At 63.6% G+C, this 52141-nt stretch carries 44 protein-coding genes and 2 pseudogenes; 39 read left to right on the top strand and 7 right to left on the bottom strand.

Features of this window, described 5'->3' with window-relative positions; translation table 11 throughout:
* The first annotated feature begins 186 nt into the window (after positions 1–186).
* From GGQ90_RS23930 to GGQ90_RS23910, 5 genes are all read left to right on the top strand, one after another.
* Positions 187–618, top strand: a complete 432-nt coding sequence (locus tag GGQ90_RS23930) for a hypothetical protein (protein WP_188084188.1) — start codon at positions 187–189, stop codon at positions 616–618.
* 530 nt (positions 619–1148) lie between these two features.
* On the top strand, positions 1149–2234 hold the full coding sequence (locus GGQ90_RS23925) for a dsDNA nuclease domain-containing protein (protein WP_159365884.1): 1086 nt from the start codon (positions 1149–1151) through the stop codon (positions 2232–2234).
* 57 nt (positions 2235–2291) lie between these two features.
* Positions 2292–3980: a hypothetical protein gene (locus GGQ90_RS23920; protein ID WP_159365885.1), complete on the top strand. Its 1689-nt coding sequence runs from the start codon at positions 2292–2294 to the stop codon at positions 3978–3980.
* A 632-nt stretch (positions 3981–4612) separates the two neighbouring features.
* On the top strand, positions 4613–5074 hold the full coding sequence (locus tag GGQ90_RS23915) for a hypothetical protein (RefSeq protein ID WP_159365886.1): 462 nt from the start codon (positions 4613–4615) through the stop codon (positions 5072–5074).
* A 166-nt stretch (positions 5075–5240) separates the two neighbouring features.
* Positions 5241–6173, top strand: a complete 933-nt coding sequence (locus tag GGQ90_RS23910) for a DUF5983 family protein (RefSeq protein WP_246428412.1) — start codon at positions 5241–5243, stop codon at positions 6171–6173.
* Positions 6174–6265: 92 nt separating this feature from the next.
* On the opposite strand, the gene GGQ90_RS23905 is transcribed toward GGQ90_RS23910, so the two are convergent.
* Entirely contained in the window at positions 6266–6430 is a 165-nt protein-coding gene (locus GGQ90_RS23905) for a hypothetical protein (protein WP_169860756.1), read from the bottom strand.
* A gap of 141 nt (positions 6431–6571) precedes the next feature.
* Between GGQ90_RS23905 and GGQ90_RS23900 the strand changes: the two genes are divergently transcribed.
* From GGQ90_RS23900 to GGQ90_RS23880, 5 genes are all read left to right on the top strand, one after another.
* Complete coding sequence (locus GGQ90_RS23900) at positions 6572–8251, top strand: sensor histidine kinase (protein ID WP_234893143.1); 1680 nt, start codon at positions 6572–6574, stop codon at positions 8249–8251.
* A 76-nt stretch (positions 8252–8327) separates the two neighbouring features.
* Positions 8328–9530: an ATP-binding protein gene (locus tag GGQ90_RS23895; protein ID WP_159365889.1), complete on the top strand. Its 1203-nt coding sequence runs from the start codon at positions 8328–8330 to the stop codon at positions 9528–9530.
* 12 nt (positions 9531–9542) lie between these two features.
* On the top strand, positions 9543–10841 hold the full coding sequence (locus GGQ90_RS23890) for a hypothetical protein (protein WP_159365890.1): 1299 nt from the start codon (positions 9543–9545) through the stop codon (positions 10839–10841).
* A gap of 31 nt (positions 10842–10872) precedes the next feature.
* Positions 10873–11079: a hypothetical protein gene (locus GGQ90_RS23885; protein WP_103094823.1), complete on the top strand. Its 207-nt coding sequence runs from the start codon at positions 10873–10875 to the stop codon at positions 11077–11079.
* Positions 11076–11999: a hypothetical protein gene (locus GGQ90_RS23880; protein ID WP_201450263.1), complete on the top strand. Its 924-nt coding sequence runs from the start codon at positions 11076–11078 to the stop codon at positions 11997–11999. The genes GGQ90_RS23885 and GGQ90_RS23880 overlap by 4 nt, the downstream gene beginning before the upstream one ends.
* 94 nt (positions 12000–12093) lie before the next feature.
* Here the strand turns inward: GGQ90_RS23880 and GGQ90_RS23875 are convergent, their stop codons facing one another.
* The gene (locus tag GGQ90_RS23875; RefSeq protein WP_223178421.1) at positions 12094–13620 is read right to left on the bottom strand and encodes an alpha/beta hydrolase family protein; all 1527 of its coding nucleotides are present in this window, start codon (positions 13618–13620) and stop codon (positions 12094–12096) included.
* A 1355-nt stretch (positions 13621–14975) separates the two neighbouring features.
* Between GGQ90_RS23875 and GGQ90_RS23870 the strand changes: the two genes are divergently transcribed.
* The 5 genes from GGQ90_RS23870 (at position 14976) to GGQ90_RS23850 (ending at position 19093) form a co-directional block, all read left to right on the top strand.
* Positions 14976–15443: a DUF736 domain-containing protein gene (locus GGQ90_RS23870; protein WP_086493719.1), complete on the top strand. Its 468-nt coding sequence runs from the start codon at positions 14976–14978 to the stop codon at positions 15441–15443.
* Positions 15444–15559: 116 nt separating this feature from the next.
* Positions 15560–15808 carry a hypothetical protein gene (locus GGQ90_RS23865; protein ID WP_235682056.1) on the top strand — a complete coding sequence of 83 codons (249 nt, stop codon included), beginning with the start codon at positions 15560–15562 and terminating at the stop codon, positions 15806–15808.
* Between the two features lie 86 nt (positions 15809–15894).
* Positions 15895–16905 (top strand): DUF2493 domain-containing protein, encoded by a 1011-nt coding sequence (locus tag GGQ90_RS23860; RefSeq protein WP_159365893.1) that lies wholly within the window; start codon positions 15895–15897, stop codon positions 16903–16905.
* Between the two features lie 402 nt (positions 16906–17307).
* The gene (locus GGQ90_RS23855; protein ID WP_159365894.1) at positions 17308–18291 is read left to right on the top strand and encodes an SLOG family protein; all 984 of its coding nucleotides are present in this window, start codon (positions 17308–17310) and stop codon (positions 18289–18291) included.
* Between the two features lie 280 nt (positions 18292–18571).
* A complete protein-coding gene (locus GGQ90_RS23850) occupies positions 18572–19093 on the top strand; it encodes a hypothetical protein (RefSeq protein ID WP_159365895.1) in 522 nt (173 codons plus the stop codon).
* Here the strand turns inward: GGQ90_RS23850 and GGQ90_RS23845 are convergent, their stop codons facing one another.
* On the bottom strand, positions 19094–19336 hold the full coding sequence (locus GGQ90_RS23845; protein ID WP_234893145.1) for a hypothetical protein: 243 nt from the start codon (positions 19334–19336) through the stop codon (positions 19094–19096).
* Between the two features lie 199 nt (positions 19337–19535).
* Here GGQ90_RS23845 and GGQ90_RS23840 point away from each other — a divergent pair, with 199 nt between their 5' ends.
* The 9 genes from GGQ90_RS23840 (at position 19536) to GGQ90_RS23800 (ending at position 30034) form a co-directional block, all read left to right on the top strand.
* Complete coding sequence (locus GGQ90_RS23840) at positions 19536–19883, top strand: hypothetical protein (RefSeq protein ID WP_159365896.1); 348 nt, start codon at positions 19536–19538, stop codon at positions 19881–19883.
* A gap of 109 nt (positions 19884–19992) precedes the next feature.
* Positions 19993–21024, top strand: coding sequence for an IS110 family RNA-guided transposase (locus GGQ90_RS23835; RefSeq protein WP_066561936.1), 1032 nt, complete (start codon positions 19993–19995; stop codon positions 21022–21024).
* 701 nt (positions 21025–21725) lie between these two features.
* Complete coding sequence (locus GGQ90_RS23830) at positions 21726–22052, top strand: hypothetical protein (protein ID WP_159365897.1); 327 nt, start codon at positions 21726–21728, stop codon at positions 22050–22052.
* A 170-nt stretch (positions 22053–22222) separates the two neighbouring features.
* Positions 22223–22522, top strand: a complete 300-nt coding sequence (locus tag GGQ90_RS23825; protein ID WP_129926606.1) for a ribbon-helix-helix protein, CopG family — start codon at positions 22223–22225, stop codon at positions 22520–22522.
* Positions 22519–24612 carry a type IV secretion system DNA-binding domain-containing protein gene (locus tag GGQ90_RS23820; RefSeq protein WP_188084187.1) on the top strand — a complete coding sequence of 698 codons (2094 nt, stop codon included), beginning with the start codon at positions 22519–22521 and terminating at the stop codon, positions 24610–24612. Before GGQ90_RS23825 ends, GGQ90_RS23820 begins: the two co-directional genes overlap by 4 nt.
* A complete protein-coding gene (gene mobF, locus GGQ90_RS23815) occupies positions 24609–27563 on the top strand; it encodes a MobF family relaxase (RefSeq protein WP_159365899.1) in 2955 nt (984 codons plus the stop codon). Before GGQ90_RS23820 ends, mobF begins: the two co-directional genes overlap by 4 nt.
* Positions 27564–27679: 116 nt before the next feature.
* Positions 27680–28018, top strand: a complete 339-nt coding sequence (locus GGQ90_RS23810) for a restriction endonuclease (protein WP_234893146.1) — start codon at positions 27680–27682, stop codon at positions 28016–28018.
* Positions 28019–28148: 130 nt separating this feature from the next.
* Complete coding sequence (locus GGQ90_RS23805; RefSeq protein ID WP_337770755.1) at positions 28149–28649, top strand: lytic transglycosylase domain-containing protein; 501 nt, start codon at positions 28149–28151, stop codon at positions 28647–28649.
* Positions 28650–28795: 146 nt separating this feature from the next.
* Positions 28796–30034, top strand: a complete 1239-nt coding sequence (locus tag GGQ90_RS23800) for a site-specific integrase (RefSeq protein WP_047100396.1) — start codon at positions 28796–28798, stop codon at positions 30032–30034.
* A gap of 314 nt (positions 30035–30348) precedes the next feature.
* Here GGQ90_RS23800 and GGQ90_RS23795 read toward each other — a convergent pair whose 3' ends face one another.
* On the bottom strand, positions 30349–31227 hold the full coding sequence (locus tag GGQ90_RS23795) for an AAA family ATPase (protein WP_188084186.1): 879 nt from the start codon (positions 31225–31227) through the stop codon (positions 30349–30351).
* Positions 31154–32554 (bottom strand): Mu transposase C-terminal domain-containing protein, encoded by a 1401-nt coding sequence (locus tag GGQ90_RS23790; RefSeq protein WP_004212864.1) that lies wholly within the window; start codon positions 32552–32554, stop codon positions 31154–31156. The genes GGQ90_RS23795 and GGQ90_RS23790 overlap by 74 nt, the downstream gene beginning before the upstream one ends.
* A 191-nt stretch (positions 32555–32745) precedes the next feature.
* Between GGQ90_RS23790 and GGQ90_RS23785 the strand changes: the two genes are divergently transcribed.
* Together GGQ90_RS23785 and GGQ90_RS23780 are read left to right on the top strand one after the other, a co-directional pair.
* Positions 32746–33318 (top strand): recombinase family protein, encoded by a 573-nt coding sequence (locus tag GGQ90_RS23785; protein WP_009824027.1) that lies wholly within the window; start codon positions 32746–32748, stop codon positions 33316–33318.
* A gap of 289 nt (positions 33319–33607) precedes the next feature.
* The gene (locus tag GGQ90_RS23780; RefSeq protein ID WP_013039112.1) at positions 33608–34810 is read left to right on the top strand and encodes an aspartyl protease family protein; all 1203 of its coding nucleotides are present in this window, start codon (positions 33608–33610) and stop codon (positions 34808–34810) included.
* Here GGQ90_RS23780 and GGQ90_RS23775 read toward each other — a convergent pair.
* Complete coding sequence (locus GGQ90_RS23775; protein WP_004212867.1) at positions 34804–35220, bottom strand: MerR family transcriptional regulator; 417 nt, start codon at positions 35218–35220, stop codon at positions 34804–34806. The two genes, GGQ90_RS23780 and GGQ90_RS23775, sit on opposite strands and share 7 nt — an antisense overlap.
* 78 nt (positions 35221–35298) lie before the next feature.
* Between GGQ90_RS23775 and GGQ90_RS23770 the strand changes: the two genes are divergently transcribed.
* The 13 genes and pseudogenes from GGQ90_RS23770 (at position 35299) to GGQ90_RS23710 (ending at position 49942) form a co-directional block, all read left to right on the top strand.
* Positions 35299–35925, top strand: coding sequence for a cation efflux transmembrane domain-containing protein (locus GGQ90_RS23770; protein ID WP_004212870.1), 627 nt, complete (start codon positions 35299–35301; stop codon positions 35923–35925).
* The gene (locus tag GGQ90_RS23765) at positions 35925–37892 is read left to right on the top strand and encodes a cytochrome c/FTR1 family iron permease (RefSeq protein WP_004212871.1); all 1968 of its coding nucleotides are present in this window, start codon (positions 35925–35927) and stop codon (positions 37890–37892) included. The genes GGQ90_RS23770 and GGQ90_RS23765 overlap by 1 nt, the downstream gene beginning before the upstream one ends.
* A gap of 73 nt (positions 37893–37965) precedes the next feature.
* Positions 37966–38256 (top strand): annotated as a pseudogene (locus tag GGQ90_RS29885) (hypothetical protein); the annotation flags it as partial.
* A 65-nt stretch (positions 38257–38321) separates the two neighbouring features.
* On the top strand, positions 38322–39599 hold the full coding sequence (locus GGQ90_RS23755; protein ID WP_004212875.1) for a TolC family protein: 1278 nt from the start codon (positions 38322–38324) through the stop codon (positions 39597–39599).
* Complete coding sequence (locus GGQ90_RS23750) at positions 39599–40777, top strand: efflux RND transporter periplasmic adaptor subunit (RefSeq protein WP_004212877.1); 1179 nt, start codon at positions 39599–39601, stop codon at positions 40775–40777. The genes GGQ90_RS23755 and GGQ90_RS23750 overlap by 1 nt, the downstream gene beginning before the upstream one ends.
* Positions 40778–40780: 3 nt before the next feature.
* Positions 40781–44026, top strand: coding sequence for an efflux RND transporter permease subunit (locus GGQ90_RS23745; RefSeq protein WP_004212878.1), 3246 nt, complete (start codon positions 40781–40783; stop codon positions 44024–44026).
* Between the two features lie 53 nt (positions 44027–44079).
* A complete protein-coding gene (locus tag GGQ90_RS23740; protein WP_004212879.1) occupies positions 44080–44568 on the top strand; it encodes an SRPBCC domain-containing protein in 489 nt (162 codons plus the stop codon).
* Positions 44565–44942, top strand: a complete 378-nt coding sequence (locus GGQ90_RS23735; RefSeq protein WP_004212880.1) for a hypothetical protein — start codon at positions 44565–44567, stop codon at positions 44940–44942. Before GGQ90_RS23740 ends, GGQ90_RS23735 begins: the two co-directional genes overlap by 4 nt.
* A gap of 47 nt (positions 44943–44989) precedes the next feature.
* A complete protein-coding gene (locus GGQ90_RS23730; protein ID WP_004212881.1) occupies positions 44990–45403 on the top strand; it encodes a hypothetical protein in 414 nt (137 codons plus the stop codon).
* A 3-nt stretch (positions 45404–45406) separates the two neighbouring features.
* Positions 45407–46093, top strand: coding sequence for a ZIP family metal transporter (locus tag GGQ90_RS23725; protein WP_004212882.1), 687 nt, complete (start codon positions 45407–45409; stop codon positions 46091–46093).
* Positions 46090–46698 carry a cation efflux transmembrane domain-containing protein gene (locus GGQ90_RS23720; protein WP_004212885.1) on the top strand — a complete coding sequence of 203 codons (609 nt, stop codon included), beginning with the start codon at positions 46090–46092 and terminating at the stop codon, positions 46696–46698. Before GGQ90_RS23725 ends, GGQ90_RS23720 begins: the two co-directional genes overlap by 4 nt.
* Positions 46695–49196 (top strand): heavy metal translocating P-type ATPase, encoded by a 2502-nt coding sequence (locus tag GGQ90_RS23715; RefSeq protein WP_188084184.1) that lies wholly within the window; start codon positions 46695–46697, stop codon positions 49194–49196. Before GGQ90_RS23720 ends, GGQ90_RS23715 begins: the two co-directional genes overlap by 4 nt.
* Positions 49193–49942 carry an HAD-IIB family hydrolase gene (locus GGQ90_RS23710; RefSeq protein ID WP_004212890.1) on the top strand — a complete coding sequence of 250 codons (750 nt, stop codon included), beginning with the start codon at positions 49193–49195 and terminating at the stop codon, positions 49940–49942. Before GGQ90_RS23715 ends, GGQ90_RS23710 begins: the two co-directional genes overlap by 4 nt.
* 196 nt (positions 49943–50138) lie before the next feature.
* Here the strand turns inward: GGQ90_RS23710 and GGQ90_RS23705 are convergent.
* A pseudogene (locus GGQ90_RS23705) lies at positions 50139–52058 on the bottom strand (Tn3 family transposase); the annotation flags it as partial.
* Between the last annotated feature and the right edge of the window lie 83 nt (positions 52059–52141).

Here is a 52141-nt window from a genome sequence, read left to right as displayed (position 1 = left end):
TCTTCAGCGAATCGAGCAGACCGCCCTGCTCGAAGGCGGCACTGGCAGCGCCGCCCGCCAAAAGCTGATCGAGAAGCTCATTCGGTATGGCAGGTACTTTGCGTCGTGACATAGTGGGACTCCTTGTTGCCCATTATGCCCGGCCACACACGGAAATCCTGACAGTCCCTCCAGCAGCGCGCGCAATTGCGCGCCTGGCTCGAGCGCGGACTATGCGAGGGCGAGGTCCTCGCCGGCGGCCATATCCGCTGGACCAGGCTCGCGCAGGGTCTGTCCGGCCGCCTCGGCGAATTCGTCGCCCGCTATGCCCATAAAGCCCAGCCACGCGGACACCGCCTCGTTATCGAACTACGCGATGGCGATCCCGCAATCGGCTTCATGACGCCGCAGGGCGAACTGCTGAACCCCGAGGCGATCATTACCAACAAAGCGCATATGCGCAGACACATGGCGGCGATGCTGCGATGCTTTGCAGCCGCCATTCCGCATCACCCCGACATGGCTGCCCGCACAGCACGACCAGACAATCCGGGAGTACCCCATGAACGAGATGACCAGCTTGCCCGTCATGCCGGGCAAGGACACGCAAGCCGCAATCCTCCTGCCGGGACCGATTGACGATGGCCGTTGAACCGAGCGGGGCACAAGCGGACTTTCCGAGATTGAACCGCGCCGAATTCCGCAACGCCATCCCCACACTTCCCGCTGCGTGCTCGTCGCGCTCCTGCCCGGTGACTTTCAGAAGGGTGCCCGTGCGAAAGCACACCAGAACTGGAAATGGTATCGCCGTTTATGCCGGTACGTTTGGCGAAGCCTTGATATCCTCCCGACAATCGCAGTCTGATATACGAGCTGTTATCGCAACCGAGTTTTCCGACGATTCCGGTTGAAACCACTCCTCGGCTGCGAAAGCCCAGCTCTGGCCGGTAGATGACGGTCCGGTTCGAAGCCGGGTTGCGGGGATAGGTAATGCTCACGCGGTGTCGGCTGCCGGCTAGAATGGGCCCTTCACCGATCGCCCTTGGAACGGCGGCTTCCCTGGGAGCCAGTCAATCGCTCAGTTCCGGTCAAAGCGGCTCACACGGCGAAATTGTTGGTTGCAAAGCTTTATCCACGTGGCATTTTGGCCTCCGGGGGAAGCAATTTCGATGGCATCCAAGGCTCTGATCGCAAAGAAACCGCGTGAACAAGCAGGCTCGGTGGCCTCACGCGCTTTTGACTTTCAAATGCACGCGTCGATGGCGCGAATTCTCGAGGCCTACCAAAACGGCGAAGGCTTTGTTGCCTATTTCGACTTCTTTGACGACTTAATTTTTCTGACCGGAGACGGCGACGACGCTGCCATTTGCTTTTACCAGATGAAATCCCGCGCCGGCTCGGCCTGGACGCCTAAACGGTTGGCAAGCAGGCCAGCCAAAGGCGACCTGCCCAAATCCATCGTTGGCAAGACCTATCACAACCTGCACGAATTCGGGGCGCTGGTTCGGAAGGCAGCGATCATCTCGAACCAACACCTCCAGGCGAAATATCCTGATGGCAGCAAGACCGGACCAGACGACGGTGAGATATTGCTTTCAGCATTATCCGCTGAGGATCATGGCGTCTTGGTCGCCGCGATCCAAGCCGATTTCCCCGGAAGCATCGATCCACGGCACGCCGAACTTTTGGTTTATGAGCGCATCGCGCTCGACATGCAAAGCTTCCGCCAGACCTTGCTCGGCATTGTCACCGAGTTTGCGACCGCGATCGGGCCAGAATATGCGGTATCCGCCCAACCGCTTTATCAGGCGCTGCTCAGCGAAATCTCGCGTTGCACCGGGACCGTCGCTTCCAGCGCGAGGAATCTCCCCGAGCTCAAAAAGCAAAAGGGTCTCGCGGCTTCGGATGTCGCGGCGCTGGTTGAGCAAATGAAGCGACGTGGCCGCACGCCGACCGAATGGTGGCCGACCGTCGAAGCTGAGCTAATAGCCGATGGGTGGAAGACCATACCGCTACGCCGCCTATCGCTTGCCTGTCTAGAATATTGGCGGGCCCGCGAACGCGGCGCTGGGATTGCCCTTGATCTTCATCAAGCGCTCGCTGAGTTGTTTGCCGCGCACCCAGACTTGGTGGACGACACCATCGTAGGAACGATGGCCGCCTATAAGCTCGCCGGCAGTATATTGGACCCCGTAGGTGAGCCCTATACCGGCCAAGCCGCACTACTTGTCGAAATCATGGAATCGCTCGGATGACCGGTCCCAATGTCACGCGGCTGCGCCGCATCTTGCGATCGCTGAAAGACGCTAGCCATGACCAACGTAAGATTCGTCGGACTCTTCCTATTGTCGCGGACCGAGAAGCGCGCGTTGAAGGTGCCCTTGAACGCGTCAAGGATCGTCATTCAAGGTGGAAACGGCTTCGGAAAATCAGCGATTCTGAAGAGCATCTACGAGACGCTGGGAGCCTTACCCCAAAAGATTGATAGCCGATGGCGGGCCGGGAACGTCTCGAGTGCATTGGTCTTTGAATATCAAGGAAAACGCTACACTGCGGTAAAGGCGCTGGGCATGTACGCCTTGTTCGACGCTGAGCGTAAATTGCTATTCTCGGGCCAACAAATAGTAAAGGAATGGGGGCCGCAGCTTGCGAAATTCTTTGGCTTCAAGCTAATAATGACGGATCGCGACGGCGACATTGTTGTACCGCCACCATCCTACATGTTCGCGCCCTTCTATATCGATCAAGATATGGGCTGGAGTCGGCCTTGGTCATCCTTCCAAGATCTCTACCTCCCCGATAGCACGCGCACCTTGGCTGACTATCACTCGGGGCTCAGGCCCGATGCTTATTATGAAGCGCGCGCTAATCTCGCCGTTGATCGCATCGCGCTGTCCGAACTCGAAGCAAGTGTCTCGACACTGCGAGATGCTATAGACCAAATCCAGCAGATTGATGAGGGTGTAAGCCCTACCTATGACATGGGAGAGTTTCGCGCTGAGGTTGAAGACCTTGTTCGGGAAAGCGAGACTTTGCTGACGCAGCAACGCGAGTACCGGCGCGAAATCTCCGAATTGCACGAGGAAACGCACCTTCTTCAGTCCGAGAAGAGCCTGCTTGAGCGCGCGCTCCGCGAACTGCGCGAGGAGTTTGATGTCGCCGCCGCGCTGCCCGACGAGATCGAGTGCCCTACCTGCGGTCAGGGCTATGCGAACGACTTGGCCGACCGCTTCGCGCTGATCCAGGACGAAGGCGTGCTGACTGAGGCGATCGGCGCCACTAATATCAAGCTAACCCGCGTCAGGGAAGACGAGCAGCAGAAACAAGATAAGCTGCACGAGATCGAGAGGAGCCTCCGACGGATCGAGCATATTCTTGCGGTCGAACGAGCAGCCCTGTCTTTTAATGATGTTGTGATCGCCGCTGGGAAGACCGAAGCTGCCAAGATTCTTCGCAGCTCGCTGGGTGAGAAGGCCGCCGATGCCGCTGATGTACGCTACCGCGTCGATAAGCATCGAGATACAATGACCAGCCTCACTAGTGCCAAGCGAAGTGGCGAGATTCTAAAATTCTACCGCGCGCTACTCGCTAAATATGCCTTCGACCTAGATGTTGCGCTCGAGCAGGATGGCGCGCAGTCTATACACCGTATCCAGGCCGCGCGTGGCAGCGAGGGGCCTCGTGGACTTCTGGCATATTACTATGCGTTTCTGCAAACCCGCGTTAAATATGCTACCGCCACGGCATTTCCGATTGTGATCGACGCCCCCAATCAACAGGGCCAGGACGCAGTGCACCTGCCTCAAATGCTGAGGTTTATCTTCGCGCAGGCGCCGGCTGATGCGCAGGTCATCGTCGCTGTTGAGGAGGCGTCGCAGGGTCTGCCGGCCGATGTGGATATCCGATCCTATGGCGTGCAGCGGCGGCAAGTACTGCGCGAAGCTGAGTTCGATGAGATCAACGAAAGGTTTTCTGTATACACTAGGCAACTACTGCTATGATATTTTGAATGGTTTATTGCGGCGGCAACCTGAGCGCGACTAAAACCTAGTTGCCGCATCTCGCGCTTTAGCATGTGTCGGCATAATCAGCCGTTGATCAAACGTGCTCCCCTGATGGCTCCGGATCCATTGATAACCGGATTATCCGAAACGTGCTCTTTCGAGGCTGGACTAGGAATGGCGGGTAAGTCCCAGCCTTGGTCTCAAGCGGAATGCCCGCTCATGGGCGCGCCATTTTCCCAATAGAACGGCTTGGATGGGCGCAAACCGGGCGCTCTGTAGAGCGTCCGAATCGACCGCGACTGATGACCGACCGACCTAACCGTCCTCGTATCGCTAATGTTACCGTGAGTGTTCGAATAATGCACAGAGGCCATCTGGACCGCAGGCGCCTGGCAGCGCGCCGATAGCCGCTCTACGACAACGCGGCGACCAGCTCTGCGGCAAACTGATCGAGGCAACCGCCCCTTACATCCCGACGCCTTACGTCTCCCGTAGCATAGCCGCCGATTTCCGACGCCGATCTTGGGCGTGTGCGTGGGCCGGAGAGCAGGGAGCGGAGAGGGGAGGAGGGCTGGGGCGACGGACCCGGGGCGGTCGACTGCCTCTTCCGTGCCTCTGGAGATTATCCCATGGATGTGATCGTTTCCCGCACCCGCATCGCCGGGTGCGCGCCTCTCTATTCCTATCGTGCGCTGGTCCCGCTGGAAGGCGTCGATCCCGATCGGCGACACCGCGTTGCGGTCCTGCATGTCCAGACCGCGACCATCCGTGCGGCATGCACGCGCATTGCCGACACGATTGCGCCCCATCGTTGGTTCGAACGGGATATCGCCGTTTCCTTTGGCCTCGCCGCCCAGCTCGGCCTCGCCGCGCGGCGCATCGAAGCGCTTCTGCTGCAGTCGGTGTTTCCCGAGATGACCACCTGGTTGGCGCCGATCGCGCTTCGGCTCGACCATGACCCGGGAAGCGCGTCCCACCGCGTCGCGACCATCGATCTCAATGCCGCTTTCGATGCCGTCGTCCCGCGCATCGACACCCTGACAGCCGCCGAACTGGCGCCGCCTCGGTCCATCGATCGCCGCGCCGCCTGATCCAGGAAACTCGCACATGATACATTACACACTTTCCCATCTCGAAGCGGCCGCCTCCCTGTGGGAAGCGGTTCTCGACCTGCGCGACCATCCGGCCGCCGAACCCGACGCTCTCGTTCGTGCGCTGGCGATCCGCAAATCGTTCGAGGCGATCGGGACCTGCGCCATGCGCATCATTGTCGTGGGCTGGATCGATGCGGTCGATGCCGCCTGGTACAGGAACCAGGAGACCTGCCCCTTCTGTTTCGACTGGTCCTTTGTGAAACAGTGGGTCATCGACACCATCGACTGGTCGGATCCCGATAATCCGGCGATCCGGATAGATGCTTCGGGCACTGACATGACGGACAATGTGACTACGGCGGCCCAAGCGGGGGCGAAGTCGGCCGGGCCAGCGGGGCCGCAAATCACTCGGCACGATCATGTCGCCCTGCTCGCCCGCGTGCGCGCTGCCCTGGAGAGGCCGGACAGCCTCGATGCCGCCGCGCGCGCCGCATTGATCGGGGTGATCGGCGCCAGCGAAAGCGGGCTCAGGGTTTGTGCGCTGCCCTGGCCGATTGATGTCCATCTGGGCATCATCGAGCACCGTCATGGCATCAATTTCTACGCAGGCCTGAACCGTGACGTTCTCGTCGCGGAGATGGCGGAATATGCGCGCGAATGGTGGAAGGAGATCGGCGACAGGCGCGATCCGAATACGCTGCCAGATGACGAGGTCATGGCCGCCTATTTCGACGATCACCCTTCGGAAAGCTATTCGACCGAGATCCTGCGCCTGCTGCCTCTCCCGGCAGTCCGCTCAGTCTCTTCGATTGAAAGCGGCGCCTACTGCGTGCTCTCGACAGCCCATCTGACGGTGCAGACGGCCGGCCTTCTCGACAAATGGGCCTGCTGGCCTCCGAGCGACCGCCCCATCGACATCGCCGCCTCCGTCTATGGCTGGTTCGTGCCGACGCGGCCGCTACCCGATAACCGTCGGGCGCAGATTCCGGATGATCTTCAGGAGATCATCGCGTTCGGACGTGATCGGGGCTTCCAGTTCCTGCTGCTCGACTGCGACGCGGATCGTGCCGCCGATCTCCCCGTCCACGACTGGTGACCGTATCGAGGAACGGCTTACCAGCCGGGAAGAGTCTGGTTGGCATCCCGCCGGCGATGGGCTCCACTCGGAATACCATTGCCTTCAATCCATCATGGAGCGCCCGCGCCGGCCTCCAGCAGCGGCAGCAGCATCGCATGGAGGGCATCCTCCGCGCGCTCGCGCCGGGGTGCATCGCTTGAGGCCAAGTCCTTGCGCATCCAGTCGGGCAGTCGCCGCACGAGGTCCCGCAGTTTCACATCGTTTGAATCGCTCATCGCCTCCTCTTTGCAGGACGCTCACCGCGACGACAACTATCTTGGCGCTTTGCGTCGGCAGAGCGTCAAGCCGGGACGAAAGGGAAGGGGGCAGGGTAGGGGAGACGGCCGGTTGGTCCGTCGCCGAGACAGGAGATGATCATGCTTCTTCCCGCCACGATCGAGATCGCGGTCAGCCAGGATGCCATTCGCTGCGCGTCCCGCCTTGTCGCGAGTAGCGCGCTCGCTGCGATCCACGAAATCCTGCAGAATTGCCGCCGGGCCGGCGCGCAGCGCGTCATGATCAACCTTGTCGAGGAAGATGGCCGCGCCTTTCTCGATATCCACGATGACGGCTGCGGCATCGATAATCCCGCAGCGCTCCTGACCCTCGGTTTATCCGATTGGGGCGACGATATCATGCGGCGTGAGGATCCGGCCGGCATTGGCCTGTTCAGCCTTGCCGGCCATGCCATCGAGATCCACGCCTTCTCGCCCGCGATGGGACACGGCTGGAAGGTCCGGATTCCCGCTGAATCCTGGAATGGCGACAGGGCGCTCGAACCCGAACCGTGCGACCTCAGCTGGGAAACGATGGTCCGCATCGAGATATCCGGCGACTGGAAGATGGGCATTCGTTCGACCATTGCTGAGGCCGCCCGTTACTATCCCTTGCCGGTGACGCTGGACGGTGCGCTGCTGCCCCGTGAGGATTTTCTCGAGGATGCGCTGCTGATCGAAGAGGCCTGCGGTTGCCGTATCGGCGTCTATAAAGGCAATTTGGTCCAGCAGGATGGCCCCTGCATCAACTTCCATGGTTTGGCCGTCCCGTGCTCTCTTCCCAATATATTCGAGTTGAAGAGGCAGGACTGCCGCTGGTCCGTTCGCATCGATGTGATCGACGCGCCTGAAATTCGCCTCGCCCTGCCGGCCCGCCGCGCGGTGATCGCGAACGAGGCGATGAAAGCGCTGCGCATCGCCATGGAACGGGCCCTATACACGGCCATCGCCGCCCAGGAGGATCATCGCCTGCCCTTCGCCTTATGGCTGCGGGCTCGAGGACTCGGTGTGACGCTGCCCGCGGTACGGCCAGGGCTCTCGATCTGGGATCCATCGTCCGACGATGAACATCAAAAGCCCGCGGACGGGATGACTATCCTAGAAATTGCCTCTGCGGGCGCAATGATGATTGTCCCGTCGCTGCGCTCCGAGATCGCGCAGGCGCTGGCGCTCGCCCACCATCAGCCGCCGCTTCAGGATTTCGTGCTGGTGGAGGAGGAACGCTGGCTCGACGGCTATGACTGGTACGACGCTCTACCGATCATCCTCTACGTTTCCTTCCGGATTTACCGGGACGGCATCGAATATCCTTATGGTGAAGACGACCGCCTTCCATGCGGTTTCGCTTCAGGTTTCGTCGACAGGATCGTTGCCGACCTGGAGATCGCCGAGACCGGGCATGAGGATGCGCCGCGGCACGTCCATTCCATTGAAATCCCGGCCCTGGTCTGTCCCACTGGCAGTTGGGATATCGAGGAGGCCGTGATCCTTGTGACCCGCGGCGGCGGTATCGACCCGGATCGCCTGGGATGCGTGATCCACGCGACGCTGTTTTCTTCGCGCGACGATGCCGACACCGATAGCTGGGAGACCCAGTCCCGCGCCTTCGCGCGCGAAGCCCGGCAGGTGGCGACCGGCATTCTTCTGGGGGAGGACGCCGCCACCCTCGAGGCCATTGTCATGGAGGCGCGGCAGCATCTCGCCTGTCTGATCCCGAAGGATCGCCGGATTGTCATCCCCGCGGATCGCGGCGGCATCACTGCCGATTTCATGCCGGGCTGAGACGCTGCCGCCCGAACCCATCCCCTGAGCAGCAGATCCGGCGTCCGCACACGATGCCGACGGAAGGAGCACGCCCATGACCATCGCCACTCATGACTTCACCCGCAATGCGAAAGTTCCGCTCGGTCACTGTTCGGCCGGCACGCTGGAACTGGATCTCGGCAAACTGATGTCGGGCCGATGCCTGATCCAGGGATCGTCGGGCGCAGGCAAGAGCCAGACGCTGCGCCGGATCATCGAGGAGGCCTTCGATTATCTGACCACGATCATCGTCGATCCCGAAGGCGAGTTCGCCAATCTTGCCGCGCATATCGGCGCCACCACCGTCATCGCGCGCGACTATGCCAATGACGGTCTTACCGCGCTCGCGCTGCGCACCCGCCAGCACCGCATTGCCCTGCATCTCGATCTCACGGATCTGGAGCCCGACCACCGCATTGAGAAGGCCGCCGCCTTCTTCGCAGGGCTCCTCTCGGCGCCGCGCGAGCATTGGGCACACACGGTGCTGGTCTGCATCGATGAAGCGCATCTGCTCGCACCGCATATGGCGGCCTCGGCCCGCGACGCCGAAACACGCCGCCTAGGCGTCGCTACCCTCACTGACATGTGCGCGCGCGGGCGCAAACGCGGGATTGGCACGATCATCGCCACGCAGCGTCTCGCCAAGCTCGCCAGTTCAGTGGTCTCCGAACTGCATAATCACCTGATCGGTCTCAACGTCTTTGACCGTGACGTGGCGCGCGCCGCTGACCTGCTCGGCTTCGCCAGCGATCAGGCGGCGCTGCTCCGCCAGTTGCCGCCGGGAGAGTTCTTCGCCTTCGGACCCGCGCTCTCGCCCCTGCCGGTACTGGCGAAGATCGATCCCACGATCACACCGCATATCGGTCGAACACCCGATCTGGTCGCCGCCGCCGATCTCGACGCGGACGAGAGCCGCACGCTCCTCGATCTAGACACCTTGCGCGAGGTCGCACCAGCCAGGACCACCCATGCCGTCATGCGGGGGCAACGCGCGCTCGACGCTTTCCTGCTCGATCCCGCTGCATCCGCCGCCGCACGCATCGTCGGGGCGCTGGGCAGCATCGCGCCTAACGCGACCACCGCAGATGATCTTGCGCGCCATCTCGCGCTCCCCACCACTGACATCGACGCCGGTCTCGATCTGCTCGCCGCGATCGGCGCCTCGGACACCATGCCGCGCGGCGATACGCGTATCGCGCGCCTGTCGGCCCGGTTGCGCCTGCGCGTCGTCGACACTCCAGTCGTCGGCTTGGCCTGAAGGAAGCCCACCATGACCCAAACCAGCTTTGATCTCGACGCCGATATCGTCGAACTGACCCCGTTCGTCCCCGCGACGGAGACCGCGCCGACCATTCCGCTCTCTGAACTGGCTTTCCGCGCGGATGCGTGGCTTCCCGATGAGACGGCGCGCCTCCGCGCGGCATTTATCGACGATTGCACGATGGAGGAGATCGCCGCCCGGCTTAGGCGGTCCCGGGCCGCCGTCGCTACCCGGATCCATGACCTGGGCCTGCGCCGTAATTCGCGGCAAGCATGGAGCGACTGGGACGATGAGGAACTGGCGCGCTGCTACGCTCACGAGTCGACCGCGACATTGGCGGCGCGGCTGGGCCGCGGGGTGAGCGCGCTCTATGCCCGCGCCCGGCTGCTCGGCCTCTCCGAGCCCGGATCCCCGCCGTACAGTGGCTGGGAGGACGCGCAGCTGCGCGCCGGCTACGCGAAAGGCGTTCCTGTCGCGCAGATCGCGAGCCTGATCGGGCGACCCTTCGCCGGTGTCATCTCGCGCGCTTCGGCGCTGGGGCTGCGCCATGCCTGCCAGCCGGACGACTGGAGCGACGCGGAAATTAACCGCGCCCTAGAACTCGCGGCAACCGGCGCACGTTATGTCGCCATCGCCGAGGTTCTGGTGGCCGAAGGCTTCCCGGCCCGGAACAGTCGCAGCCTCGTTCAGCGCCTGCGTAAGCTGGGCTATGGCAGGGGCTGGGGCCGCCCGTGGATCGCCGAGGAAGACGCGCTTCTGCGTCATGCTTACGCGACGGGCGCGAGCCTGACGCCGCTGCGCGAGCGGCTTGGCCGCACACCTCACTCGATCCGCTGGCGGGCCGAGGCGCTTGGTCTCAGGGGCTCGCATGTCCGCCGGGACGGATTTCGGCAGGGACCGGTCTGGACGGCCGAGGAAGAAGCGCGATTACGCGCGGACTATGGCAAGGTTCCGACCCGCCAGATCGCCGAAGCGCTTGGCCGCGGCGTGCGCGCCGTTCTCTATCATGCGAACCACATGGGGCTGGTCCACGGGTTCATGCGCGCGTTCAGCGCCGACGAAGACAGGGCGATCCGTAACGCCTGGACATATGGCGTCTCGATGGTCGATGTCGCGCAGGCCCTTGCCCGCGATCCCGCCGTCATCGGCAAGCATGCCACGCGCCTCGGCTGCCGGTTCAACGATCCGGCGCGTCCCACGCGAGGCCCTAAGACGCGGCGGGCCAATAGACCACCTGTCACGCTCCACAGCCTGCTGGCGCTCGATACCGCTGTTCCGGCCGGTGTCGATCTTCCGATCGCTGCCTGATCACGGGCGCCGCTTCTTTCCCGGAGGTTTCATGTCCACGCCTGTCCCGCCCAGCAGCCTGTCGTCTCTGCGGCGGCAACTCTCCGGCTTCGATCATGCGCTGAGGACGGCCCAGCAACTGCGGCGTGCGACCGGTGTGCCGCACTATGTCGTGCACGGCGTCGCGCCGCTGCAGGCGTTCAGGGTTACGATGCGGCCGCCGGCCTGGCCCGACCGCTGGCTGGCGATGGTCGCATGACGATGCCATCTGCCAACCACCCAGTTGTGGCCGCCTGGGGCATGGGCGTAAACAGCACCGCCATGATTATCGAATGGGTGGCGAGGGGACGAAGGCTGGATGCCGTATTGACTGCGGATACTGGCGCCGAAAAGCCCCAGAGCTACGCCTACCTTCCGATTTTTGAGAAATGGATGGACGATCGAGGCATATCGCACCATATTGTTCGATACGAGCCGAAGAAATTCAAGCATTGGCCGCCGTACTTTACAATATTGGAGAATTGCCTGACGAACTCGACTTTGCCATCTGCCTCATTTGGTAGAAAATCTTGTTCGGTCAAATGGAAGATACAGCCTCAAGACCTTTGGGTGTCAAAATGGCAACTTGCAAATAATATATGGCAGGTTGGCGGTAAGGTTGTCAAGCTGATCGGGTATGACGCTTCACCTGCCGACAGCCGGCGTTATGCGAACCGCGAAGGCATCGTGGATGCCCGATACGACTATCTTTATCCGCTTCTGCACGAATGGCATTGGGACCGCGACGCCTGCATCAGGCGGATTGAGGCTGAAGGCTTGCCGGTTCCCCCGAAATCGAGTTGCGTCATCTGTGCGCATATGCGTTCCGAGGAAGTCGCGCAATTGCCGCGCTGGGTGCTTCGATTGATCGTGTTGGTTGAGGCGCGGGCCGCGCCACGCCTGCGCAATGTCGAGGGATTGTGGCGTCGGGCGACAAAAGCCCGTCCCGGCTCCATGACCATGTTCATCCGGCAGCGAGGGCTTCTTGATCCCGACGAGATCGACGCCATCGTCGCAGGCGCACCCGTCGATCTCATTGATTTCCAGCGTGTCGCTGCGGCCATTCCCGTGGAACGGCGACCGCATATGCGCGAATGGATCGATCGCTTCAATGAAGGTGTCGATAAGCTCGCCGCCTGATTGCCTCACCTGTATAAAAGTGACCGTCCACTGGCCCCAGCATTTGATGAACGCGCGATCAGCATGCGCAATACTTTGCTTCAAGACGAGCCGATCATCGAGCGCTGCCTGGTGAAAGATATTTGTGAAACCATTCGCAGATCTCGCTGACCACGCTTCGGACGGTTGCGGGGGAACCCGCTAACGAGTGATTTTCGCCCCCGTACCGCAGGATGCGAGCAGTCTTTCCTTGGCGCCATAGGCCCGTATAAAATGCCTCCGATTGGTATGTTGTGCCGCGGATGTCCAGGTCTCCGTGGATTAGCAATACTGGCGCGTTCACTTGATCGACGAAACTCAAGGGGGAGTTACGCTGGTAAAACTCTCCCTTCGCATATGGAGGCCCTTGTGCCGCCGGCGAAGTCAGTTCAGCAATTACCACATTGTCTGATTTATCTTGTTCGTCGAGATCGTACCCGCGAGCCGTCGGATCAAATGCCCCATAGTAGGCCCTCAAATCGGATATAGGGGCAATGGCCACAATAGCATTGAAGCGATGGGACTGCGTAGCCAATCCTAAAGCTGTATAGCCGCCGAAACTTTGGCCCATGAAACCGACCCGTGTCCGGTCCGCAATGCCAAGTTCGACCAATCGGTCCACTGCGGGATCAACATCCAGCGCAAGCTCCGTGAGCGGATCTTGCTTGCCATCCCGCTTTAATGGGATCGACGGGAGCAGAATGGCGAACCCCTGAGCGGCGTAGAGATGGAGATTGTAGATGCCCGGCATATACAGATCCAGCGAGTAGTCTGACCAGCTTGGAACAGTCGCTACCGCGTATCCCCATGTTATCACGGGTACCCTGCCGCCCTTATATCCTGGAGGCAGCAGAACGGCCGCCTTCAGAGGCTCACCGTGTCCGCTTAGGTAATCAAATTCGAACGTACGCCCGGTCTCCACTGCGGCTAGGTGGCGATTAAGCTCAAGCAGAGTGACAGCTTTTCCATTTCGCGCGGATGCGCGAACGAATAAGCCTTGGGCCGTCTGCTCGCTCCATACGATTCCTTTAGCATCGCGGCCAATCAGTTGGGCCTTCTCCGGAAGTCCAGCGGGCCGGGATGACATGATGTCCTTTTTACGATCTGTCTCAGGTCTGATGACGCCCGTGACAGTATTGGCCGCAAAATATTGGACGGCTTGGCTTTCCAGTTTCGGGCGAGCCGCGAAAGTAAAGGTGTCTCCGGCATCTCCTGCCCAGCCGACCAGCAGCAATGGTAGTGCCGCTTCATCTGGTAGTTTCATCCACTCGATGGCTTTCGGTCTATGAAGATCGACCAGACCCAATTTTTTCTGAACCAGCCATTCGCCGTCATTTCTGGGAAAGGATGCATCTTTGGCAGGCGCAAGCACACCGGTGGTTGCCATAACGGCAGCCCGGTCACCTCTTGGAGAGACGCGGACGGCAAGGCTCCCCTTGAAGGGATATGCCGGCACATGCGCCAAATCTGTGGACGTGCCCGTCTCTACGTTCACGATGGTAAGGATCGCTTCCTGATCCGAGCCCACTGTCGTGCGCTCTGCACCACTCGCAGAGGCACTGACCACGGCTTCCTGGCCCTCGCGCACTTTGTCCCGGGTCATTGATACATGACGATAGAAGCGCTCTGTGGCTTCGAGGAGGCTCGAAATGCTGCCCGACGGGAGCATCGCGGCTAGCAGTCGACTTCCGTCAAGCCAAACGAACGGGGCATTCTCATCACCAATCGTACAGACATTCGGCGAATTCGACCCCGGACCCGCGAAATCAAGCCTGTTGACGCCGCTGCCGTACCTGGTTTGTGTTACGATCGCCTGGTCACTAAGTCTGTGGACCCGATCGGTCGTCCGATCCCACATGTATAGCCTGACATTATTGCCGCCTTTGGGCTCAGTACCTTCCGGGCGCGTAGACAGAAACGCCAGGCGCTGCCCATCGGGGGACCACGTCGCACACCAGGATCCGGCAGCCTCGGCGTGTCCTTCTGTCAAATTTCGGCGTACGCCGGTGCTGCGATCGATGAGCCATATATCTGCGCGAGATGGATCAATTTCATATGCTGCTCGGCCATATATTTCGCCATCTCTCGCCGGCCGAAGGACAACGGCGGCGAGAAGCATTCCATCGGGGGATAGCTGGGCCCGATCCAAACGTTCCATCCCGAGTACGTCGTCCACCGACATGGGGCGCGATGACACAATCGAGGGCGCCAGAATAAGAAGCATGGCAATAACAACTCTGCTCATCCGGCACCTTCCTCTGGTTCCTGTCGAACGTACCGATCGCTACGGGGATGGAAACCCGAAATGAAGGATTTCTCAGGCCAATATGCCTTCATAACCTCCGTCCGATTCTGACGAGTAGCGGCCTTGCGATAGCCAGCTATGGAGACACAACCCGTTGCATTTAATCGCAGGATTTCTTGTCTGAAGGCGTAGGCGACAACTGGTCGCTCGCTAGTCGGCCCTATCTTGAGGCCACGCTGGGGATAATGGGGGACCAAGCCAGCGGCATTTCGCTGGTGGCCAACCGTTCCGCCGCGCGGCCCGCCACTATCCCCCGTTCGCTCCCGATACCGGGACCGCACCTGCCGGTGCCGCCGACCACGCCGCTCCCGCAGTGTCTGCGATGACCGCCGGTTCACGCCGCCGCCCCTCGCTACGGCGACTCTCGCCAGCGTAGCACCCGCGCGGCTACCGCCGCGCCCCCGGCCTCGCGCCCCAATCCACCTTCATCATCCCTCGCGCCGCGCCTCTGCCCCTGATCGTGCCGCGGTGTCGCGCGGAGTTGCGGGCGGCGGGGGCGTTGCGCGTGGACCGCGGCGGCGTCGCGCTGGTGGAGGCGGAGCGCCTCGCCGCGGGCGGGCGGCGCGGGAGGCGAGCGCGGGATAGAGAGGAGAGAAGGGCCGGTGAGGGTGTCGCCGAGAATGGTTTCGAGCGACATTCGAAAGGTAAAGACGATGAACATCGGTGAAATCTTTAATCGGAACGGCCGTCTGAAGGGCTCGATCGCCACCCGCACCATCGATCTGCCCAGTGTCGGGCTGCGCAAGGTCGTGAGCGATAATCCGAAGGCTCCGGTCTACGAGATCCTCGCGCTTAACATCGCCCGCCGCTACGTCCAGATCGGCGCGCTGTGGGAGGCCGTGTCGAAGCAGGGGGATGTGTTCCTCGCCGGGAACATCGACGACCCCAGCCTGCCCGAGCCGCTGCCGATCGCGCTCTTCCCGGCCGACCATGGCGGCTACATGGTCGCCTGGCGCCGCGACACCATGCGCTCCGATTTCGGTGGCGGCATGGGCGCGAGCAGCGGCCGGTACGACGATCGCGGCCCGGGCGATCAGGGCGGCTTCGGTGACAGCACCGTGGGTGCCGGCGGCGAACGGTCGGGTTCGGACACCTCGTTCGAGGAGGAAGACCCGTTCTGATCAGGCGCTGATCAGTCCCATCGGGCCGGGGAGGCGTCAGGCTTCTCCGGCCTCTTTCTTTTTCGCCCATGAGGAGACATCCCATGCGCCGCTCTTCATTGCATTCTTCCGCCCCGTTGACCGACCTTGCCGCGCTCTCCGCGGCGATCATGGCCAGCCCCTCGATCCGCGACCTGCTCGCGCGGCATGTCGAGGGCGCGTCTCCCGTGCCGAAAATCCCGGCGGGTATCACCTGCGGCGAGATCATCGCCGCCATCTACGACCTGCTCGAGAATACGCCGCTCGCGCCGCATGCGGCCGGGATCGTCGATACCGTCCTGACGCGCGCGGCATTCGCCGCGCCCGCTAGGGCGAGCAGGCACTAACCCGGCACGATACCCATGCAGGGCCGCGACGCTACCCTCGCGTTCGCGGCCCTTTTCCTTTTGCCCCCCTGACAGGGAGAAGTTCCATGAGCCACGACGATTCGCGCAGCATCAGCCGCTTCGCTGATCTGCCCGCGCTGTTCGCCGAAGTGACCGCGACCCCGGAATTCCAGCGCGCTTTCGGCGATCCCATCCCCCTCTCGATCATCAGCCCGGGGGATGAACCGGGCGAACACGACATGCCCGAGCCGCTCCACGCACAGGCCGATTGCGCCGGGGTTATCGCCACCATCTTCGACCTGCTGACCGACACCCGCCTCGATGCGCTCGCCCCCGAGATCGCATGGGGCATGGTGAACAGCTTCCATTTCGTCGCGGGAAAGCTCGAGCGGCAGGAAGACCTGCTGGCCGACGAACTGCGCGACATGATGCGCCGCTCCGACCTTTCCGAGGTGTTTAACACCGAGCTCGAGGAGAAGCAGCTGCTGTGCCAGTCGCTGTCCGAACAGCGCGAAGCGGTCGAGTGCATGCGCGACTATGCGGCCGACACCTTCCGCGTGCTTTCGGGCCGTCCCTGGTCGCCTGCGCGCGGTTCGCGGGTCTCGAAGGTCGCTACCGCCACGCAGGTCGCGATACAGGACTTCCTGCGCGCCCGCGAACTCGCCGAGCGCGAGCGATACCGCCCGCGTGGCCCGATCGTCGTCGCCTCGGGCCATGCCGAATGGCATGACTGGCAGATCCTGTGGGACCGGCTCGACGCGATCCTCGCGCGGATCCCGCACATGACGCTGGTGACCACCGCGCAGCGTAAGGGCTTCGATGCGATCGTGGCCTCGTGGGCGGGGAGCCGCGACGTCCAGCTCGTCACCTACTCGCTGATGGGCGCGGGGCGCGGCGCGCCCTTTGCCCGTAATCGCAAGCTGGTCGAACTGAAACCGGTCGAAGCCGTGCTGGGCGAGGGCTCGGGCATTCAGGCGAACCTCTATCAGGCGCTGCGAAAGGTCGGGGTTCCGATCCATGCCTTCCGAAAGGCCGATCAGGCACCCGCCGAGAAGATCACCGCGCTTCCGCGGGGCCGCGTTCGCCGGGTAGCCTGACACCGAAGTCTCAGCGTATTTTTCGGGGACGGCGCGCCGCGCCGTCCCCCTTTTTTGCGCAAGGGGCGTGCAGGGTCGCGAGGTCGCGGGCGCTCCATTGAGAGGTAAGCGCCTGGAGGCACCCGTTGCGAATCAGGGGCATCGAGCCCCAGATTCGCAAAGCCTCTTCTCTCTCTCAAGAATTCCAATGGTGGCACGGGACCGCGCCGGCCTCAAGGACGACGGGGCCCCACCATTTTTCCGGGCGGGTCGGGCGTCATGCTTCCATTCGGGCAATGTGGCCGCCCGGAAAAATCGTGACCCCCATCGCCGGCTGCGCCGGTCGCGTTCCGCGATCCTTGACCCCGCCGCTCGGAGCCCGTGCCCAGGGGGGAACCTCTTTCGTTTCTACAGGAGGTTCCCATGACGAAGATCCACCGCAGCATCCGCCCGTTCTCCGACATCGCCGAATTCATCGCGCAGGAGACGATGGCGGGCACCACCGACGACTTCCACGCCGCCTTCTCCTCCGATCTCGACGGGGTCCGCATCGGGCGCGGCGAGGAGGAGATGGCGACCGACATGCCCGATCCGCGCGAAGCCCAGCTTGCCGTCGAGCTGATCGTCACGACCCTCTTCGACCTGCTGCGCGACACGCGGCTGCAGCCTGCCGCCGAGCGCCTCGCATGGGGCATCGTGAACAGTTTCCATCACGTCGCCGACCAGTGGCAGGGGCAGGCCGATAAGGCGACGCGCGACGTCCAGGACCTGCTGCGGCGCGCCGACGGCAGCGAAATTCACGGTGTCGAACTCGAGCAGGCACAGGGCGAACTCGAATTCCTCGACGAAGCCACCGACGCGCTGCGGTGCATGCGCGACCATGCCGCCGACGTCTTCCACACCGAAACCGGACGGCCGTGGTCGGCACCGAAGGGGTCGCTGGTCTCGAGTAAGCGCACCGCCTCGGTCATCGCGGCCACCGATTTCCTTGCCGCCCGCCGCCAGCGCCGCACCGACGCGCATAACCCGCGAGGGCCCATCGTGATCTTCTCCGGCGGCGCGGACTGCTGGTTTGACGACCGCCTGATCTGGGCGAAACTCGACGACGCGAAATACCGGAACCCGGCGATGGTGCTGGCGACGACCGCACAGGATAAGGGATGCGACGCGATGGCCGCTGCGTGGGCCGCCTCGCGTAAGGTGAAGCTCATCACGTTCCGCCTCAGCGCGAAGCTGGGGAAGAGGGCGGGGTTCGTCCGGAACGAGCAGATGGTCGGACTGCGCCCCGTCGAGGCGCTGGTCTGCGAAGGGTCGGGCCTGCAGTCTCACCTCGCGCGCCTCGTGAAGGAGAAGCGTATCCCGGCGCGGTTCGTCAGGCTCAGCGATCAGGGATGGGAGGCGCAGTGAGGTTCCGCCAGAGGATCGGTCCGGTTCGCCGGGCCGGTCCTCATTTCCTTTTATCAAGCGTAGCTCTCGCCCCCGCTCAGGGACCCGCAGGCGGGTCCGTCGCGGGCGCGATGCGGGACCGCCAGGCGGTCCCGGCCTCCTGCGCGCGGCTTCGCCGTGCTCGTCGCAGGGACACCCTTCGGGTGCGGTCTGGGCGGGGTTGGCTGAGGGGCGAGGCCGCGTCCTGCCACCAGAGGAGAGGAGGGCAGAGAGGGGTGGCTCATTCGAGGAGATTAAAGCCATGTCCGAGCATTTGCACCTTTCTAATTCGGCCGTTTTCGTTTCCGGGTCGCTGTCCATTACCGCGCTTCCCGAGCCCGTCATCGAACGCATCGATGGTATCCTGTACCGTGCGCTTCCCATCCTGATCGGGGACGCGCGCGGCGTGGATCGCCTGGTCCAGCGCCATCTTTCCGATCGCGAGATCGCTGCTGTCAGGGTCTACTGTTCCGGAGAGGAACCGCGTCATAATCTGGGCGACTGGCCTGTCCGGCGCATTCCTACTTCCGGGCGAAAGGGCACCGCCGCCTTCCATGCCGCGAAGGATGCGGCGATGGCGCGCGATGCCGCCCTCGGTCTCGTGATCTGGGATGGTCGCAGCCGGGGCAGCCTTGCGAATATCCACCGGTTGGCGGCGCAGCGGCGCTTCATCATGATCTGGTTCGGGCCCGAAGCGCGGTTCATCACCCTGAGATCGGATTCCGACAGGGACAGCTTTCTCGAGGCGCATCCCTGCCGGAACCTGGTGATGTCCAGCGCGTGATCAGATCGCTGCCGGCAGTCCTTTAATCGCCGTCAGCGCCGCGCCGCCACCGACCCGGATCGCCTGTGTGAGAAGCTCGCGGAATTCCCTTTCCGTGAGCTTCTCGACCGGCATCTCCGCGATCATCGCGGCATATCTGCCCCGCAGCGCACGGCGCGCGTTTTTCAGTTCATCGTTCATCTTGCGCTGACGCGCTTCCAGATCGGCGAGCCGATCCCTTTCCGTCATCTTCGGCATGTCCATCGTCCTTCCCCGATGGCCTGCCCGTCGCTTGCGACTGTGCCACATCGGCGGACCGGCGCAAGCGGGGATTGCCGCTTCCTGCGGAACCGGCGGGGCTTCGCGCCTGAATGCTCCAGCCGGTCCGTCACCGACCACATCCCATCCCATCCATCGGTCCGCAGTGCCTGTCGTCCGCGGACACCCCCATGAGGAGGCTTACATGCTCACCATCGAACCCGACTACGACCGCTTCGTCGAAACCCATGAACCGCACTATTTCTCTGCGCAGGCGATGGGGTTCGCTCTCATTCGCCGGATCGAGCGCCACCTCAAACGGGCTAATTCCTACGCGGGCCAGTACTATGGTTACACCGATTACGAGACCGGCGACTTCGTGATTACCGGCGAGTGCGACGAGGAATACGAGGCGGAATGGAACCGGGCTTCGGAGCTCGCCCGCATGGCCGCCTGCTCCAATGCGTATCGGATCATCCGGGCACAGGGCGGTGACGACGAGGCGGCCATGCTCATCCTGGAAGCGCACGCGTTGGTCGCCCAGCAGGGCTGATCACATACCCCGGGACCGGGCCTGATGCCCGGTCCCTTATGGGATGGCCCGCCCCTTTTCACCAGCATCAGGTATGATGCTGGTGCTTGAAAGGGAAAGGAGCGGACCGATGTCTATTGTGATCCTTGGCGTTGATTTGGGCAAGAATGCCTGCAGTGTCGTAGGCGTTGATGCAGCAGGCGCTGTCATCGTGCGTAAGTCGATGCGCCGACAGACACTTATCGATTACGTGACCAAGCTTCCGGCTTGCGTGATTGCAATGGAGGCGTGCTGTGGTGCCCACCACCTTGGTCGACTTTTCGCCGCGCAGGGGCACGAAATCAGATTGATGTCGCCGGAGTACGTGCGCCCGTATGTTAAAGCGCAGAAGAATGATGATCGTGATGCGGAGGGGATTGCCGAGGCCGCCTCGCGCCCGACGATGCGCTTCGTCGAACTCAAGACTCAGGAGCAGTTGGACATCCAGACCCTCCACCGCGTCAGGTCCCGCCTGGTAGCCGAGCGCACAAACCTCATCAACCAACTGCGGGCGATCCTGCTGGAGCGGGGGACCATTTTCCCGGCCGGACGGCGCAAGCTGGAGCTGGGCATTGATGCCATGCTGGCCGCCGAAGATACGACCCTATCACCACGCTTGAAGCAACTGGTGGGTGAACTGCGTGCCGAATGGCACGAACTTGATACCAAGGTCGAGGCACTGAACGGCGAGTTTGTCGAACTGGCTCGCAATGATGCAGCTGCCCGGCGGCTCACGTCCATCCCCGGCATCGGTACATTGAACGCAACCGCTTTGATTGCAGCCGTGGGCGATGCCAGCAGCTTTGCCAAAGCGCGAGACTTGGGTGCCTGGCTCGGCCTGGTACCCAGGCAACATACTACCGGCGGCAAGCCCCGGCTGCTCGGCATCTCCAAGCGTGGCAACACCTATTTGCGCACTTTGCTCATCCATGGCGCCCGGGCAGCATTACCGTCACTGGCGCGCAGCGAAACCCCGCTGGGACGTTGGTTAACAGGAATGATCGAGCGAGGAGTTCATCGCAACGCAATCGTCGTCGCATTGGCGAATAAACTGGCGCGGATCGCTTGGGCAGCCCTCCGCAAAGAAGTGAGCTTCGAACGCGGCTATCCAGCAGCGGCATAACGGATCGGCTGCGTGCTTCTGCACGCGTAGCCCAACGATGTTTGCAGGAAGGATCGTGAAGATGGCCTGACAGTCGATCGGCGTCTGGAAAGCCCGGGCAAAAAAATGGCACCTGTTGCCGGTTCCCTTATTGTGGCTCCAGACGTGCGGATGTCCATCTTGGCCACGGGATGCTCCCGTGAGACCGCATACGTTGACGCAGACTGATCAGAACACCGTAAAATCCTACTTGCAAACGGGGCGGGCCATACGTTTTTTGCTTTCGGGGAGATCCCACCCATGAACGCCATCCCTCAAACCTCCTCGCCACGCACCACCGCGCAACTGCAGCAAGGGTGCCCCGCCCCTGCCGGTACGAGGCTGCGCAGCGCGAGCGCGCTGCGTAAGGCGGGACGCACGGCGCGAGGCCGTTTTGTAATGGACCCTACGCACGGGTGCTGCGGGTGATTTTCATAGTATAATCAGATCGATAGATCTGCCTTACAGCGCAGGCATGAATTCGCCGCATGTATGGCGGGGTTCACCAGCAAACCATCTGCCTGGCCACGGCTTTGAAATTTCGCCGAATTTCCTGTAATCCGTGCCTTACTGCCATCCTTTCGTGAGGAAGGAGGCAGGTGGAATTGAGCGGCATTTACGTGGAAGCGCGGCATGAAACGTGCTCCCGCCTCTCTCAGGGTAGTGCGACCGGAAGGAACGGCATGGCGGACCTGAATGAAAGCTACATCATCGATCTTCGCCGGGCATTGGTCGAGGCGATCTGCAAGGTGTCGGCGCAGCGGCAAGAGGCCGCCTCAGGGTACAAGGGCGATACGCTTTTCATCGGATCTGCCGAAGTCAGCGAAACGCTGGTGCTGTTGTTGTCGGAATTCGTCGAAGGTGTGCCCGACCTTCGCACCCCTGCGGAAGTGCGGCGTATGTCGGACATCATCGCGAAAAAGATCAGACTCAACATTGCCGATATTCGGCGCAGGCGCGCCGAGACTGGCGCCCGTCCTCCTTCGTCGATCGTAATCAGGGGAAACTGATCTTTGACCGCTTGGCTGATCGGCAGGATGGTCGGCGAGCGAGCTGATCGGCCTCGAGCGGAGGTCGGGTACTCGGGGGTTTGGTATCCCTTGCGGCCATTCTGATGAGAGCCTATATTACAGAGGCTTCATGACATCTGCGAAGGCTCCCGGCAGCGGAGACCTTTCGCGTGACAAAAGTCAATTTTCGTGTCGATCCGGCATTGCACGACGCCCTGCAGCGACGGGCGTATGGAGCCAATCTCAGCCTGTCCGCCTTCATTCGCCAGGCGCTCGAACAGGCAGTCGACAATCGCAAACGATACGTCTTTTCGTCGCAAGACGAAATCCTCGCAACCTCCATCCAGATCCTCTCGATCCTGGCGACATCGGTCGGACGACGCTCGCCCGAAACGCTGGAGCAGGGGATGGCGCAGGCGCGCACTATCCTCGCCGAGCGTGGCCTCCTCGGCGAGGAGGAGGCGCAATGAGCATCTTTCGCAACGACACGCTGGGCTCGTGGACACGCGGAGGGCAGGCCATCGTCCACAATGTCCGCATGACCACGCAGGTCTTTTACCAGACGCTGCTCGCGGGGCTAATCATCTGGCTGGTCGGCACCGTCTGGTATGCGTTCGAGAAGTCGAGCGAATACGAGCGCTTCGTTCTGGTCAAGCTCGCCGAAGCGATGATCAAGGTCGATGCGGCTGGTGGCACCAATGATCCGGTGCGGTTTCGTACTCCGCAAGGGCGCGATTACTGGACCTCGGCCGACTGGCTGGTCGCCTCGACCCTCGCGAAAAAGACTCTCCACGCCTTCGAGGTCTATCTGCTCCACGGTGCGCTGATTTCGGGCCTGTTCGCGCTCGTCATGCTGGGCTGGGCATGGTTCTACTTTACCCGCACGGGGAGGGGGCTCGGCTCCAACGAATATCTGCGCGGCGCCCGCTTCGGGACGATCCGACAGGTGAAGCGTGCGCTGTGGCGACAGACAAAGGGGCCTTTGTCGATCGGAAACGTCCCGGTGCCGGAGGCCTACGAGCCCGAACATATTCTCCTGTGCGGCGCTCCCGGAACGGGCAAGACCAACCTTATCGTCGGCATGCTTGAGGGTATCCGCAAGTCGGGAAGGCGAGCCATCGTCTATGATACGGCCGGCACTTTCGTCGAGAAGTTCTACCGGCAGGGCGCCGACATGCTGCTCAATCCGCTCGATCAGCGCACGGCGCGCTGGTCGCCGTGGGTCGATGTCCCGCGCGACTATCACTACGACCAGATCGCCGAGTCCACGATCCCCGACAAGCATGGCGATCCCTTCTGGGCCAAGGCCGCGCGCGGCACGCTGGTCGCGGTCATGCGCAAGCTCGCACGCCAGAAGCATACCTATGTTTCGGTCCTGCTGGACCGGCTGCTCCGCTCGAAGCTCAAGGACCTCGCGGCATTCGTCTCGGGCACCGATGCGGCTGCCTTCATCAGCTCCGAAGGCGAACGGACGTCCGCCGGTATCCAGGCAGAACTCGCCTCGGTGATGCGCAGCTTCGGCTATCTGGACGATACCGAGGACGGCTTTTCGATCCGCGACTGGGTGGAAAAGGGTGCGGAAGGAAGCTGGCTCTTCATCACGGTGAAGGCCGACCAGCTTCCCTCGCTGCGTCCCTTGATCACGGTCTGGCTCGATATCGCCATCAGTGCGATCATGAGCCTGGCGCCCGATCGCGACCGGCGGCTCTACTGCGTGATCGACGAATTGCCGACGCTGCAAAAGCTGCCGAGCCTATCGGACTTTCTCGCCCGCGCGCGTAAGTACGGCGGCTGCGGCATACTGGGTTTTCAGTCCTATCCGCAACTCGAAGCCACTTACGGAATCCAGGATGCGGCCGCGATCACCGGCTATTGCTCTACCTGGGTTGCGTTGCGGGCGAATGACACCGCGACCGCCAGGCACGTCTCTGAAAATCTCGGCCAGGTCGAGCAGGTCGAAGCGAACGAGGGCATGTCCTACGGCGTCAACGACATGCGCGACGGCGTCAACCTGTCGCGCATGCAGGTGACGCGGCCGCTGGTGATGCCGACCGAAGTCACTAACCTGCCCAACCTCGTCGGCTTCCTGCGCTTCGGTCGCAACCTGCCCGTGGTGCGCTTCGACAGCCGGTTCAACGATGTGCCCTCCTTAGGGCCCGCGTTCATCGAACGTACGACACCCCCCGATCAGATCGACAAGGCGAAGACGCTCGTGCGCATCGCTCATGCAGAGGCGCGCGTTCGTGAAGCGATCGAACGCGAGGCGGCGCAGGCGCCTACTCCTGCCCCAGACGGCGGCGGCCAGTCTGCGCCGGAACCTTCGGACATTCCGAATGTCGCCGCCCCGCCACCGTCCCAGCCGGACCTGTTCACGCCGCCGGTTCCGCACATCGACCCGCAGCGCGTCGAAGACATATTGCTGAACGAGGAGAGCACGGAACTTCCCGCGCCCGCTCGCATCCTCTGGACGATACTTGCGGGCAGGCAGGGAGAAATCCGCTCCGATCTCGTCCAGCATGGGCGCGGGGACGGGCCGCGTGAACCGGCGAAGCCGGCATGATCCAGCCCCAGCGCCTCCATGGCAAACCCGCCAACATCACCCGCTATTACACAGTGGGCGATTACTACACCAAGGGCGGGAACGAACCTTCCGAATGGGCTGGGAAGCTGGCGGCCGATCTCGGTCTTTCCGGCGCCGTCGATCCGAGGGTCCTGCGAGATCTTCTCGCCGGAAAGATCGGCGACCAGCAGCTTGGACGTCACAGGGCCAACGGCGAAAACCAGCATCACCCCGGATGGGACTTCGCTGTCAACGCGCCCAAATCCGTCTCCATCATGGCGCTGGTGGTAGGCGATGAGCGTGTGCTCGCCACCCATGAGCGCGCCGTGACCGATGCTATATCGTACCTCGAGGAACAGGCGCAGCTGCGCCGGCGGGATGAAGGCAAGATCATCCATGAAACGACCGGGAGGATCCTGGTCGCGCGCTTTACCGAGCACGGCAGCCGCGAACTCGATCCGCATCTGCACACCCACCTGGTCGTCCTCAACATGACCAATCGCGAGGACGGCGATCCAATGGTCAGCCTGGAAAGCCGGGTCATGTACGGGGAGCAGCGCGTCGCCGGACAGATCTATCGCAATGCGCTCGCATTCGGCCTGCGCGAGGCGGGCTACCGGATCGACTTCGATCCTCGCACGGGCCTTTTCGAAATGCGCGGCGTGCCGAAGGAACTGATGGAGACTTTCTCACGGCGCGCGGAGCAGATCGAGGAACATGCCCGCGAACATGGTCTGGTCGGCCAGAAGGCGCAGCGTGCGTCCTTCTATGCCACGCGCAGTGCCAAGGTGAAGATCGGCTACGATACGCTGAAGGGTCAATGGCATCAGCGGTCCGGAAAGTTTCTCGGCCCGCTCGAACAGATCGCCGCTGCCGCCCGCGAGGAGGAAGGCGGCCATCGTGCGCCTACAGACCGCATTGCGGCGAGGGCCGCGCTGTTCGGCTTGCGGCAATTGGAGACAGCGGAAGCAGTCAATGACCTCGGCGATATAATTCGCACAGGCCTTGCCGCGCATGTGGGCGAAGTGCGGCTCCAGGATATCCGCCCCGCGATCCAGAACCATGAAGCCGTGCGCAAGCTTCTCCCGACGCACGAGCAGACCGGCGACCAGATTCTGACACGCGGACGCACCAGCCGCAGATCCTGGCGACAGGAACTCGCGCTGACCCAGCATATCGCGCTTGGACTGGGTGATGCGCACCCGATCGCGGTCAGCGGCCGTGTCCTGGCCGCGCTGGAAGGAGCCGGCCTCAATCCGGAGCAGGAGCGCGCATTGGTCGAAACCGCTCTTACCCGCGACCGCGTTACCGCGATCCATGGCGTCGCCGGCTCCGGCAAATCCACTCTTGTGAGAGTTCTTGGCGAAGCTTCCGAGCCGGGCACGACGCTGATCGCACTTGCCCCGACCTCGTCGGCCTCTGCGGAACTGGGCCAGAAAGCAGGTATATCATCGCATACCGTAGCGGGCTTCGTCGCCCGCGGGGGGCATGGCATCACCGATCGCCACGTGCTCGTGCTTGATGAAGCCGGGCAACTCGGCAACCGGCAGGCGCGCAGGCTCCTCGAGATCAGCAGGGCGACCGGCGCAAGGCTGCTCCTTCTGGGCGACGAAAAGCAGACGGGCGCCATCGAACAGGGCAAGCCGTTCTGGCTGATGCGCCGGCTTGGACTGCCGACGGTCAAATTGACGGAAGCGGTGCGTCAGGAAACCAGATCCATCAAGACCGCAGTCGCGCAGGCGCGCGCGGGAAACTTTGCGCAGGCACTCGCGAAACTCGACGGCGTCAACACGGCGCAGGACGGCGAGAAGATGGCCGAGCAGGTCGTGGAAAGCTGGATCCGTCTCAAGCCCGGCTCGCGCGCAGGTACGAACATCCTCGTTCTCGACAACGCCACGCGGCTCGTCGTCAACAGCAAGATCCGCGAAGCTCTCAGAAGCGAAGGGGGCCTGGCCGCCGAAGAGAGCCGTCTGTCTATTCTCGCGCCGGTCGGTTTCACCGATGTCGAGAAGCACATGGCGCGTTTCTATACGACCGGGCAGGTCGTGCGCTTCGAACGCGACGTCACGCAGCTTGGCGTGGCACGCGGCGCCGATTACCGCGTCGCCGGGCTGGGAAGGGATAGCAACGGACGGCAGGTCGTTCGGCTTGTCGATGAGAGCGGACGCACGATCCGTTGGGATCCGCAGAAAACGCCGGCTCGCCATATCAACGTGTTCAATCTCGAGGAACGCGACCTGAGCCAAGGCGATCGCATCCAGTGGCGTCTCGTCAGCCGCGAGATTGATGTGCGTAATGCCGAGCGCGGCACCGTCGATAAGCTCGATGGCACGATGGCGACGATCCGCTGGGACCGGGACGGCCGAGTGCAGCAAGTGGATCTGTCCGGGTATAAGACCTGGGATCATGGCTACGCGGAAACCGTGTATTCCTCGCAGTCCAAGACCTATCCCCGAGTGTTCGTGCTTGCTCCGGTCGAATCCCCGCTAGTGAACGCGCAGAACTTCTACACCGCCATAACCCGCGCCATGTACGGCGTGAGGCTGTGGACCAACGACGTCAAGGGACTGATCTCCAAACTGGAGCGCCATTCCGGTGAAAAGACCTCATCGCAGGAGGGGATGGGACGTATCAAGCATGACAGCGTTGGTTCCTTCGCAAGAAGACAGGATCACCGCCTCACAGGTCTCACGGCAGATCAGGAACGAGCACGCGCTGAGCGCCGCGACCGGACGCTGGAGCGGCAGCTCGATCGCCGCGAGAGGCCACCTCGCGGACCTGCTGAGCATCTGACGGAAGGCGCGAGAAGTCTGTCTCAGGCGCTCGATCGCTTGCTTGGCGGGATCCTCGATCATGCCCGCGTTGCGAAAGGCGGACCGGAAGCGCAACCGCCACGACAGGAAACCGCGCCCACGCATCGACCCGAACCTTACCCAGGGGTCGAACGATGACATCTCATTTTACGCTGATGGTCTTGACCGCCGCGGCCTTGCTCTGGCTGGCGTTTGTGGTCCGCCGTTCCCGCATACCTGTGCGGCATCGCTGGCGAAGGCGGCAGGCGCGAACCATGGCCGAGCAGCTTCGCGGCCGGGATCGTTCCCAACCGCCGCAGCTTCTCTATGCGCGCCTGCGGGCTATGGATCCACTCGCCTTCGAGGAACTGCTGCTCGAGAGTCTCGAGAGGCGAGGGCACAAGGTGACCCGGAACCATCGTTACACAGGCGATGGCGGCATCGATGGTCAGGTCGTAATCGAGGGCGCCATCTGGCTGATTCAGGCGAAACGCTACGCGGGTATTATTCGGCCCGATCATGTCGTTGCCTTCCAGACGCTGTGCCAGTCCCGCGGATGCCGCAGCCTGTTCATTCATACGGGACGGACCGGCCTCGAAGCCGAAGGGCTGTGAGTCACTCCGGCGCTGTCCGGATCACTTCCGGACGAGAGCTGCTGGCTCTGCTCAACGGTGAAGCGATACAAGGTCTGAGTGAAGTCATTGAACCGGCCGTTTCGATGCCAGGAAAAAGGAGAAGTGACTGATGCCTCAGCATTGGCTGCTCATGCTCGCGTCTATGGTCAGCGTTGCGCTCTCGCCAGGCCAGGCGACTGCACGGTCTCGAAACATGGTAGAGGAGCGCATCATTGGTGCCTGCATCCGCAAGGCATCGCTTGGGCACCCATGGCTCGAACGGACGCTGTGGGGCCTTCGCGATCAGGAGGCCGGTTGGCTCGGCGCGGAAGTTCGCAACAGCAATGGTTCGCACGATCTGGGGCCACTGCAGATCAACAGTTGGTGGGTGCCTCGCATCGCGGCGAGCATGGGCAGGTCAGAAGGTCAGGTTCGTAATTGGCTGCGTTCTGATGCCTGCTTCAATGCTGAGGCAGCGCGCTGGGTGTTTTTGTCGGCGCTGAATTCGACTGGAGATTATTGGAAGGCGATAGGCGTCTATCATAGCCCGACTTTATGGCGGCAACGGCAATATTCGACCTCTGTCGCGACGCATCTTCGTGTGAGATTTGGCAAAGATGTATTTCGATGAATCATTATCTACATGTTGCGCAATATTAAAATGTTACTTCGGATATTCAAAAACACGAACGTACGATAAGTGCAGTTATCATATAAGCAGATTTGACACCCCTTTATAACGTGCGGTACAAGCGCCGCCGAGCAGCTAGGCGTGTCATGGCTATCGAAACCGCCCAGGAAGGGCAGAAAACCGTTGTGGCGGCGCCTGAGGCGACCCTGCCGGTCGTCGGGGCTTCGGCCGACATTGCGTGGACGATCGTGCAGATGCGCGCCGGCGAGCGCATCACCGTCAACGAGGCGCTGATCGCCGCCTATCAGGGCGCCTCGTCGCCCCACAGCATCCGCGCGCTCAAATCCGACGTCGAAGCGTTCGACGCGTGGTGTCGGCGCACCAACCGGATCGCGCTGCCGGCGACGGCCGAGACCGTGGCCGATTATCTCGACGCGCGGGCCGGGAAGGGGAGCCGGCCGGCCTCGCTATCCCGCTACAAGGCGTCGATCGCCAAGATCCACCAGCTGCTCGAGCTCAAGGATCCGACGCCGGCGCCGCTGGTGAAGCTGCGGCTCCAGACGGTGCGCCGCGAGAAGGGGGCTGCGCAGAAGCAGGCGCGGCCGCTGCGGTTCAAGGGCCCGGTGCGCGACGTCGAGCGCGACAAGGCGCGGGGGCTCAACATCCGCGCGCTGCTCGAGAGTTGTGGCGAGGATCTGCCGGGGCTGCGTGATCGGGCGCTGCTATCGGCCGCTTATGACACCGGGCTGCGCGCCTCCGAACTGGTGGCGGTCGCCATTGAGCATATTGAGGAGGCGATCGATCCCGAAGCGCGGCTGCTGCAGATTCTGCGTCATAAGGGCGATCAAGACGGGGAGGGGGCGACCGCCTACCTCAGCCCGCGCACCGTCGCGGCGATCGCGGCGTGGACCGAAGCGGCGGGGATCACGACAGGGCCGCTGTTCCGGCGGGTGCAGGTGCGGCGCTACAAGGCGCGGGCAGCCGTGCGCGGTCGGCCGATCGACAGCATCTCGGGCCGGGAGACGTGGGATCTGCGCAAGACGCTGTCCAAGCCGGCGGTGAAGGCGCGCGTCGAATATGACATCGGCACCGTGGCGCTGCACCCGGGCTCGATCGGACCAATCTTTCGGTCGATCATCGGCCGCGCGTTCGACCGTGGCGCGCTGCCCGATTTGACGGCGGACGATCTGGCGCGGTTGCTGAAGGGGATCAGTGCGCACTCGACGCGGATCGGGCTCAATCAGGACCTGTTCGCCAGCGGGGAGGATTTGGCCGGCATCATGGACGCGCTGCGGTGGAAGTCGCCGCGGATGCCGCTCGCTTATAATCGCAATCTCGCGGCAGAGCAGGGGGCGGCGGGGCGCCTTATGGCGAAGATTGGCTAGTCATGACGGCCTAAATAGGTCTTTGGATGATGCCGTGCGACCACACGACGGCGGCAGGTAGATCGAGGGATTTGCGCAGCGGCAAGAACCGGAGAAGGGAGGCTGAGCCCCCGGGGTCTTGAGCTACAACGTTAAGCCTAAGAAACGGGCAGGGGCCTGGTAGCGCGTAGTGTATGAGCGAAGCCACCATCGCTCAAACTCATCAGCACAGTCCAATTTCGAAGAGGAAACAAGAAAGTGGTTCCGGAAACGGTATGGATCTTATCCTGTGTAAACGCTCGCGCTAAATGGCGGCGTTCTGATCGCGCTATTTGTCAGTTGCCGGGTCCGATGACGAGGCAATCGCGCGCGGCCTGAACGATGTCAGCGGTGACCTCCTCGACGCGGTTGAGGGTCATGATCCGCCGCATCTGCGCGAACAGGCGCTCCATGAGCCGGAAGTTGCCGCGCGTGATGCGGATCACGGCTGCCTGCGCTTCGATCGCGTCGAGTTGGGCCGGGTCGAAGCTGATCCCGAAATCGCCGGCGTGGGTCGCGAGCAGCAGCCGCATTTCGGTCTCGGTAAGCGGTTTGAACTCGTGGACGAAGCCGATCCGCGAGTAGAGCTGGGCATAGCGGGCGAGGCGCTTCTCCAAGCCCGGCATACCCATCAGGATCAGCCCGAAGCCGTGGCGATCGGCCATGTCGCGGAGATGTTCGAGCGACTTTATGGTCAGGCGGTCGGCCTCGTCGACGATGACGAGGGGGCAGGCGATGCGGGCGGCGTCATGGGTGATTTCGTCCTGCGAGCCGCCCGCGACCGTCAGCCGGGCATAGCCCAGCTTAATGAGGTTGAGGCCCAACACCGCGTCGATCGTATTGGGCGTGTTGCTGACCGACACGGTGTAGAAGACGGCGCGGCAGCGAGCGACCTTTTCGCCAAGGAGCGCGGCAATGGGACGGAGCGCGGCATATTCCCCCAGGTCGGGGAAGCTGGAAAACTCGCGCGCCGATCGCGTCTTTCCGACGCCCGGCCGGCCATGACACACGCCGATATAGCGGTAGTGCGCGCAGGCTTCGGCAAACTCGACGAACCGGGCATGTTCGCGGGTCGCCAGGAACGGCTGCTCGACCAGGAACTCAATCGTCAGCGGCGTAGAGCCGGAGCCCTCGGTAGGTGGTGGGCCGGGAAGCCGTATCCTCTTGGTCGCCATCGAAGGTCTCCGTGGGGGCAGGCACCTGCTTGTCGCGCTCCTTCGCGCCGCGCCGGGCGCGCTGGATCGCGCGCAACGACGGGTGCCCAGCGTGCTCGGAGCTGAGCGCACGGCAGACGAACCGGCCCTGGTGGTAGACGTGGATCTCGGTCAGGTCGCGGGGGTCATAGACCGCCTCGACCTGCTCGCCGACGAAGGCCGCGAGCGTGGGTTCGACATAGCGCCTGCCCATCAGACGGATGCCGTCGCGCAGCACTTTACGGGGCTTGGGCACGTGCACGAGCAGCATGTCGAGCTGTTCAAGGCTGTCGGGCATTGCGGGCAGGAACCCGCCCTTCTGCCAGCGCGTGATCGGCGGTTCGCCGGTGCTGCCATGCGGGCGACGATGATAGACGCCGCACACGAACGCCTCGAAGCGGGCGCGCAGCTCGTCGAGCGTGAGCACTGGCGCCGACAGCGGCTTGCCCGCGATCAGGTGGCCGGGCAGGTCGGGCAGGAACATGTCGTTGATGGTGCGGAACAGCCGCTCGATCTTGCCGCGCCCGCGAGGACGCCCCGGCAGCGAATGGATGAGGCGGATTTTGAGGGCGATGCACGCCTGCTCGATATGCTCGGAGATGAAATCCGAGCCGTTGTCGACGTAAAGCTGTTCGGGAATGCCGCTGACGATCCATTCGGGATTGGGCTTGCGCCAGATCGCCTGCCGCAAGGCGAGCGCCGTGTTGAGGGCACTGGGGGCATCGAGGCTGAGGAAGTAACCGGCGATGGCTCGGCTGTGATCGTCAACGATGACGGTCAGCCAAGGACGCACCGGGGTTCCGGCATCATCGAGCACGAGAATGTCGAGAACGGTATGATCGGCCTGCCACATCTCGTTCGAGGTCGCGGCTTCGCGCCGATGCACTAGCTCGTGCTGGTCGCGGTAGACGGCCGGATCGGAGGCTGCGGCGATCTGGCTTGCCGGTATCGCCCTGACGACACGCGCGACGGCCGCATAGCTGGGGGTTCGGTGTCCATGCGCGATGGCGAGTTCCTGCACCTTTCGGTGAATGGCGGCGACCGGGGGTCGCGGGCGCTTGGTGGCGAGAGTGCGGGTCAGTTCGACCAGATGTTCCGGCAGGTGCAGCCTGCCCCGATCGTTGCGCGGCAGACGCGCGAGACCGGCAAGTCCTTCGGCACGGTAGCGCCCGAGCCAGCGCTGCAACGTCCGCTCGCTCAGCGTGCCGGTGCGGGCGAGGTCCGCGAGCGGGATGCCATCGGCGAGGTGCGGTTCAAGGACGCGGTAGCGCTCGATCGCCAGCGGCGGGACAAGCGCCGGATGCGTCACCGCCGACGGTCCGTGTCGCAGGTAAGGAAAACGGAGATTTGCCTGCCCATCGCCATGCGAGTCCGCTCGCGTTGCCAAACCGGCCTGTTCGACGTAAATCTACCCGGTAAAGAAAACTAGGGCAACATAGACCTGCCGATGACGACTTTCTTCCCAAACCGCGCCCGATCGGGGCGCCACCGGCCCTACGCATGAAAATCGGTTACGCCCGCGTATCGACCGCCGAGCAGAACCTGGACCTCCAGCGTGATGCGCTGAAGGCTGCCGGCTGCGAGAAGGTCATCACCGACAAGGCCTCCGGGGCGACTGCCGCTCGCCCTGGATTGGAAAAGGTGAAGGAGCTGCTTCGCGCCGGCGACACACTGGTGGTCTGGCGCCTCGACAGGCTCGGCCGCTCGCTCCGTGATCTGATCGGATGGATGACCTACCTCGACGAGGAAAAGGTCGGGCTGCTGAGCCTGCACGAGGCGATCGACACGACCACCACGTCGGGCAAGCTTACCTTCCACCTGTTCGGGGCATTGGCGGAGTTCGAGCGCAACCTGATCCGCGAGCGGACCCAGGCCGGTCTCACCGCAGCCCGCGCTCGCGGCAAGAAGGGTGGCCGGCCGGCCGCACTCGGCAAGGACAAGCGCGACCTGCCCGTCAGGCTCTACCACGAGAACACGATGCCGATCGCCAAGATTTGCTCGATGCTCGGCATCTCCAAGCCAAAACTCTACGCCTATGTGCGATCGGCCGAGACCAAGCCGGTAGCCGCGTAGCGACGCTCGCCGACAAATAGCGCGATCAGAATGCCGCCACTTAGCGCGAGCGTTTACACCGTTCGCGGTCCCGATCGGCCCAGCGTCCCCCGGAACCGTTCGTTATCGGGAAGGCATCTAAGCGGTCTGCACCATCCTTCATCTAAAGTTCTCCAAGCGCTTCTGAGGATTTTCGGGCGCACCAAAAGCACTTGCTCCTCCAGTGGCTGGAGCATGTAACCGCAATTTGCTCTCCTGCGGACGGGGGGCTGGAGGTGGCTTTTTGACGGCCCGTGTTGAAGCAATCGGTATGTCTCGACGCTCATTAGTGGCGCGGCTGGTGGCCTGTGGAACCGGCTTGGTGCTCGGTTCTCCAACGCTCGCGCGACAGACTTCCCGGTCTGCGGGCTCGTGGAACTTCGGTGCCGCTCACCTCGAATGGGAGCCGCTGGAAGTCGGCACGGGTGATACCCTCCTTGTTTCGGCACAAGTGCGCGGAGTGCCGGTGCGGGCGGTGCTCGACAGTGGCAGCGGCGCGTCGATCATGAGCACGGCGCTCGCGGCGAAGCTCGGCTTGAACGATGGTGAGCGGCGCATGATTAGCGGGCTGAGCGCCAAGGCCCCGGTGCTGCTGGTCCGCGACATCGACGTACAGCTCGCCCGCGAAACCCGTCGCTTACCCTTTGCCGTCGTTGGTGATCTGAGTTCAGTGTCGGCGGCCTTCGGACGACCGATCGATATCCTCCTCGGTGCCGATATGTTCACGGGTAGCTGCATCGCGCTCGATTTCGCGAAAAGGCGTATGGCGGTCGTCAAGTCAGGCACGTTTCTCGCCGGTCCCGACTGGCGCGCTGTCGCGCTCGGGCGCGGTGCCAAGCAGGAGCTGTTCATTCGAGCTTCCGTCTCGGGTTTGCCTCCCGTGCCCTTGATGATCGATCTTGGCAGCTCGGCCGCGCTGATGCTCTCGTCGGCCTATGCCCGCGATCAAGGGCTGTTGAACGGGAAGCTCGTCTCGACCGCGGCGATCGGCGGCGTCGATGGTGTGCGTATCAACGATGCTTTCACGATCCAGAACATCAACATCGAAGGGCTTGGCGTCTCGAACGTCCCCACACTCGGGATGAGAGCTTGGCTCTCCACCAGCACGGTTGGCAATGTCGGCCTACCGCTGATCGCTCAATTCGACGTGGTGTTCGACGTGACCGCCGGATTCGTGTGGCTCCGGCCACTCGGTCCTCGTCGTCGCCTGCCGATGCTGAAGGACCGTAGCGGCCTTGGCCTCGCAGCCTCACCAACGGCGCTCACCGTTGTTCATGTGGCGGCGAACAGTCCCGCGGAAAAGGCTGGCTGGGCGGTCGGCGACCGGATCGTGGCGGTGAACGGCCATTCGATCGATGCGAACTATACGCGTGGGGAGCTCTGGCAAGTGCGCTCCCGGCCTGCTGGCACCCTCGTAAAGCTGACGATGGCCTCGGGTGATGTGCGCGAGCTCAGGCTGGCCGATTATTATTGATCGGCTTGAGGGTGGCCTTTGCCGATCGCCTTCATGATCCGACAATCGGCCATGCGCGCCTTGGTGCAGCTCTGGCTGAGCATTGCCAACTCATCCCGCAACACCGCGAGTTGCGCCAGTCTCTCCTCCACATCCTTGAGGTGCTGAGCAGCGATAGCTGAGGCGGCACCACAATCCTGGTCCGGGTTCTGCGCCAGCCCCATCAACGAACGGATCTCGTCGACGGAGAAGCCAAGCCGGCGACCGTTGCGGATGAAGTGCAAACGCTCAATGTCACTGGCATCGTAGGTTCTGCGACCCGACGCCGTGCGAGGGGCGGATCGGAGCAACCCGATCGACTCATAAAAGCGGATCGTCGTCACCTTCGTCGAGGTCTCGCTGGCGAGCTGCCCAATCATCACCGGCTTCATCATGCCATCCTTGCTTATGCGAACGTGTCGCACATTTCGCTTGCTTCTACAGCGACTGGAGGTGGTAAGGAAGGCCGCATGAATGCTTCTACCGAAAGCTGCGGGTGCCACGGGGAGCCCGCGCGCGCGCAAACCGATCCGGCCTATCGCCGTGCGCTGCTGACCGTCGTGGTGCTCAACCTCGGCTTCGGAGTCGCCGAGCTGTTCGGCGGGTTCATCGCCGATAGCCAAGCGCTGAAAGCGGATTCCCTCGATTTTCTCGGGGACGGGTCGATCAGCCTTATCGGTCTTCTCGCGCTTGCCTGGTCCGCACGGGCGAGGGCAAAGGTCGCGCTGACGCAGGGGTTGTTTCTCGGTGCGCTTGGCGTGGGCGTAATCGGTTTCGCGATTTGGCGCGCCCTGAACGCAACCGCGCCCGATGCCGAACTGATGGGCACAATCGGCGTTGTCGCGCTCGCGATCAATGTCGTGTCCGCCTTGGTGCTTGCGCGTTTCCGGGAAGGGGACGCCAATGTTCGCGCGATCTGGCTGTTCAGCCGCAACGACGCGCTCGCCAACGTGGCGGTGATCGCCGCGGCCGGTCTGGTGGCGTGGACAGGAAGCGCCTGGCCGGACCTCGCCGTCGCCGGCCTCATCGCCCTCCTGTTCCTCCACTCCGCTTATGAAATCGTCACTGGCGCTCGGCGCGAATTGGGAGAGCGGTAGTGCGTCTGCTCGCGTTGATCCGGGCAATGCTCTCGTTGCGGCTGCTCTCCGCGCTCGCGGCGCTGCTGATCCCTGCTGCGGCAATCGCCGAACCCGGCGACGTGCAAACCGCATGGCGGCTGCTCGACTATATGGCCGTCGATTATGGCGGCGCGGTCGCCAACGGTCGGATCAAGAGCACGTCGGAATATGCCGAGATGACGGAGTTCGCCGCGTCGGTCTCGACACGGCTTCAGGGCCTGCCGGCGAAGCCGGAGCGTCAAGCCCTCATCCAGCGGGCTGCCAACCTCCAGGCGGTGATCGCGGAAAAGGGACCGACTGAACAGGTGGCAACATTGGCGCACGGGCTCGCGGCCGATCTGTTGCGCGCCTACCCGGTGCCGCTCGCGCCCGATAAGGCTCCGAACCTCGTCTCCAGCGATGCCCTGTTCCGACAATCCTGCGCGTCCTGCCACGGGATGACGGGCAACGGCCGTGGCCCTGACGCCGCCAAGCTCGCTACGCCCCCGATTGCTTTCACCGATGCCGAGCGCGCGCGCCAGCGCAGCGTGTTCGCGCTCTATCAGGTGGTGACGCAAGGCATCGACGGGACCGCGATGCAGAGCTTCGCCGATCTGCCCAACGATCAGCGCTGGGCGTTAGCATTCCGAGCCGGGAGCTTCGCCTTCACGGATGCGCAGGCGCGCGAAGGCGAGCGGCTTTGGAAATCCGACCCGACCCTTCGCCGGCGCATTCCGGACCTGAAAACCCTGGTCGCGCTCACCCCGGCCGCGCTCGGCGCGGCGATCGGCGACGCCAAGGCTGACCCAGTGCTCGCGTTCCTGCGTCGTCATCCCGAACAGGTGATACAACAGGCTCCCGGCTCGCTCGCGGTCGCCCGCGCCAAACTCGCCGAAAGCGTGGCGGCTGCGCGGCGCGGCGATGCGCGCATGGCGAAAGAGCTGGCGCTGTCGGCCTATCTCGATGGGTTCGAGCCGATCGAGCCAACACTCACCGCGCGCGACGCGACGCTGATGGGTCGAATCGAGGGCGCGATGGGGGAGTTCCGCGCCTCGATCGACCGGGGCGCGTCGCCCGATGATCTCGCGGAGAAGGTCGCAGTACTGGGCGGCCTTTTCGACGATGCGGAAGCGGCGCTCGCGCCTGATGCCGCCACCGAAGCGTCCACGTTCCTGGGCGCGTTCACGATCCTGCTGCGTGAAGGGCTCGAAGCCCTGCTCATCGTTGTCGCCATGATCGCGTTCCTGCGTAAAGCCGAGCGCGGCGAGGCGCTGCGGTACGTGCATGGCGGCTGGGTCAGCGCGATCATCGCGGGCGGGATCACCTGGGCGGTCGCCACCTATGCGATCGGGATCAGCGGTGCGAGCCGGGAGCTGACGGAAGGGTTTGGCTCGCTGTTCGCCGCGGTCGTGCTGCTCTCGGTCGGGATTTGGATGCACGGCAAGGCGCAGGCCGATCAGTGGCAGCGCTATATTCGCGAGAAGATGTCGCGGGCGCTCTCGGGCGGGTCGGGCTGGTTCCTGTTCGGGCTGGCGTTCGTCGTAGTTTATCGCGAGGTCTTCGAGACGATCCTGTTCTATGCCGCGCTTTCGGCGCAAGGTGACAACGGGATGCTTCTCGCGGGGGCCGGGTCGGCGATTGGACTGCTCAGCCTGATCGCTTGGGCCATGCTTCGCTACAGTCGCAAGCTGCCGATCGCGCAGTTCTTCCGCTATAGCTCCTGGCTCATGGCGGTCCTGACCGTCGTGCTGGCGGGTAAAGGCGTCGCCGCGCTCCAGGAAGCCGGCCTTATCAACATCGCACCGCTCGCGGACGTGCCACGGCTGTCGATGCTCGGCGTGTTTCCCACTTGGCAATCGGTGCTGGCGCAACTCCTGATGGCGGTCGCCATTGCGGTCGGGTTCGCCTGGAACGGGCGCGACCGATCCCGCTCGGGTTCCGGCTCAGTGACCCTTGGTTCGAATTAGTGCAATGACATGAAAACCCTTCCGTGATAGAGGCAAGCTAGTGCGAGCCTTTTTGCCTTTCCTGACATGCCTGATGCTGGTCCTGACCAGCTTCTCCGGCATGGCCCATGCCGCCGATCTGGCGGGGGGAAGCATCGCGGGCGTTGAGTTCACGGTCCATACCGCCGGTGACATCGATCAGGTGCCATCGGACTCGGACAAGAATGTCCCGCATCATCACAATTATTGTCACGGACACGACGTCGGCGCGCCTGCGCGCACGACGATGGAATATACCCCCGTCCTCACAGTGCCCAAGCCGACAATCTCCGCCTCTGCGTCGCTCGACGGCCGCACCGGCATGGTCCATTTGAGGCCCCCCAAGCCTGACGTCCGATTTGGGCGTGCGTTGGCGCGCCCCTGTCGATCATCGTCAGGAGTCCTATTTTCATGAATCGTATCCTCGCGGCCATGCTGGCCGCAGCGTCTTGCGCCACGATGGCGCAGGCGCAGGTCGGACCGTCCGCGCCTGTTGCGCAGGATGCGCCGGTCTACACGCTTGACCAAGCGGTCAGTGCAGCGGGCGGTTCGGCCCCTGCTGCGGAAGCGGCGACAGCTGGAATCGACGCGGCCCGTGCAGGTCGCACAGTCGCCGGCTTGCGGCCCAATCCGGTGGTTCAAGGCCAAGTCGAGAATGTCATCGGCTCCGGGCCGTATCGGGGGGTCCGCAGCGCGGAAACCACGGTCGGCTTTGCGATCCCGATCGAGCTAGGCGGCAAGCGCGGCGCCCGCGTCGCGGTCGCCAATGCGCAATTGTCCCGGGCCGAGATCCAGGCCGCGATCATCGCGGCGGATGTCCGGCTTCAGGTAACGCAGCTCTATGTCGAAGCGGTCGCGGCCGATCGCCGGGTAATGACAGCCCGCGATCAGGCCCGGATCGCCAGCGATGCGCTGCGGGCCGCGAGCGTTCGCGTGCAGGCAGGGCGGGCATCGCCACTCGAGCAACAGCGCGCGGATGTCGCGCGTATCAATGCCGACGCCAATGTGGAGCGGCAGCTTCGCTTGGCCGAGGCGGCCCGCGCCAATCTGGCGCGTCGGATCGGACGGCCGATCGACGGCCTGCTCGATGACACGCTGCTCGATCGCCTTCCCGGTGTGAACGTCTATGGGCCGTTGGCACCGGTCAACACGACCGGCACACTCGCGCTGGCGGCAGCCAACGCGGATTTCTCCATTGCCGAAGCCGGCGTGCGGCTCGCGCGCGCCAATCGCGTGCCTGACCTGAACGTCGGGCCGTCGATCCGCCGCCTGGAAGCGACCAACGACATGGCGGCGGTGTTCAGCGTGTCGATCCCGATCCCGGTGTTCAACAATGGTCGCGCCGCGATTGCGCAGGCGACCGCGCAGCGGACCCAGGCGGATGCGCAGCGCCGCGTGACCGCGCTCGACATCGAACAGGCGATCACGGACGCGCAGGCGCAGGCGGCCAATGCCGCAACGACGGCTCGTGCGGCGTCGGGGCCGGCGCTGGCGGCTGCACAGGAGGCCGCCCGCATCGCGCGGATCGGCTATCGCGAGGGCAAGTTCGGCCAGCTCGAATTGCTCGATGCTGAACGCACGCTCGCCGAAACGCGGGTCGCCGCGATCGACGCGCTTGCCAATTACCAGAATGCCCGCGCGCAAGTGGAGCGACTGACCGCTCGTGCGCCCAATGGGGGGAATCAGTGATGAAGAGCTTTTATCTCGCGGGCGCGGCGTCGCTCGCCCTGCTCTTGGCTGCCTGCGGCGGCAAGGATGGCGGAAACGAGGCAACTGCCGAAGGCGCAGCTGCCAATGAGACGGCAGCGGGCACGGAAAAGGGCGGTGCTGAAGGCGGTCATGCCGGTGAAGGCGTCGTCACATTGGGTGCCGACCAGATCGCCACAGCGGGCGTCCAGGTCGGACGGCCGATCATCGGCGGGGCCGGGACGATCGAGCTGCCCGCGATCATCGAGGGCGACCCACAGGGAACGCAGGTCGTCTCGGCCGCAATTGCGGGACGCGTGGTCGCGCTCACCCGTAACCTCGGCCAATCGGTCGGACGCGGCCAGACCATTGCGGTCATCGAAAGCCGCGAGGCGGCGCAGATCAAGGGCGAGGTCGAGGCGGCGCGGGCGCGGCTTCAGCTCGCTAATTCGAACCTCGCGCGCGAACAGCGGCTGTTCGCGCAGAGAGTCTCCCCTGAACAGGATCTGATCGCCGCCCGCACAGCGGCGACGGAGGCGCGGATCGCCCTGACGCAGGCGCAGAGCATGGTTTCGGCGGCGGGTGTCGGCGGCGGCGGGCTCAACCGGCTCGGCATTGCCGCGCCGATCTCGGGCCAGATCATTGCGCGCCCCGTGACGCTGGGACAAACGGTCGCGGCGGATGCCGAACTCTATCGCATCGCCAACCTGAGCCAGGTGTCGATCGCGCTTAATCTCAAGCCCGAGGATGCGGGCCGGGTGCGTCCCGGCAATACGGTGCTGGTGAAGGCGGCAGGCCGTCAGGCGACCGCCCGCGTGACCTTCGTGTCGCCGGCGCTTGATCCGCAGACGCGGCTCGTGCCTGCGCTCGCCACCCTCGACAATCGCGGTGGCGAATGGCGGGTCGGCGAGCCTGTGACGGCAGCCGTGCAGCTCACGGGCAGCGGCGGGAGCGGGGCGGTCCGCGTGCCGACGACGGCGGTCCAGAGTTTCGAGGGCAAGTCGGTCGTGTTCGTGCGCACGCCCACCGGCTTCAAGGCGACCCCGGTCCAGCTCGGCGATGCGTCGGGCGACACGGTGATCGTCCGGTCGGGCCTGACCGGCAACGAACAGATCGCCACCACCGGAAGTTTCACGCTCAAGGCCGAGATCGGCAAGGGCGAAGCGAGCCACGAGGATTAAGCCATGATCGCCCGTATCGTAACCTGGGCGGTCGAGAAGCGCTGGCTAGTCCTGCTCCTCACCGTCATCGTCGCCGCCATCGGCGCCTTTTCCCTCTACCGGCTACCGATCGACGCGGTGCCGGACATCACCAACAATCAGGTCCAGATCAACGTCCGCGCGCCTGCCCTCTCGCCCGAGCTGGTCGAGAAGCAGGTGTCGTTTCCAATCGAAACCGCGCTCGCCGGCACCCCCGGCCTGGAATATACGCGCTCGTTGAGCCGCAACGGCTTCGCGCAGATCACGGCGGTCTTTTCGGACGCGACGGACATCTATTTCGCCCGCCAGCAGGTGGGCGAGCGTCTGCGGGGCGTGCAAGAGAATCTGCCCGACGGCGTGAACCCTGAAATGGGTCCGATCGCGACAGGCCTGGGCGAGGTGTACATGTACACCGTTCGTCTCGATCATCGCGAGGACGACAAGCACAAGCCCGGTGAACCGGGCCAACAGCCCGATGGCAGCTACATCACGCCAGAGGGCGAGCGACTGACGACCGAAGAGGACAAGGCGACCTACCTGCGCACCGCGCAGGACTGGATCGTGACGCCGCTTCTGAAGACCACACCGGGCCTCGCCGGTGTCGACTCGATTGGCGGTTACGCCAAGCAGTTCCTCGTCGTGCCCGACGTGCAGAAGCTGGCCTCGCTCGGCATCACGCTGACGGACCTGGGAAATGCGCTGGAGCGCAATAACACCAGCGTCGGCGGTGGCTTCGTCAATCGCAATGGCGAAGGTCTGGCTGTTCGCTCGGATGCGCTCGTTCGCAATGCCAGCGAGTTGGCCAGGACCGTGATCGCGACACGTAACGGCGTGCCGATCACGGTCGAACAAGTTGCGACTGTGAAGACGGGTCAGGCGATCCGCATGGGTTCGGCATCGGAGAACGGTACCGAAGTCGTCGTCGGCACGGCGATCATGCGGATCGGCGAGAACAGCCGCATCGTGTCGACCGCGGTCGCTGAGAAACTGAAGACGATCAACGCTTCGCTGCCTCCTGACGTCGTAATTCAGCCGGTGCTGAACCGCACCGAGCTGGTCAATTCGACGATCAAGACGGTCGCGAAAAACCTGTCCGAAGGCGCGGTGCTGGTCATCGTCGTGCTCTTCCTGCTGCTCGGCAACTTCCGTGCGGCCCTGATCGCGGCGTTGGTCATCCCGATCACCATGATGCTGACAGGCTTTGGTATGCTGCGCGCTGGGGTCTCGGCCAATCTGATGAGCCTTGGGGCTTTGGACTTCGGTCTGATCGTCGACGGCGCCGTCATCATTGTCGAAAACGCGCTGCGCCGGCTTGCCGAGCAACAGCATCATGAAGGCCGATTGCTCAGCGTCAAGGAACGGCTCGCGACCGTGGCAGCCGCTGCGCGTGAGATGATCCGTCCCTCTGTGTACGGGCAGGCAATCATCATCCTCGTCTACGTACCGCTGCTCACGCTGACCGGCGTGGAGGGTAAAACGTTCGGACCGATGGCGCTGACCGTCATCATCGCGCTCGCCTTCGCCTTCATCCTCTCTCTCACCTTCGTGCCGGCGATGATTGCGATCTGGCTGTCGAAGAAGGTCGAGGAGAAGGACGGCCGCATCATCACGTGGCTGAAGAAGCGCTACGAACCCGGTCTCGACCGGGCCATGAAGCGCCCGACGCTGACGATCGGTGCGGGTGTGGGAAGCCTTGTGGTGGCGGCGCTTGCTTTCACTACGCTCGGCTCGGTGTTCCTGCCGCAGCTCGACGAAGGCGATTTGCTGATCCAGTCGCTCCGCATTCCGGCAACGTCGGTCCAGCAGAGCCAGGCGATGCAGGTGCCGATCGAGCGGATGATGTCGAAGCAGCCGGAGGTGCAATTCGTCTATTCCAAGACGGGCACCGCCGAGCTGGCGGCCGACCCGATGCCGCCGAACGCGACCGACATGTTCGTCATCCTGAAGCCGCGCAAGGATTGGCCGGATCCTGAGCTTCCCAAGGAGGAGCTGGTCAGCCGGATCGAGGGAAATCTCGCAAAAATTCCGGGAAATGCCTACGAGATCACCCAGCCCATCCAGATGCGCTTCAACGAGCTGATCGCCGGCGTGCGCGGCGACATCGCGGTGAAGGTGTTCGGGGACGACTTCAACCAGATGAACCGGACGGCCGAGCAAATCGCGGCGGTGCTGCGCAGAACGCAAGGCGCAGCGGACGTGAAGGTGGAGCAGACGACCGGTCTTCCCATGCTCGACATTCGCGTCAACCGCGACGCGATGGCGCGGTTGGGCGTTACGGCTCAGGATGTGCAGGACACCGTGACTGCGACGATCGGCGGGCGAACATCGGGCCAGATCTTCGAGGGCGACCGTCGCTTCCCCGTGGTGATCCGCCTGTCGGAGGCGCAGCGTGCCGACATCGGCCTGCTCCAACAGGTGCAGGTGCCGGTGGCAGGCGGCGGCTATGTACCGCTGTCCAGCGTCGCCGAGATCAAGGTGGTCGATGGTCCGAACCAGATCAGCCGCGAGAACGGCAAGCGGCGCGTGGTGGTGCAAGCCAACGTGCGTGGCCGCGACGTCGGATCCGTCGTGGCGGATGCGCAGGCGGCGATCGGCAGCCAACTCCGGCTGCCTGCCGGCACCTATCTCGAATGGGGCGGCCAGTTCGAGAACCTCCAATCGGCAAGCGAACGGCTGAAGCTGGTCATTCCGGCTTGCTTCATCTTGATCCTGCTGCTCCTCTACGGGGCGTTGGGATCGGTCCGCGACGCCGCGATCGTGTTCACCGGCGTGCCTTTCGCGCTGGTGGGCGGCGTCCTGTTGCTGTTCCTGCGGGGCATGGACTTCTCGATCTCGGCGGCAGTGGGCTTCATCGCCCTCTCGGGCATCGCGGTCCTCAACGGCCTCGTCATGGTCAGCTCGATCCAAGATCTGATCCGATCAGGGATGAGCCGCGAGGAAGCCGCGCATGTTGGCGCGATGCAGCGTCTGCGACCCGTCATCATGACCGCGCTAGTCGCCAGCCTCGGCTTCGTGCCGATGGCGCTGGGCGAAGGCGCCGGCGCAGAGGTTCAAAAGCCTTTGGCGACGGTCGTCATCGGCGGTCTGATCTCGGCGACGCTTCTTACGCTGTTCGTGCTGCCGACACTCTATGCCCGGTTCGGGCAGAAAGTGATCGAGAAACCCGAGCACTACAATGAGGAGCATGAAGGGGACGACCACGGTCAGACCTTCGTGAACAACTTGGCCTGATGGATGGGCGGGGCGATCCGCGATCGCCCCGCCCATCTCTGGGAGATGGGGATATGCCTCGCACCATAACCAGCTCGATGCTTCACGGCGGGCCACTGCGCATCTGGTCGGCACTCACCGATCCGGATCATCGCCGGGCGTGGAGTCCGCTCGTATTTCTCGATGATCCGTCCCGGCTCGGCGACACAGAATGCACCTTTGCGATCCAGGGCATCACCCGGCCAATTCGGACGCCAGCACGGATTGATCGATTCGATAAACCGCACGCCTTCGCTTGGTCCTGCGGCATCCCCTATCTGTTCACGCTCGAAGAGCGGTACGAGCTGGCGGGGGACGATGGCGGCACCAGGCTAACGCATAGCTGCACGCTGCGCGGGGCGCTCTCCCTGCCGTTCGCGGCGATGATGTTGCGCCGCCTGCGATCCCTGATGGTCGAATCTGACGATCGCCTCGCAACCTATCTCCGCTGGCGGGTAGGTCAGCCTGCCCGGGCTATCAATCGTCAGCGCGTCCCCTTCCGCTACAGGAGGAAGGCGCGATGATGATGCACTGTAAGCGGGTGCTGCCCGCCGTCATCCTCGTTGTCGGGCTCGCGGCGTGCTCGGAAAGAAAGCCGCCAGCCCCGCCAACGGAGCAGCAGATCCATTCGTCCGACAGCGCCGTGGCGACCGGGGAAATGGGGCGGCATAGATATCGCTGTTCCGACGGGGAACCGCTGTTCGTCGATTACAAGGACAACGGCCTGCAGATCGATTTGCGGCGCTCCAACGGGGGACCGCCGATGATGCTGACCGCGCCAGCGCAGGGCCTGCAATATGTCGGCGAAACAGCCACCGCGACCTTCAAGGGGTCGCAGCTCACCATCGTGGAAGGCGATGGCCGTACCCGGATCTGCGAGCGGGAAGGCACGCGATGAACTGCCCTGCCTTCGAACGCCACAGGGCGCTTCGTCGGAAGAGACCGATGTCTGACACGTCGATTTCAAATGTGACAACCTTGTGCGGCCTGAATCGGGCCGGTCTGGCGATCGCGCGCCTCGGCGTCGTTCTCGTCTCCGGGGCGGTTATAGGGGCGTGTAATCCAGCGCCGACCCAGCCTACCGAGCCGGCGCATGAAAAGCATCTGACGTCGAAACTAATCGCGCAGCGCATCATGTACTGCGACGACGGCACACGCGCCGATGTCGACTTCATCGATGACGGCTTGAAAATGGCCGTCACCTGGCTGCCGAAGGGCAGGACCGAGATCCTGCGCGCGCAGCGAACCGGTGACGAGTTTCGCGGCGACCATTCGCGGGCTGTCGTGGCGGGCGGATCGATCGCGTTCACGCGACGCGGGAAGATCCGCGTCTGCCACCGAACCCCGGAGGAGTCCTAGGAAATGCAGGCACTGCTCTATACGCTTGCGCCTGTGCTGGCGGTCGTGCTCGGCGCGATTGTCGCGAGCCGCACCAAGTTGAAACCTGGCCTCGTGGCGGGCCTACAGCATCTCGCTGCCGGCGTCGTGTTCGCGGCGGCAGCGACCGAAATCCTGCCGCAGGTCAAGCATGAGGCATCGCCCAGCGCGACGTTGATCGGCGGGGCGGCGGGCGTCGCGACCATGCTGGGGCTCAAGGCTCTTGAGGCCCGCTTCAAGGGGCCGATGGCGCTACTCGCCGCGATCGGCATCGACATTCTGGTCGACGGCCTGGTGCTCGGCCTCGCTTTCGTGGCGGGCGAGAAGGCAGGTCTCCTGCTGACGATCGCGCTCACTCTGGAAGTGTTATTTCTGGGACTGACGCTGACCGACGAGCTGGCGGAAACCTATCGCTCGCGCTTGCGCATCATCGTGATCGTCTCGGCATTGGCCCTGCTGCTGCCGATCGGCGCGCTCGCTGCCGTGCCGGTCGCCGCGCTGTCGCCGGTGATGATCGCCGGCTTCCTCAGCTTCGGGCTGATGGCGCTGCTCTACCTCGTCACGGAGGAGTTGCTGGTCGAGGCGCACGAGAAACCCGACACCCCGCTCATCAGCTCGATGTTTTTCGTCGGCTTCCTGGCCCTGCTGACACTTGAGGAGATGATGGGATGATCCCGGGCAACGACAACAATGGCGGGCAGGAGCGCCGCACACTGTGGATCGTCCTGCTGCTGAACGCGGCGATCGCTGCGGGCTTCTTCGTTTCCGGCTTCTTCGCGGACTCGAGCGCGCTGATCGCCAACGGCGTCGACAACCTGTCCGATACGGCTGTGTATGCGCTGAGCCTTGTGGCGCTCACCCGGGGCCAGACATGGAAGACACGCGCCGCGGTCGCTTCGGGCGTCATGCTGCTGATCTTCGCGGGCGGCATCTTGATCGATGTCGGACGGCGCTACGTGCAGGGCAGCGAGCCCATCGGACCTACCATGATGGTCATGTCCGCGATCGCCGGCGTCGTGAATTACCTCTGCCTGCGGCTGCTCCAGCGCCTCAAGGATCCGGACGTCAATCTCCGGGCCGCAACCACCTTCAGCTTCAACGACTTCATTTCCAACGGCGGCATCCTGATCGCCGGCGTGCTGGTGCTGTGGTTGGGTACCAATTGGCCGGACCTGCTGGTCGGCTTCGCCACCGCCATCATCGCCATCAAGGGCGGTGTCGAAATCCTGCGCGACGCGCGCGCCGAAACCAAGAAAAGCGAAAGGAGGTCGTCATGAACGACAAGCTCGAACTCGACATTCCAGTGTTGTTGCCGGACCTTCCTGACGCGGCCGATGCCTGCCTGGACCGTCTCGTATCAACCCTGTCAAAGCGCGAAGGTGTCGAGCGGGCGCATGTGATCTGTCTCGACGGCAACACGCCAGCGGCGCTGTGCATCCATTTCGATGCCGCCAAGCTGCCGCTGCCACGGTTGCGCGAAATGGTGCGCGCCGCAGGTGCCGAAATCACCGAGCGCTACGGCCATGCGATCTGGCAGGTGACGGGGATCAACCACGAACGTCGGGCGCGCACGGTCAGCGATGCGCTGTGCGCCTTGCCCGGCGTGGTCCAGGCAAGCGCCAGCACCAGCGGGTCTGTCCGGGTCGAATATGATCGCCGCGAAACCACCGAAGAGGAGGTGCGCGCTGCGCTTCGCAAGCTGAAGGTGAGGGTGGGCAAGCGGGTCGCTGCCGATGAACATGCCGGCCACGACCACGGCCCCGGGGGCCACGGCGCGGGCGAAGAGAAGCACGGCCCCGGCGATGGCCACGACCATAGCCACGCCGAATTTCTCGGCCCCAATACCGAGCTGATCTTCGCGCTCGCCTGTGGCGCGCTGCTGGGGATCGGCTACGCGATCGAGAGGCTGGTCGCTGGCGCGCCCGAATGGCTGCCGACCGCCTGCTATATCGCAGCCTATTTCTTCGGCGGATTCTTCACGCTGCGCGAGGCGATCGACAACCTCCGGATGAAGAAGTTCGAGATCGACACGCTGATGTTGGTCGCTGCGGCCGGCGCCGCTGCGCTGGGCGCATGGGCCGAAGGTGCGCTGCTGCTGTTCCTGTTCAGCCTCGGCCATGCGCTTGAGCATTATGCAATGGGCCGCGCCAAGAAGGCGATCGAGGCGCTGGCGAAGCTCGCGCCCGAAACCGCGACCGTGCGACGCGGCGGGCAGACCAGCGAAATCCCGGTCGAGCAGATGGTCGTCGGGGACATTGCCATCGTCCGCCCGAACGAGCGCCTGCCTGCCGACGGCTTCGTCATCAAGGGCACCAGCGCGATCAACCAGGCCCCGGTCACGGGTGAAAGCATCCCGGTCGACAAGGTGCCGGTCGCAGATGCCGCAGCGGCACGCGCCAAGCCCGATGCAGTCGACGCGGAAAGCCGGGTTTTTGCGGGTACGATCAACGGCGGCGGCGCGATCGAGATCGAGGTGACACGCCGTTCCAATGAAAGCGCGCTTGCCAAGGTCGTGAAGATGGTGAGCGAAGCGGAGACGCAGAAGTCGCCGACGCAGCGCTTCACCGACCGGTTCGAACGGATCTTCGTGCCCGCCGTCCTGGTCCTGTCAGTGCTCCTGCTGTTCGCATGGGTGGTCGTCGACGAGCCGTTCCGCGACAGCTTCTATCGCGCGATGGCGGTGCTGGTGGCGGCAAGCCCGTGCGCGCTCGCGATCGCAACGCCGAGCGCGGTCCTGTCGGGCGTTGCCCGTGCAGCGCGGGGCGGCGTGCTCGTGAAGGGCGGTGCACCGCTCGAAAACCTCGGGTCGCTCAAAGCGATCGCTTTCGACAAGACGGGCACGCTGACCGAAGGTCGTCCGCGCATCACTGATGTCGTGCCCGTCGATGGCGCCGATGAAGGCGAGTTGCTGGCGCTGGCTGTCGCCGTCGAAGCGTTGAGCGACCATCCCCTGGCCCAAGCGATCGTCAAGGACGGCCGCGAACGTCTGAACGATCGTGCCGTGCCGACTGCCGGCGACCTCAAGAGCCTGACCGGTCGGGGCGTCACCGCGAGCGTGGATGGCGAGACGGTGTGGATCGGCAAGGCCGAGATGTTCGGAAGTAAGGGCATTCCGGCGCTGGGGCAGGGCGCGCAGGACGCAATCGCGAAGCTGCGCGAGAACGGCCGCACGACAATGGTGGTCCGCAAGGGGGACCGCGACCTGGGCGCGATCGGCCTGATGGACACGCCTCGCGAAGCTGCCAAGACCGCGTTGCGTCGGCTGCACGAGATGGGCGTGTCGCGGATGATAATGATCTCCGGCGATCACCAGAAAGTCGCCGAAGCGATCGCCGACGAAGTCGGGATCGACGAAGCGTGGGGCGACCTCATGCCCGAAGACAAGGTTGCCGCGATCAAGAAGCTCGCCGGCGAAGACAAGGTCGCGATGGTGGGCGACGGCGTGAACGATGCGCCGGCGATGGCAAGCGCCACGGTCGGCATCGCGATGGGCGCGGCGGGGTCGGACGTTGCGCTGGAGACAGCCGACGTGGCGCTGATGGCCGACGATCTGGCGCACCTGCCATTCGCAGTCGGTCTTAGCCGCCATACCCGTGGAATCATCCGGCAGAACGTCTTCGTCAGCCTGGGTGTCGTCGCCTTCCTGGTGCCTGCTACCATCCTCGGCCTCGGCATTGGGCCAGCGGTGGCGGTTCATGAGGGATCGACGCTGCTCGTCGTCATCAATGCGCTCAGGCTGCTCGCCTACCGCGATCCGGCAGGGAAGGCGGCATGAAGTGGCTGATCGCCTTCGACCTCGACGGCACGCTTGCCGAGAGCAAGCGGCCGTTATCGGAGGATATGGCCGCAATCCTCGCCCGATTGCTCGCCATCACGGATGTGGCGGTGATCTCGGGCGGGGACTGGCCGCAGTTCGAAAAGCAGATCGCCTCGCGCCTTCCTGCCGGCGTCGCGCTCGACCGTCTCTGGTTGATGCCGACCACAGGCACGAAACTCTATCGGTTCATCAATGGCGCTTGGCGCGCGGTCTATGCCGAACTGTTCGACGACGCGGAGAAGGCGAAGATCCGCACGGCCTTCGATCAGGCGCTGACCGATGCCGGTCTCGCCGACGAACGTATCTGGGGCGAACGGATCGAGGACCGGGGCAGCCAGATCACCTTTTCGGGCCTGGGGCAGGCAGCGCCGCTGAAGGAAAAGGAAGCGTGGGATCCTGACCGAAAGAAGAGGACCGCGTTGCAGGCCACGTTGCGCGCGAAGCTGCCGGAGCTCTCGATCAATCTCGGTGGCACGACATCGATCGACGTGACCAGAGCAGGGATCGACAAGGGCTATGGCCTGAAGCGCCTGAGTGCCGAGAGCGGTGTCCCGCTCGACGGGATGCTGTTCATTGGGGATGCGATATTCCCCGGTGGGAATGACTATCCCGCTGCTGAAATCGGCCTCGACACAGTGAGGGTGCGCGACGTCGCGGAAACCACCGCCGTCGTGACCGCCATCATCGCGTGTCTGCACCGATAGGATCAAGATACATGGTCGGCTCCATCGCGGAATGCCGCATTGTCAAAGCTCTGGCTTCTGTCGCTTAGGGCAGCGCTTCCTAAAACGAAAAGAAGGCAATGTGCGCGTCTCCGCGAACAAAGCCTCCAGCGATCAATCTAAGAGATTCCGCCGCGCTTCTCAATCGTAGGGGGCGTTTGCGGGAGGGGGCGGAATCCTACGCTAAGGATTTGGGCCAGCGATATTCCCCGGTTAGATTGATGTGTTCCCATCCCAACGGCGAGACGTGGGCGAGTAGATCAGGCGCGATATGGGTACCGCTGGCGGCCCGGGTATTGACGACCTCGCCGAGCTTCATGGTGTTCCAGAATATGATGATGGCGGCGAGCAGGTTCATTCCGGCGATGCGATAGTGCTGGCCTTCGCCGGATCGATCCCGGATTTCACCTCGGCGGTGGAAGCTGATGGCGCGCTTTAGGGCGTGGTGGGCCTCACCCTTGTTGAGGCCGATCTGAGCCTGGCGCTGGAGGCCGGCATCAAGAATCCAGTCGATCATGAACAGGGTTCGCTCGATGCGGCCCACCTCTCGCAATGCGAGGGCCAGCTCATTCTGGCGCGGGTAAGAGGCGAGCTTGCGAAGAATCTGGCTGGGGGCGACGATCCCCGCTGCGATCGTCGCCATGATGCGCAGGATGTCGGGCCAGTTGCGCTCGATGAGCGGTTCATTGATCTTACCTCCGACCAGCGCTCGCACATTGGCCGGCGTCGCGTTGGGCGTGAAGGCATAGAGCCTTTTCTGAGGGAGATCGCGGATACGGGGGGCGAACCTGTAGCCGAGCAAGGCGCAGGCGGCGAACACATGATCGGTGAAGCCGCCCGTGTCGGCAAAATGCTGGCGAACGCGGCGGCCCGCGTCATTCATGAGCAGCCCGTCCAGGATATAGGGAGCCTCGCTGACCGTTGCCGGGATCACCTGGGTTGCGAACGGCGCATATTGATCGGACACATGGCTGTATCCCTTGAGGCCCGGGACGTTGCCATATTTCGCGTTGATCAGATTCATCGCCTCGCCCTGCTCGGTAGCAAGGAAGAACTGCCCGTCGCTGGATGCCGATTGCCCTTGTCCCCAGAAGGCGGCCATGGGCAGGGCGGCGTGGGCCTCCACGATCATGGCGAGCGCCCGATCATAGGCGCTGCCTTCGACATGCCAGCGCGCGATCCGCAGCAATTCCCAGAAGCTGTGCGTGTTGGTCGCCGCCGCCATCTTGCGCAAACCGAGATTGACGCCTTCCGCCAGCAACACGTTCATCAGGCCGATCCGGTCGCTGCAGGGCGCGCCGGTGCGCAGATGCGTGAACGCCTCGGAAAATCCGGTTCGCTCATCGACTTCCAGCAACAGATCGGTGATCCTCGCGGGCGGGAGCTGTTGATAGAGATCGAGCACGAGATCCTCGGCCCCTTCGGGCGTGTCGGCCCTCAGCTTGTCGATGTGCAGCTTGCCGTTCTCGATGATGCCGCCTGGGATCGTGCCGGTTCGCGCCGCGCGGCCAAACTCCTTCAGCCGTGTATCCAGTCGAGCCCTGCGCTCGGCCAGCCATTCGCCGGGTCGCAGCGGCACGGCGAGCCGCGCGGTCTGCTCTATCGCCTGTGGCGGGACCAGAAGCTGCTTGAGGTCGCCATAGCGGCGCGATCCCGCCAACCATATGTCACCGGACCGGAAGGCGTCGCGGATGTGGAACAGCACCGCGATTTCCCAAAGCCGGTGGTCGCCGCTGGGCTCAGCGCGAAGATGACGATGCCATTTCGAGTTGGGACGTAGAAAATCCACCGGCGGATCGACCTTGATCCCGTTACGCAGCATCGCAACGGCCGCCAGAAGAGGCGTGGCGATCGGCGCCGCCTGCATGTCGAGCAGGCGCAGCATCCTGGGCGCGTAGAGGCGGAAACGGTGATAGCCGTCCAGCACACGGCTGAGCGGGTCGGCCGCGAGCACGTTGGTCAGCGCGGAGGCCGTGGCGACAAGGGTTCTGAACCGTTCCCAGCCAGGCCCGGTGGCGATTATCCCGTCCAGGGCCGTGCCATCGTCCTGCGCTCCAAGCAAAGCACCACCGATTTCGGCAAAGGACTGTCCGTCGTCAGAACATTCGGCACAACTCGCGGCGTAGATTAGCGGAGTGCGGACCTCGTCAGGGGGTTGATGTTAGGCGGCGAACTTGCGGT

It is taken from the genome of Sphingobium scionense (assembly GCF_014197035.1).
Taxonomy (GTDB): Bacteria; Pseudomonadota; Alphaproteobacteria; order Sphingomonadales; family Sphingomonadaceae; genus Sphingobium; species Sphingobium scionense.
Note: the sequence above shows the minus strand (reverse complement) of the source record. Positions and strands in the feature narration are given on the sequence as shown.

Bases quoted from the DNA above. Each gene is read 5' to 3' on its own strand.
- GGQ90_RS23750 (WP_004212877.1), top strand. From the start codon at position 39,599: ATGAAGAGCTTTTATCTCGCGGGCGCGGCGTCGCTCGCCCTGCTCTTG.
- GGQ90_RS23850 (WP_159365895.1), top strand. From the start codon at position 18,572: ATGTCCGAGCATTTGCACCTTTCTAATTCGGCCGTTTTCGTTTCCGGG.
- GGQ90_RS23725 (WP_004212882.1), top strand. From the start codon at position 45,407: ATGCAGGCACTGCTCTATACGCTTGCGCCTGTGCTGGCGGTCGTGCTC.
- GGQ90_RS23860 (WP_159365893.1), top strand. From the start codon at position 15,895: ATGAGCCACGACGATTCGCGCAGCATCAGCCGCTTCGCTGATCTGCCC.
- GGQ90_RS23880 (WP_201450263.1), top strand. From the start codon at position 11,076: ATGACGATGCCATCTGCCAACCACCCAGTTGTGGCCGCCTGGGGCATG.
- GGQ90_RS23720 (WP_004212885.1), top strand. From the start codon at position 46,090: ATGATCCCGGGCAACGACAACAATGGCGGGCAGGAGCGCCGCACACTG.
- GGQ90_RS23910 (WP_246428412.1), top strand. From the start codon at position 5,241: ATGCGCATCATTGTCGTGGGCTGGATCGATGCGGTCGATGCCGCCTGG.
- GGQ90_RS23780 (WP_013039112.1), top strand. From the start codon at position 33,608: ATGTCTCGACGCTCATTAGTGGCGCGGCTGGTGGCCTGTGGAACCGGC.
- GGQ90_RS23755 (WP_004212875.1), top strand. From the start codon at position 38,322: ATGAATCGTATCCTCGCGGCCATGCTGGCCGCAGCGTCTTGCGCCACG.
- GGQ90_RS23735 (WP_004212880.1), top strand. From the start codon at position 44,565: ATGATGATGCACTGTAAGCGGGTGCTGCCCGCCGTCATCCTCGTTGTC.
- GGQ90_RS23870 (WP_086493719.1), top strand. From the start codon at position 14,976: ATGAACATCGGTGAAATCTTTAATCGGAACGGCCGTCTGAAGGGCTCG.
- GGQ90_RS23840 (WP_159365896.1), top strand. From the start codon at position 19,536: ATGCTCACCATCGAACCCGACTACGACCGCTTCGTCGAAACCCATGAA.
- mobF (WP_159365899.1), top strand. From the start codon at position 24,609: ATGATCCAGCCCCAGCGCCTCCATGGCAAACCCGCCAACATCACCCGC.
- GGQ90_RS23805 (WP_337770755.1), top strand. From the start codon at position 28,149: ATGCCTCAGCATTGGCTGCTCATGCTCGCGTCTATGGTCAGCGTTGCG.
- GGQ90_RS23715 (WP_188084184.1), top strand. From the start codon at position 46,695: ATGAACGACAAGCTCGAACTCGACATTCCAGTGTTGTTGCCGGACCTT.
- GGQ90_RS23845 (WP_234893145.1), bottom strand. From the start codon at position 19,336: ATGGACATGCCGAAGATGACGGAAAGGGATCGGCTCGCCGATCTGGAA.
- GGQ90_RS23820 (WP_188084187.1), top strand. From the start codon at position 22,519: ATGAGCATCTTTCGCAACGACACGCTGGGCTCGTGGACACGCGGAGGG.
- GGQ90_RS23885 (WP_103094823.1), top strand. From the start codon at position 10,873: ATGTCCACGCCTGTCCCGCCCAGCAGCCTGTCGTCTCTGCGGCGGCAA.
- GGQ90_RS23855 (WP_159365894.1), top strand. From the start codon at position 17,308: ATGACGAAGATCCACCGCAGCATCCGCCCGTTCTCCGACATCGCCGAA.
- GGQ90_RS23810 (WP_234893146.1), top strand. From the start codon at position 27,680: ATGGCCGAGCAGCTTCGCGGCCGGGATCGTTCCCAACCGCCGCAGCTT.
- GGQ90_RS23745 (WP_004212878.1), top strand. From the start codon at position 40,781: ATGATCGCCCGTATCGTAACCTGGGCGGTCGAGAAGCGCTGGCTAGTC.
- GGQ90_RS23830 (WP_159365897.1), top strand. From the start codon at position 21,726: ATGGCGGACCTGAATGAAAGCTACATCATCGATCTTCGCCGGGCATTG.
- GGQ90_RS23740 (WP_004212879.1), top strand. From the start codon at position 44,080: ATGCCTCGCACCATAACCAGCTCGATGCTTCACGGCGGGCCACTGCGC.
- GGQ90_RS23785 (WP_009824027.1), top strand. From the start codon at position 32,746: ATGAAAATCGGTTACGCCCGCGTATCGACCGCCGAGCAGAACCTGGAC.
- GGQ90_RS23915 (WP_159365886.1), top strand. From the start codon at position 4,613: ATGGATGTGATCGTTTCCCGCACCCGCATCGCCGGGTGCGCGCCTCTC.
- GGQ90_RS23890 (WP_159365890.1), top strand. From the start codon at position 9,543: ATGACCCAAACCAGCTTTGATCTCGACGCCGATATCGTCGAACTGACC.
- GGQ90_RS23800 (WP_047100396.1), top strand. From the start codon at position 28,796: ATGGCTATCGAAACCGCCCAGGAAGGGCAGAAAACCGTTGTGGCGGCG.
- GGQ90_RS23835 (WP_066561936.1), top strand. From the start codon at position 19,993: ATGTCTATTGTGATCCTTGGCGTTGATTTGGGCAAGAATGCCTGCAGT.
- GGQ90_RS23925 (WP_159365884.1), top strand. From the start codon at position 1,149: ATGGCATCCAAGGCTCTGATCGCAAAGAAACCGCGTGAACAAGCAGGC.
- GGQ90_RS23710 (WP_004212890.1), top strand. From the start codon at position 49,193: ATGAAGTGGCTGATCGCCTTCGACCTCGACGGCACGCTTGCCGAGAGC.
- GGQ90_RS23875 (WP_223178421.1), bottom strand. From the start codon at position 13,620: ATGACCCGGGACAAAGTGCGCGAGGGCCAGGAAGCCGTGGTCAGTGCC.
- GGQ90_RS23895 (WP_159365889.1), top strand. From the start codon at position 8,328: ATGACCATCGCCACTCATGACTTCACCCGCAATGCGAAAGTTCCGCTC.
- GGQ90_RS23795 (WP_188084186.1), bottom strand. From the start codon at position 31,227: ATGGCGACCAAGAGGATACGGCTTCCCGGCCCACCACCTACCGAGGGC.
- GGQ90_RS23920 (WP_159365885.1), top strand. From the start codon at position 2,292: ATGACCAACGTAAGATTCGTCGGACTCTTCCTATTGTCGCGGACCGAG.
- GGQ90_RS23900 (WP_234893143.1), top strand. From the start codon at position 6,572: ATGCTTCTTCCCGCCACGATCGAGATCGCGGTCAGCCAGGATGCCATT.
- GGQ90_RS23775 (WP_004212867.1), bottom strand. From the start codon at position 35,220: ATGAAGCCGGTGATGATTGGGCAGCTCGCCAGCGAGACCTCGACGAAG.
- GGQ90_RS23905 (WP_169860756.1), bottom strand. From the start codon at position 6,430: ATGAGCGATTCAAACGATGTGAAACTGCGGGACCTCGTGCGGCGACTG.
- GGQ90_RS23730 (WP_004212881.1), top strand. From the start codon at position 44,990: ATGTCTGACACGTCGATTTCAAATGTGACAACCTTGTGCGGCCTGAAT.
- GGQ90_RS23770 (WP_004212870.1), top strand. From the start codon at position 35,299: ATGAATGCTTCTACCGAAAGCTGCGGGTGCCACGGGGAGCCCGCGCGC.